The sequence below is a fragment of the Paraburkholderia terricola genome (genome assembly GCF_900142195.1).
GTDB classification, from domain to species: Bacteria; Pseudomonadota; Gammaproteobacteria; order Burkholderiales; family Burkholderiaceae; genus Paraburkholderia; species Paraburkholderia terricola.
Window position 1 is genome coordinate 86,305 of the sequence record NZ_FRAB01000013.1, and the last position, 56,131, is coordinate 142,435.

Genomic DNA, 56,131 nt, shown 5'->3' on the forward strand with positions numbered 1-56,131 from the left:
GATCGGGCCGCGGACGTCCCGGTATGCCGGTGTTTACCCGCTAAACATGCGCGAAGGCTTGCATCTCTTCGTCGGCGCGACTAAAAATGTAAGCGCTATCATTTGTGAACTTGCTCGGAAGTAGCCTACTTAATGCAAAAACAAAGCTGCAATCGACGGCCAAATGTAAGCGCTACCGGTTTGTGCCTGGCCACCGTGCGCGCGCACCCGACACCCAGGCAACTTCTCCCGCCCGGCAACGCATCGGCGCGGTCCGCCCTACTTCAACCGAAGACATGAAACGGAGACAAACGGTCATGAGCACACCCCCGAGCCTCGAGCAGGCGCCGCCGACAATCCGCCGCGCGCAGATCGTGGCGCTCACGCTGCTGATGGTGAGCGGCATCGTCAACTATCTGGACCGTGGCACGCTCGCGGTCGCCAATCCGCTGATCCGGCACGACCTCGGTCTCTCGCTCGGACAGATGGGGCTGCTGCTCTCCGCGTTCTCGTGGAGCTATGCGCTGTTCCAGTTGCCGGTGGGCGGCCTCGTCGACCGGATCGGACCGCGCAAGCTGCTCGGCATCGGGCTGATCGTCTGGTCGCTCGCGCAGGCGGCCGGCGGCTTCGTCTCGACCTTCGGCTGGTTCATCCTCGCGCGGATCGCGCTCGGCATCGGCGAGGCGCCGCAGTTTCCGTCGGCGGCACGCGTGGTCAGCAACTGGTTTCCGCTGCGCGCGCGCGGCAAGCCGACCGGCATCTTCAACTCGGCGTCGCCGCTCGGCACGGCGCTCGCGCCGCTCTGCCTGTCGCTCCTCGTGGTGCATCTGAACTGGCGTTGGGCCTTCATCGTGACGGGCGTGGCGGGTCTGATCGTGGCGGCCGTATGGCTCGCGGTGTATCGCGACCCGGTCAAGGCCACCATGACCGAAGCCGAACGCCACTACCTCGAAGGCGACGACGCGGACCTCGAACCGGCGCCCGCGCTCACGTTCGCCGACTGGCGCTCGTTGTTCTCGCACGGCACCACGTGGGGCATGCTGATCGGCTTCTTCGGCTCGGTGTATCTGAACTGGGTGTACCTCACATGGCTGCCGGGCTATCTGACGATGGAGCGCCACATGAGCCTGATGCATACGGGCGTCGCGGCATCCATACCGTTTTTCTGCGGCTTTCTGGGCGCGCTCACGGCCGGCTGGTTTTCCGATCTCATCACGAGCCGCAGCGCGAGCCCGGTCGCGAGCCGCCGCAATGCGGTGGTGATCGCGATGCTCGGCATGGTCGCGTTCACGATTCCGGCGGCGCTCGTGCAGAGCAACACCATCGCGATCGTGTGCATCTCGGTGGTGATCTTCCTCGCGAACGCGGCCTCCGCGAGTTCCTGGGCGCTCGCCACCGCCGCCGCGCCGCCCAACCGCGTCGGCTCGCTCGGCGCGATCCAGAATTTCGGCGGCTTTCTGGGCGGTGCGCTCGCGCCGATCCTGACCGGCTACATCGCGCAGACCTGGTCGTTCGTGCCCGCCCTGCTGACCGCCGCCGGCATCGCGTTTATCGGCGCGATGAGCTATCTGCTGTTCGTGCGCAAGCCGATCGAGGACCAGCCCGCTGCCGGCGAAGCCGTGCAAGCGCCTGCGTGAACGCGCCTGCCGCTGCCGCTGCCGCTGTCGTTGCCGCTGTCGTTGCCGAATAACCGAATTCTTTACTGGAGATCAACAGCATGACCAACACCAAGCAAACCACCGCTTCAGTCGAAGGCATCGTCCCCGTGATGCTGACGCCGTTCGACGACGCCGGCGCAATCGACTACGCCGGGCTCGAACGTCTGATCGAGTGGTATATCGCGCACGGCTCGGACGCGCTGTTCGCCGTCGCGCAGTCGAGCGAGATGCAGTTTCTGACGCTCGCGGAACGCGGCGCGCTGGGACGCTTCGTCGTCGAGAAAGTCGCGGGCCGCATGCCTGTCGTGGTGTCCGGCCACATCAGCGACGACCCCGACGCGCAGGCCGAGGAACTGAGCGTCGCCGCGTCGACCGGCGCGCAAGGCGTCGTGCTCGTGACGAACCGGCTCGATCCCGATCGCGAGGGAACCCACGCGTTCGCCGCGAACCTCGAACGGCTCCTCGCGCGCCTGCCGTCCGATATGCCGCTCGGTCTGTACGAATGTCCGGCGCCGTATCGGCGTCTGCTTTCCGACGACGAGTTGAAGATGTGCATCGACACCGGCCGCTTCATCATGCTGAAGGACGTGAGCTGCGATCTCGCGACCGTGAAGCGCCGCGTCGCGCTCGCGCAGGGTTCGCCGCTGAAGATCCTGAACGCGAACGCGGCCATCGCATGGGACGCGATGAAGGCCGGCTCGGCGGGTTTCAACGGCGTCTTCACGAACTTTCATCCCGATCTGTACAACTGGCTGCGCAACGATGCGGCGCGAGACCCGGCGCTCGCGGAGGAACTCGCAACGTTTCTCGTACTCGCCGCCGTATCCGAATCGCTCGGCTATCCCGCGCTCGCGAAGATGTACCACCAGCGCATCGGCACCTTCGATTCGATTCGCTGCCGCGTGATCGACTACGACGTGCGCGAACGCTTCTGGGCACTCGATGCGGTGCTCGACAAAATCGTCGCCGGCACCGAGCATTTCCGTCAGCGGATCGCGGCGCTCAACGAGGGCGAGGTTCGTGGGCTCTAGCCGGCGGAGGTTGCGCAGCACCACTCGGCGTTCCCGGCCACGCTCGCGCACACGCGGCGGTAAGATAGCGCGCGCGCCGACTCACCGTTTTCGATAATCCGATGCCCGACTCCCTCGACTCCCCGACCACCGCCCGCACCCAGACGAACCGCGCCCGCCGCAATACCGGCCGCACGGTGCTGTCCGACGTCGCGAAGCTCGCGGGCGTATCGACGGCGACCGTATCGCGGGTCTACAACGAGCCGGACAAAGTGTCGGCGAACGTGCGCGAACGCGTCGAGCAAGCCGCGCTCGCGCTGAACTGGTTCCCGAACGCGGCGGGCCGCGCGCTTGCGTCCACGCGCAGCCACATTGCCGGCATCATCATTCCGACGCTGGACGATCAGGTGTTCGCCTCGCAGGTGAGCGGCATGCAGGCCGCGTTCGCCGCGCGCGGCATCACGCTCGTGCTCGGCTGCTCGAACTACGATCCCGCGCAGGCGCTCGTGCAGGTGCGCGCGATGCTCGCGCGCGGCGTGGAGGCGATGGCGGTGGTGGGCGAGGCGCATCCGCCGGAACTGTTCGATGCGTTGCGCCTCTACCGCGTGCCGTATGCGGTCACGTATGCGTATCGCGGGGACAGCCCGCACACCTGCATCGGCTTCGACAATCACGCGGCCTACGTGGAGATCGCCGAACATCTGATCGGCCTCGGGCACCGCTCGTTCGCGGTCTGCATTCAGCCCACGCGCGACAACGATCGCGTGCAGGCGCGCGTCGCGGGCATTCGCGCGACGCTCGAACGCCACGGCCTCGCGGTGCGGCCGGAGCACATGCTCGAAGGCGAATCGACGATCGGTTTTGGGCGGCGCTGTCTGCGCGCGATCTGGCAAGCGCCCGGCGAACGCCCGAGCGCGATCATCTGCGGCAACGATCACATCGCGATCGGCGTGCTGCGCGAAGCGGAGGACCTGGGCATCGCAATTCCCGATGAATTGTCCGTGACCGGCTTCGACGATCTGGAGATCGCGAAAGAACTGCGCCCCGCGCTTACGACCATGCGTGTCGATACCTACGAGATCGGGCGGCTCACCGCGCAACATCTGCTCGACGTGCTCGACGGCAAGCATCCGCGACACGAACACGCCGGACATGAGGTGCATGCCGAATTGCAGCTCAGGCAGTCGACGGGACCGTGCAGGAGGTAGCCGCGATGCTTCACTGTCTCTGCGCGCCGCCTCTCACACCTGCGGCTCCAGCCGCTTCCTGATCACCTCGATCAACGCGCGGACCTTGGCCGTCGGGTAACGGGTGGGCGGAAACACCGCATGGATGCCCTTCGGCCTGCCGACCCACGCAGGCAGCAGACGAACCAGCCCGCCCGCCGCCACATCCGCCGTGATGGAAAAGTCGGTCAGCAAGCCAAAGCCGCCGCCCGCGAGCGTCGCCGCGCGCGCGGCATCGGCCGTATTCACCAGCAGCGCGTTCTCGCAACGCACGCTTTGCCTCGCGCCGTTCGCGCGCTGCAAATCGAGTGTCAACGGATGCGGCAGCACGGAAAGTGCGACGTGAGGCAAGGCCGCGAGCGCGGCCGGCGTTTTCGGCTTGCCCCATTTCTCGATGAAGGCGGGACTGGCGACGACCCATTTGACGAACCCGCCGATCTTCACCGCCCGGTAGCCCGAATCCGCCAATTGCCCCAGACGGATGGCGACGTCGATGCCCTCCGCGATCAGATCGACGTAATGGTCGCTGCACACGAGTTCGATGTCGAGTTGCGGATACGCCGCGCGCATCTCGACCAGCGCGGGCGTCACCACCAATGACCCGTAATCGATCGGCGCGCTCACGCGCAAGGTGCCGCGCAGCGGCGCCGATTCGCCCGACACGGCCGACAGCGCTTCCTCCGCCGCCTGCAGGATCTTGCAGCTCGCATCGTAGAACGCGCGCCCGCTCTCGGTCACGCTGAGCCGCCTCGTCGTGCGGATCAGCAGGCCCGCGCCGATCTCGCGTTCGAGCCGCTGTATATGCGTGCTGACCATCGTCTTCGTGAGCCCGAGACGCGCCGCGGCCGCGGTCAAGGAACCCGCCTCGACCACCGCGACGAAAACCGCCAGCCGGTTCAGATTGACATCTCTTAGATCCGCCATGTCGCCGATTGTCCATCTTCGATTGATTATGTTTCCCAGCTTAGCAGTCTTCTGCCCGACGCCGCATGCGGCTAAGCTTGCCTCATTCCCGCCGAACGCCATCGGCCCTTCCGATCAAGGAGCATTGCAATGCCTGCCGACAGACCCGTCCAGCCGATCCGCCTTCACACCACGCCGCGCTCCGGGCACGGGCACCGCGTCAAACTGTTCCTCGCACTGCTCGATCTGCCTTTCGAAACGATCGAACTGAACATGCGCGCGGGCGACAACCGCCGTCCTGAGTATCTGCAACTGAACCCGTTCGGCCAGGTGCCGACGATCGAGGACGGCGACACCGTGTTGTTCGATTCGAACGCCATTCTCGTGTACCTGGCGAGACGCTATGGCGACCCGTCATGGCTGCCCGATGACGCCCTCGGCGCCGCGGCGGTGCAACGATGGCTCTCGCTGGCAGCCGGACAGATCGCGTATGGACCGTGCGCGGCCCGGCTCGTCACGGTATTCGGCGCGCCGCTCGATCTGGAAACCGCGCAGAAGATCGCCGTCAAGCTGTTCGACGTGCTCGACGCGGAACTGGCCGGCAAACGCTTCGCGGCGGGAGACAACGTGACCATCGCGGACATCGCCGCCTACACCTACATCGCGCATGCGCCTGAAGGCGGCATATCGCTCGAACCGTATCCGAACCTACGCGGCTGGCTTTCCCGTATCGAAGCGCTGCCGCGCTTCATCGCGATGCCGGCGACGAAAGCCGGCCTGCTCGCCGGCTGAGCGAAAAAACCGCAGGCGTGACCACCACCGGAGTCCAATATGTCCGACGTTTCTTCCCATGCACAGCCAGGGCTGGATCTCGTCGATCCGCCTTTCCATTCCGGCGAACTGGCGGTGCAACGCCGCGCCGGCGTCGCAACGGAGGCGCAAGCGCTCGGCCGTCGCGGCATCCGCCGCTACATGCCGGACCAGCACCGGCAGTTCTTTTCGGCGCAGCCCTTCATGGTGTTCGGCGGTCTCGATGCCGACGGCCAGCCCTGGGCGACGGTGCGCGCGGCGGCGCCGGGCTTCGTGTCGTCGCCCGATGCGCGCACGCTGAGAATCGAGGGCGGGGTGCTATCCGGCGATCCGCTCGCCGGGCGCTGGCAAGCCGGCACGATGATCGGCGGCCTCGCTCTGCAGCCGCAGACGCGGCGACGTAACCGCGTCAACGGCATCGTGACCTCGGTGACGGGCGATACGGTCATGCTCGAAGTCATGCAGAGCTTCGGCAATTGCGCAAAGTACATTCAGAGCCGCGCGCCGACCTTCGTCGCGCGCGGCGCAACGGGCGCGGACACTGCCGCGCAGATTGCGACGCAACTGAGCGATGCGGACCGCGCGCTGCTGGCTAACGCGGACACCTTTTTTATCGCCAGCGCGAACGTGGCCGAAGAAGCGGGCCCGGCGCGCGGCGTCGACGTTTCGCATCGCGGCGGCATGCCGGGTTTCGTGCGCGTCGACGACGCCGTCACGCTCACCACGCCCGACTTCAGCGGCAATCGCTTCTTCAATACGCTGGGCAATCTGAGTCACGACCCGCGCGCCGGCTTGCTGTTCATCGACTTCGCGAGCGGCGATTTGCTGTACGTCGCGGCGCGCGCGGAGATCGTCTGGGACGGTTCGGAACTGGCCGATTTTCCGCTCGCGCAACGCCTCGTCCGCTTTCGCATTACCGAGGTGCGGCGCAGTCGCGAGGCGTTGCCGTTTCGCTGGTCGGAGGTCGCGTATGCGCCGCAGTTCCGATCGTCTACTCCCTCCCTGTGATGAGCTTGCGCAAACTCGCAATGGCCGAAGCGGGTTTAGGCAGCGCTTCTCCACAGGGCACGGTCGAATATCGGGGAGAAGACAAAGGCGATTACCAAGCTTGCGGGATAAAAACACCTGCCGCTTTCTATTCGTCGCTGTGAGGGACTTAACCATTTCACCGTGAATGCCGGTTTTCCAACATACCGAAAAACTGACGGCTTGTTATCCTGACCATCCAGGCGTGCAGCGGGAGAACGCTATGTCGGTCTATGTCGATGAAGGATTCAGGCCTTGTGTCACCGAACGCGCAACCGTCGCATTCCGGGTGTGCCGCGACGATCGCGCGCAAGTCTTCGAGATCAGCGCGGAGGCACTGATGGCTTTTTGCGGGGCTGCGAGCAGTCGAAGGAAAGACCTGCTCGTCGCATTCGAACACGCGCAAGGGGAAATCCTGACGGTCGCGGCGCGCAAATGGACGTTCAAGCCAACGGAGCCGGTGCGGCTCGGCCTCGACGAATTCCGAATGATTAGACATTAGCCGTGTCAGAATCGCGCCCATGACCTGGATTGCCGCCCTGCCGATGTACGACGTCACGCCCGCTCTCGCCGCCGAATGGCGCGCGTGGCTCGCCGACGTGCTGCGCATGGTCAAGCCGGCGTGCCGCATCGTCGAGCCGGACGAGGAGTTGCACGGCTTCTGGCGGCGTCCCAACCTGCTGATCTCGCAGACCTGCGGCTATCCGCTGATGCACGGCTTGCGTGAGCAGGTGCAATTGATCGCGACACCGCGTTTCGACGCACCCGGCTGCGAGGGCGCGCATTATTCGAGCGTGCTGGTAACGCGAGCGGACGCCCAATTCGACACGCTCGCGAATTGCCGCGGTGCGCGCGCCGCCTACAATCAGGACGATTCTAATAGCGGCATGAACGTGTTTCGCCACGCGGTGGCGCCGCTTGCGCGCGACGGCGCGTTTTTCAGCGCGGTGATACGCACCGGTTCGCACCTCGGTTCGTTGCGGGCGGTGGCCGAGCATCGCGCGGACGTCGCCGCGATCGACTGCGTGACGTTCGCTTTCGTCTGCGATGAAATGCCGGAGCTTGCCCGCCAGGTTCGCCGGATCGGCATGACGGCGGCAGCGCCGGGTTTGCCGCTGATCGCAGCGGATACCGTGCCGCAAGCCACCATCGAAGCATTGCGCGAGGCGCTGAACGAAGCGCTCACCACGCAGCCCGAGCGCGCGAAACGTCTGCGTTTGCAGGGCTTTTCCGCGCTACCGCTCACGGATTACGAACGGATCGAGCAACTGGAAAACGAAGCGCGCGCCGTCGGCTATACGCGCCTCGCCTGATCCGCTCCACGAAGTCATTGCATGTCGAGAACCAGAAGCTGCGCGCCGTCGGCTACCTGGTCGCCGACCGCATACAACACTTCCGACACCGTACCCGCCGCCGGCGCGCCGATCGTGTGCTCCATTTTCATCGCCTCCATCACGATCAGCGGCGTGCCCTTCTCCACCACCGTGCCCGGTTCCACCAGCACCGCGATCACCTTGCCCGGCATCGGCGCGGTCAAACGGCCTTCGTGGCCTTCGGCGTCCGCGGCATGCGCGAGCAGATTCTGCCACTCGAATGCCAGGGCTTCGCCGAGGCAGAACACATGGAACGTATCGCCGTCGATGAACACGCGGCCCGTCACGCGCGCATCGCCGAGGGTCGCGCGGAACTCGTGCCGGCCCGCGCCGCTCGACCATGTGAAGTCTTCGCGCACGCCGTCGTGTTCGAGCGTTTGCGTGCCGCCGTTGCGCGCGAAAGTGACGGTGAATGCGCTTTCGTTATCGACATCGCGCCAGCCGAGCGTTTGCGTATAGCCGCCGTTCAGGCGCCAATGCGATAACGCGTCCCACGGCGACGCGCCGTGCGCGGTGCCGCCCTCGCGCGTGAGCAAGGCGGCGCAGGCGAGCGCGAGCGCCTCCTTGAACGGCTTCCGCACCGGCGCGAACAACGCATCGTGATGACGCTCGATCAAACCCGTGTCGAGGTCGCCGGTTGCAAACGGCTCGCTCGTGACGATGCGTTGCAGGAACTCGACGTTGGTATGCGGACCGACCACCTCGCATGCACGCAGCGCGCGATTCAGACGCGCGAGCGCGTCCTCGCGCGTGGCGCCGTGGACGATCAGCTTGGCGATCATCGGATCGTAGAACGGCGTGATGGTGTCGCCTTCGCGCACGCCGCTGTCGATGCGCACCGGCGCCTTGCGGTCCGCTTCGCCCAGCGTGAATTCCACGGCCTCGGGCATGCGCAGATGCTTGAGCGTACCCGTCGACGGCAAGAAGCCGCGCGCCGGATGCTCGGCGTAGATGCGCGCCTCGATTGCATGACCGTCGATTGTCAACTGCCGCTGCGTGAGCGGCAGCGCTTCGCCGGCGGCAACGCGCAGTTGCCATTCCACGAGATCTTGCCCCGTCACCATCTCCGTGACCGGATGCTCGACCTGTAGGCGCGTGTTCATTTCCATGAAGTAGAAATCGCCCGTGCCGGTCATGATGAACTCGACCGTGCCCGCGCCGACGTAATTCACCGCGCGCGCCGCAGCCACCGCCGCCTCGCCCATTGCGCGCCTCGTTTCAGCGGGCAAGCCGGGCGCGGGCGCTTCTTCCAGCACCTTCTGGTGACGCCGCTGCACCGAACAGTCGCGGTCGAACAGATACACCGCGCCGCCGTGGCGATCGGCGAACACTTGCACTTCCACGTGACGCGGCCGCGTCAGATACTTTTCGATCAGCACGCGATCGTTGCCGAAGCTGCTCGCCGCCTCGCGCTTGCACGAGGCCAGCGCGGCGGCGAACTCCTCGCTGCGCTCGACCACGCGCATGCCCTTGCCGCCACCGCCCGCGCTCGCCTTCAGCAGCACCGGATAACCGATCGCATCCGCCTCGCGATGCAGCAACTGCGCGTCCTGATCGTCGCCGTGATAACCGGGCACGAGCGGCACCGCGGCTGCGTGCATCAGCGCCTTCGCCGCCGCCTTCGAACCCATCGCGGCGATGGCCTCGACCGGCGGGCCGATGAAGACGATGCCGGCTTTTTCGCATGCATAGGCGAAGTCTTCGTTCTCTGAGAGGAAGCCGTAGCCCGGATGCACCGCTTGCGCACCGGTTGCGCGCGCGGCCTCGATGATGCGCTCGATGCGCAGATAGCTCTCCGCCGCCGTCGCGCCGCCGATGTGCACCGCCTCGTCGCACGCGGCCACGTGTTTGGCGTCGGCGTCGGCATCGGAATACACGGCCACGCTCGCGATGCCGAGCCGCTTGCAGGTCGCGGCGACGCGGCACGCAATCTCGCCGCGGTTGGCAATCAGGATCTTGTTGAACATGAAGTGTCTCGATGAAGTGTCGGGTTCGGGGCTGTTGTCGTGCTGAGCGCCTGCGTTTGCGCCTGGGTGCGTTGCGCTCCGGTTGCGCATTCAGTCACGCCAGGCGGGCGAGCGTTTTTCGAGGAACGACGCCACACCTTCGCGGCCCTCCGCGCCGGCGCGAATGCGGGCGATGCGCGTCGCCGTGTCCTCGATCATCGCCTCGTTCAACTCCTGCCCGGCAATGTCCTGCACGAGCTGCTTGCAGGCTCGCACCGCTTGCGGGCCGTTCGCGCAGAGCGTTGCCGCGATTTGCTGGATGGTTGCGTCGAGTTGCTCCGCGCTCACCGCTTCGCTGACGAGACCCAGACGCCACGCCGTCGCGCAATCGAACTGCTCGGCCGTCGTGAAGTAGCGGCGCGACGCCTGCTCGCCCAACGCGCGGATCACATAAGGCGCGATGGTCGCCGGAATCAGACCCAGCCGCGCCTCGGACAAGCAAAAGCGCGCACTGTCCACCGCCACGACGATATCGCACGCCGCGATCAGCCCCATGCCGCCCGCGTAGGCGTCGCCGTTCACGCGCGCGATCACCGGCTTGTTGCAGCGATAGATGGACGACAGCATGTGCGCGAGCCGCATCGCATCGGCGCGGTTCTCGTCGTCCGAGTAGCCGGCCATCTTCTTCATCCAGTTCAGGTCCGCGCCCGCGCAGAACGCCTTGCCGTTCGCGGCGAGCACGACCGCGCGCACGTCGTCGCGATCGTTCAGCGCGGTGAAGGCCGAGGTCAGATCCGCGATCATCGTTTCGTTGAACGCGTTGCGCACGTCCGGGCGATTCAGCGTGACCGTGGCGACCCGGCCGTCGATCCCGAGGTTCAGCGTTTCGTATTGCATCGTTGCCGCTCCCGCGCGTGCCGCGCTATTACATTCTGAACACGCCGAAGCGCGTGTCTTCGATCGGCGCGTTCATCGCGGCCGACAAGCCGAGACCGAGCACGTCGCGCGTTTGCGCCGGATCGATCACGCCGTCGTCCCACAGGCGCGCGCTCGCGTAGTACGGATGACCCTGATGTTCGTATTGCTCGCGGATCGGCTGCTTGAACGCTTCTTCCTCTTCGGCGCTCCACGCGCCGCCCTTGCCTTCGATCCCGTCGCGCTTGACCGTGGCCAGCACCGACGCCGCCTGTTCGCCGCCCATCACCGAAATGCGCGCGTTCGGCCACATCCACAGAAAGCGCGGCGAATAGGCACGGCCGCACATGCCGTAATTGCCCGCACCGAACGAGCCGCCGATGATTACGGTGAACTTCGGCACCTTCGCGGTTGCCACCGCCGTCACCATCTTCGCGCCGTTGCGCGCGATGCCTTCGTTTTCGTATTTGCGGCCCACCATGAAGCCCGTGATGTTCTGCAGGAACACCAGCGGAATCTTGCGCTGGCAGCACAGTTCGATGAAGTGCGTGCCCTTGAGCGCCGACTCCGAAAACAGAATGCCGTTGTTCGCGATGATGCCGACCGGATGCCCCCAGATATGCGCGAAGCCCGTGACGAGCGTGGCGCCGTAACGCGCCTTGAATTCGTCGAACGCGGAATCGTCGACGATGCGCGCGATCACCTCGCGGATATCGAAGGGCTTGCGCGTATCCACCGGAATCACGCCGTACATGCTCTTCACGTCGTAGCGCGGCGGCTTCGGCTCCTGCAACGCGAGCGGCACCTGCTTCGAGCGATTCAGATTGCCGACGATGCTGCGCGCGATCGCCAGCGCATGCGCGTCGTTTTGCGCGAGGTGATCCACCACGCCGGAAAGGCGCGTATGCACGTCGCCGCCGCCCAGATCTTCCGCGCTCACCACTTCGCCGGTTGCCGCTTTCACGAGCGGCGGGCCGCCGAGAAAAATCGTCCCCTGATTCTTGACGATGATCGACTCGTCGCTCATGGCCGGCACGTAGGCGCCGCCCGCCGTGCACGAGCCCATCACGACGGCGATCTGCGGAATGTCCGCCGCCGACAGATTCGCCTGGTTGTAGAAGATGCGGCCGAAGTGATCGCGATCGGGGAATACCTCGTCCTGATTCGGCAGGTTCGCGCCGCCCGAGTCGACGAGATACACGCACGGCAAGCGGTTTTCCGCGGCGATTTCCTGCGCGCGCACATGCTTTTTCACGGTGACCGGATAGTACGTGCCGCCCTTGACCGTCGCGTCGTTGCAAACGATCACGCACTCCTGCCCCGCGATCCGGCCGATGCCGGTGATGACGCCCGCGCCCGGTGCGTCGTCGTTATACATGCCATAGGCCGCGAGTTGCGAGAACTCCAGAAACGGCGTGCCCGGATCGAGCAGTTTTTCGATGCGCTCGCGCGGCAGCAGTTTGCCGCGGCCCGTGTGTTTGTCGCGCGCGGCTTGCCCGCCGCCCAGCGCGAGCGCCTCGATCTTCGCGCGAAGGTCGGCGACCAGCGCTTCGAGCGCCGCCGCGTTGGCGCGAAAGTCGTCCGAGCGCGGATTCAGCTTTGATTCGATGATCGGCATTGCGTGGCTTCTCCCCATGCGAGGTGGTTGCTATCGCCGCTTTTTTCAGGCGCGCGCTCAATGAGCGGCGCGGTACTTTGGATCAAGCCGTTTCGGCGAACAGTTCGCGGCCGATCAGCATGCGGCGGATTTCGCTCGTGCCCGCGCCGATTTCATAGAGCTTCGCATCGCGCCACAAACGGCCGACCGGATATTCGTTGATGTAGCCGTTGCCGCCGAGAATCTGGATCGCTTCGCCGGCCATCCACGTAGCCTTTTCGGCGGTGTAGAGAATGACGCCGGCGCAGTCTTTGCGCACCTGGCGAACGTGCTCCTTGCCGAGCGTGTCGAGTTGCCGGCCCACCGCGTACAGATACGCGCGGCAAGCTTGCAGCGTGGTGTACATATCGGCGACCTTGCCTTGAATAAGCTGGAATTCACCGATCGGCTGACCGAACTGCTTGCGGTCATGGATATACGGCACGACCGCGTCCATGACCGCGACCATGATGCCGGTGGGGCCGCCCGCGAGTACCGCGCGCTCGTAATCGAGGCCGCTCATCAGCACCTTCGCGCCGCCGTTCAACTGACCGAGGATGTTTTCCTCCGGCACCTCGACGTTCTCGAACACCAGTTCGCCGGTATGCGAGCCGCGCATGCCGAGCTTGTCGAGCTTTTGCGCCACCGAGAAACCCTTCATGCCTTTCTCGACGATAAACGCGGTAATGCCGCGCGAATTCGCTTCGAGATCCGTCTTGGCATAGACAACCAGCGTGTCGCAATCGGGGCCGTTGGTGATCCACATCTTCGTGCCGTTGAGCACGTAGTGATCGCCCTTTTTGTCCGCGCGCAGTTTCATGCTGACCACGTCGGAGCCCGCGTTCGGCTCGCTCATCGCGAGTGCGCCGATGTGTTCGCCGGAAACCAGCTTGGGCAGATACTTTTGTTTTTGTGCTTCCGTGCCGTTGCGATGAATCTGGTTGACGCACAGATTCGAATGCGCGCCGTAAGAGAGACCGACCGATGCCGACGCGCGCGAGATCTCTTCCATCGCGATCATGTGCGCGGTGTAGCCCATGTTCGCGCCGCCGTACTCCTCGGCGACCGTCATGCCGAGCACGCCCAGATCGCCGAACTTGCGCCACAGGTCCATGGGGAATTGATCGGTGCGATCGATTTCCGCCGCGCGTGGGGCGATTTCCTTGGCAGCGAATCCCGCGATGCTGTCGCGCAGCATTTCGATTTCCTCGCCGAGCGGGAATTGCAGACCGGGCAGGTTGCTCATTGCGTTGTCTCCAGAGTTCGTTGGCGGCCGGCCTGCCACGATGGGCGCCGGCGGGTACGAGTGCGGCCCGGCGGAGGGCGATGGCCTTGCGGCCCGCCGGCTCGCCACGCACGAGGCGCGAAACGTTCAAGGCGCATTTCACGCCAGATTTACGTAAGCGTCAATAGGTATTTTTGAGCGTCACTCAGAAAGTGATTTTGGCGGTTTTCGCTCGTGTTCGACGTGATAGGATCGCGGTTATCGGGGCTTGCCGCCTCATCAATCTGAACTTGACTCATATGACGGTTGCCCTGAAGGCCGAGTTACCCGCCTCGCGCCGCCAGCCGGCCGGGCGCAAGTCGCAGCAGCGCGTGAAGGAGATTCTTCAGGCGGGCCGCGACGTGTTCGCCGAGAAAGGCTACGAGCGCGCGACGACGGCGGAGATCGCGCAGCGCCTCGGCATCTCCGAGGCGACGGTGTTCAGCTATTTCCGCGGCAAGCGCGAGCTATGCGCGCGCGTGATCGGCGATTGGTACGACGAGATCATCGGGGCGATCGAGTCGGGCTTGCCGCGCGACGGCACTGTGCGGCAACAGTTTGCGTTCATCGTGCGCACGCATTTGCGCTTGATGCTGGTGAACGGCACCGACCTGTGCGCGCTGGTGCTGTCGGAAGGACGCGCGCGGCATCACGAACTGAGCGAGGCGCTGACGGACCTGCAACGCCGCTATACCGCGCCGTTGATGCGCGTGCTGGCGCAAGGCCAGGAGAGCGGACAGATTCGCACGGATATGCCGTTGCGGCTATTGCGTTCGATGGTGTTCGGGCCGATGGAACACGTGCTGTGGGATGCCACGCTGGCGAAACGCCGTATCGATATCGACGCGACCGCGGATCAGTTGATCGATGTTCTGTGGGCCGCGCTTACGCCGCCTGACCTGGCGGTTAGTGCGTTGCAGCGGTTCAGGGTGGAGGTGGCCGAGGCTAATCGGCGGTTTGAGGAGGCGGCGGGAAAACAACCCGGCTAGGTCAGTTGGGCTGTAGCCGGGCTGGCGTTTTACGGGCTGACGCTTGACCCCACATTGTCGATTCCATTCCCCGTACGCGCGAACCTTCGCCAAGCGCCGCGCTGGCACAAAACCACCCCACTCCACAATGCGCTAACCTACCCCTCCAACGCGAACTCACCACCGAGGCACCCCCAATGCCATCCTCCAAAAGCAACCGGATCCGAATCGGCATCGGCGGCTGGACCTACGCGCCGTGGCGAGGCGCCTTCTACCCGTCCGACCTCACGCAAAGCCGTGAACTCGAATACGCGAGCCAACATCTCACATCGATAGAAATCAACGGCACGTTCTACGGTTTGCAAAAACCGTCGAGCTACGAGAAGTGGTATCAGGAAACCCCCGACGATTTCGTCTTCTCGCTGAAAGCCCCGCGCTATGCAACCAACCGGAAAGTTCTCGCGGACGCCAACGAAACGATCGAGCGCTTTTTCGCAAGCGGCGTGCTGCTGCTCAAACAGAAGCTCGGGCCGATCAACTGGCAATTCGCGCCGACCAAGAAATTCGACAAGGAAGATTTCGAAGCCTTCCTGAAACTGCTGCCGGCCAGTATCGAAGGCCAGAAGCTGAGGCACGCAGTCGAAGTCCGCAACGACACCTTCAAAACGCCGGAATTCATCGCGCTCGCGAGAAAATACAAGGTCGCGGTCGTGCTGGCCGGCGACAGCGATTACCCGCAAATCGCCGACATCACCGCGCCATTCGTGTACGCCCGCATCATGGGCACGACCGACAAACAGGCCAAAGGCTATTCCACCAAGGCGCTCGACGCGTGGGCCGAACGCGCCCGTCGATTCGCGGCGGGCACGACCCCGGACGACCTGGAAACGAGCGCCGCGCCGCCCGCGAAAACCGCGGCACGCGACGTCTATCTGTACGTGATCAGCGGCTTCAAGGAACGCAATCCGGCTGCGGCCATGGCGTTGATCGACCGTCTGTGAGGCCCGGGTAACCCTGGTCCCGGAGCGCGGATGTCATAATCGCGGCAGCTGAAAACGCAGCGACATTCCAACAGTCAGGCCGCGAGGCCACTTCATCACCCAGGTTCCGGGAGAACACTTTGAGCGCCATCGACAATCCTTTGCACGATCAGGAAGTCGGCTCGGCCGACGCCACCCAGGACACCACGCGCATCGACGACGTTCGGATCGGCGCGGTGCGTCCGCTGATTTCCCCCGCGCTGTTGCAAGACGAGTTGCCCGTGCCGCTTTCGGTGCAGACGCTCGTCGAGAAAACCCGCGCGGAAATCGCCGACATTCTCCACGGCCGTGACGACCGGCTCGTGATGATCGTCGGCCCGTGTTCGATTCATGACCACGACCAGGCGATCGAATACGCGCGCAAGCTGAAAGTCGCGGCCGACACCTACAGGAACGATCTGCTGATCGTGATGCGGGTCTACTTCGAAAAGCCGCGCACCACCGTGGGCTGGAAGGGCTATATCAACGATCCGCGCCTCGACGGCAGCTACCGCATCAACGAGGGTCTGCGCCTCGCGCGGCAACTGCTGCTCGACATCAACGGTCTGGGCTTGCCCACGGCCACGGAATTTCTCGATCTGCTGAGCCCGCAATACATCGCCGATCTGATCGCGTGGGGCGCGATCGGCGCGCGCACGACCGAGAGCCAGAGTCATCGGCAACTGGCGTCGGGGCTGAGTTGCCCGATCGGTTTCAAGAACGGCACGGACGGCGGCGTGCAAATCGCGGCCGACGCCATCGTCGCCGCGCGCGCGAGCCATGCGTTCATGGGCATGACCAAGATGGGCATGGCCGCCATCTTCGAAACGCGCGGCAACGACGACGCGCACGTGATCCTGCGCGGCGGCAAGCAAGGGCCGAATTACGACAGCGCGTCGGTGGAGGCAAGCTGTGCGGCGCTCAGATCAGCGGGCTTGCGCGAGCAGGTCATGGTCGACTGTTCGCACGCGAACTCGGGCAAATCGCATTTGCGCCAACTGGACGTGGTGCAGGATCTGGCGCGGCAACTCTCGCAGCGCGAGCGCCGCATCATCGGCGTCATGCTGGAAAGTCATCTGGAAGAAGGCCGTCAGGACCTGAAGGCCGGTGTGCCGCTACGTTACGGCGTATCGATCACGGATGCCTGCGTAAGCTGGACGCAGACGGAACCGGTGCTCGACACCCTCGCCGAAGCAAGCCGCAAACGCCGCGCGGGCTGATCTCGCGCCGGCAAATTGCAACCGGGTTGACGACCCGGGTTCGCAACACAGCTTGCAAGCGAAACACACGCGCCGCGCCAGCCGCCGATCCGGCTACATCATCGGGGATGGGCAGCGCGTGATTCCTTACGCCCGAGACATCGTCCGCCGCGCGCTATCGCAGCGCGCGTGGATGCTCCGGCGCGAGGCGCGTTGCATTACGACGCGTTGACGGCTTCCTTGAATGCCTTGCCGGCGGTGAACTTCACCGTCTTGGCTGCGGCGATCTGGATTTCGGCGCCCGTCGACGGATTGCGGCCCACGCGTGCAGCGCGCGCGCCGGTCGAGAAAGAACCGAAACCGACCAGTTGCACCGTATCGCCGCCCACCACTGCCTTGGTTACCGCTTCGACGATCGCGTCGATGGTTTGGCCCGTGGCCGCTTTGCTTTCGCCCGTCGCTGCAGCGACTGCATCAATCAGTTCCTGTTTGTTCATAGCACTTCCCGTATGGTAATCATGGAACCGGCGCCACATCTGTCGCGCCGGGACCGACACACTAACGCATAGGCGCGCATTCGCGCAAACCTTGGTGTAAGCCTTGTATCACCCGCCCAGCGGGAATTTGACGATTTTTTCCCGCAAAGTGCCATAAGAATCGAGCGCTTACGTTTTTCCGGCGCTTCACGGCGGCCCGCGCCATATCACAATCCGTTGCAATTTCAGTGCTTTAGCGCAAGCCCGCGCGGTGCGGACAGGCTTTTTTGCCATGTTATGTTGCACCGTCGCGATCTGACGTTCCCGGGGCGCCACGCCCGGCAATAAAGAATCGGAGAGAAATAAAAAACGCCGGGTTTCGCCATATTGCAACAGGCGCGGCGCTCGCCGGATCGCCGTAAGCCGCCTGCGCTTGCAACATCACGCGGCACAAATGACGCCAACCGATGGCCGGGAGGTCGTACTTACCGCCCTGCGCCGAGCCCGATCTCAGGCCCGATCTCGAACCCGAAATGCTCTCAAGGTCGCACCGGCACTGCCGATATATAAAGCTGCGTGTGCGGCGCAAACACTAAAGGATGGGAATGGTTCGGCTAGCCAGATTGAAAGAAGCGCTGTCTGTCGCGGAAGGCGACCCCGAACTGGTGCGTTCGCAGCTTCAGGCGTTCGGCCATCAGATACCGTTGCTGTACTTCATGCTGTTCGTCAACACGGTGGCCGTCGCCGTCACGCATCTGAGAAGCGCGCCCGCCTGGTTGTCCATCTACATTCCCGTGTTGCTCTGCGCGGTCTGCGTCATCCGTTGCGTTCGATGGTGGCGCGTGCGGCGCCGGGTTCTCACGCACGACAAGGCCGTGCCTGAACTGCGCAGGCTGATCTGGCTCGCCGGCATCTTCGGCATCGCGTTCAGCGCCTGGTCGCTGCTGCTGTTCCCCTACGGCACCGCTTACGAGCAAGCCCAGGTCGCGTTCTATATGGCGACCACCGTGGTGGGCTGCGTGTTCTGCCTGATGCACCTGCGCGCGGCCGCGCTGCTTCTGCTGTCGATCGTCATCCTGAGCTTCGCGACCTTTCTGGTTTTCACCGGCTACCCCGTGTTCATTGCGATGGCGGTCGACATGACGCTGGTCGGCCTCGCGCTCGCCTTCATCATCGAACTGTATTACCGGACCTTCGCCGGCGTGGTTCACGCGCAGCGCGAATTGCAGGCGAGCCAGCAGAATACGCAGCGGCTCAGCGACGACAACTTCCGCCTCGCGAGCATCGACAGCCTCACCGACCTGCCCAACCGGCGCAGCTTCTTTGCGTCGTTGCGCGCGCTGTCCGAACAGGCGCTCGGCAGCGGCGGCGGCTTCAACGTCGGGCTGATCGATCTGGACGGATTCAAGCAGGTCAACGACATCTATGGACACGCGAGCGGCGACCTCGTCCTCCAGGAAGTCGGCTTGCGGCTGCTCGCGTTCGCCGAGCCGGGCATCTTCTTCGCGCGCCTCGGCGGCGACGAATTCGGCGTGCTCGCGCAACACCAGCTTTCGAACGAGACGCTGGTGGCGTTGGGGCAGCGCATCTGCGACGCGCTCAGTCAGCCGTACCAGGTGGCCGGCAATGTCGCCGAATTGTCGGGAACGATCGGCTGGGCCGCGTTTCCCGAGGCGGGCACGACCGTCGCGCAGGTATTCGAACGGGCCGACGCCGCGCTGTACGTGGGCAAGGAAAGCCGCCGCGGCACGCCGGTGATCTTCTCGACCGAACACGAAACGCGGATTCGCCGTTCGAGTCTCGTGACCCAGGAACTGCGCCACGCCGATCTCGAGTCGGAGCTGTTCCTCGAATTCCAGCCGATCCACGACGTGCTCACGCAGCGCACCATCGGCATGGAAGCGCTCGGGCGATGGCATAACGCGCGGCTCGGCGCGGTCAAGCCGGAAGAATTCATTCGGATCGCGGAGCGCACCGAACTGATTCTGCGCATCACTGAAGTGCTGCTGCGCAAGGCGCTCGATGAAGTGTCACGCTGGCCGTCCGAACTGTATCTGTCGTTCAATCTGTCCGCGATCGATATCTCCACCTCGGCGCGCGCCCGCCGCCTGATCGATATCGTGCTGGCGAGCGGCGTGCCGCCGCATCGCGTGTCGTTCGAGATCACGGAGACCGCCGTGACGCGCGACTTCGAGCAGGCCCACAGTGCGCTCACGATGATCAAGCAGGCCGGCTGCCGCGTGTCGCTCGACGACTTCGGCACCGGCTATTCGAGCCTGAGCTACGTGCATCGCCTGCCCTTCGATACGATCAAGATCGACCGCAGCTTCATGACCGACGTGGATTCCAACAGCGCGTCGAAGAAGATCGTCAAGTCGGTGCTCGACCTGTGCGGAAATCTCGGGCTCGAATGCGTGGTGGAAGGGCTCGAAACGTCATCGCAGGCCGAGGTGGTCAAGGCGCTGGGCGCTCGCGCGGTGCAGGGCTATCTGTTCGGCAGACCGATGCGGGCCAGCGCCGTCCGCGCTTATCTGCAGACGGCGCTGGGGCAAAGCTATGCGCTCGGCGCGCGGCCGTAGCGCGAGCGCGCCGCCGCGAAAGCCCGACTAACGCGGCGCGGTTTCGTATTCCAGCTTCGGATACCAGTCTTTGCCACGGCCGCCGGGCGTCATGTCGAGCACGGTCCAGATCGGCATCACATCGGGTGCGCCGCGCGGATCCTGGCCGGGGTCCGCTGTCGACGGCCCCATCTCCTCGGCCCAGAAGTGCCGAATCGTGTCGCCGGAACGCGTGAAAACGTTGAACGCCGGATTGTCGTCGCCATCGGGATCTTCGGCCGCGTAATCGCGATTGAAGGTATTGCCGGCCGACGAATACAAGCGCAGATGCCGCCAGCCGCGCTCTTTCTTGAACGCGACCAGCTTCTCGATCGGCGAGCGGGCGATCACCGCGAACGACACGCGTTGCAGGATATCGGGCATTTCGCCGTCGTATGCGCTCAGCAGCGACGTGCACATCGGACAGGGCCGTGCCCGCTTCGGGCCGAACATCCAGTTGTAGGTAACGAGCGTGTCATGCGCGCCGAACATCGCGGATAACGTCACCGGGCCCTCCTCGCCCTCGAAGCGATAGTCCTCGGGCACGACACCGCCGGGCGGCAGCGCGCGGCGCTGCGCGGCGACGCGTTCGATATGGCGGCGCAACTCGATTTCCTCGGCCAGCAACGCGTTGCGCGCGCGGCGATATTCGGTGCTCTCGCCGGGAAAGCGCGGAGGGGAATCGGCCAGCAGGCGGGCCGGCTTCAGTGTCTGTGCGGATGCGTTGGGGTCGGTCATCAGCCATCTCCTCGTATGAAAAGGGATCAAGGGCGACAGCGGCGCGCCGCGACGGCGAGCGATCTGGTGCCCTTCTACGGCTACGACGAATGGCGCGCCGTCAAATCGACAGCGCCGATCAGAAAGATTTTTGCGCCCGTATGCGGTCGCGCTTACTGCGCCGCGCCTTTCGGTACGCGGCCCATCAGATGGAACTCGTCGTTCGGTCGCATTGAAATGACGTTGGCGATCCGGTTCGACAAACCGAAAAACGCGGTAATCGCCGTAATGTCCCAGATGTCCTCGTCGGAAAAGCCATGCTCGCGCAGGGTTTGAAAATCGGCGTCATCCACCGTGCCCGATTCGCGGCAGACCTTCAGCGCGAAATCGAGCATCGCCTTCTGACGCGCGGTGATATCCGCCTTGCGATGATTGACGGCCACCTGATCGGCGAGCAACGGCGCCTTTTCGTAAATGCGCAGAATCGCGCCGTGCGCCACCACGCAATACAGGCAATCGTTCACCGCGCTCGTGGCGACGACGATCATCTCGCGCTCGCCTTTGGTGAGGCCGCCCTCTTTCAGCATCAGCGCATCGTGGTAAGCGAAGAACGCGCGAAATTCATCCGGGCGGTGCGCGAGCGTGAGGAATACATTCGGCACAAAACCGGCTTTCTGCTGTACTTCGAGAATGCGCGCGCGGATGTCGTCCGGCCATTCGCTCGGCTCAGGCACGGGGTAGCGGCTGATCGGCTGAAGGTTTGCCATGCGATATCTCCGTTGTTTCTACAGGAAGGCCCGTCGGAAAGTCGGCGGCGAACTGGCCGACACGATCTCGCAGACACGCTCCGCACTGGGATTGCGAAAACGATGCGGCAAACGGCTTTCGAAATAAAAGCTGTCGCCTGGATCGAGCAGCCACGTGGCGCCGTTCACTGTCAACTCGATTTGCCCGCTGACCACCACGCCGCCCTCGTGCCCTTCGTGTTCGAGCATCCGCGGCCCGGTATCCGACAGAGGCTGATAAACCTCGCGCCGAATGTCCACGCTGCGGTTTTTCACGCTGGAGCCCGCGAGATAGCACTCGATCGACTGATTGCCGAGATTCGCCATGTCGGCCCGGCGCGATACCACCGAACGCTCCGCTTCCACCTCGAAGGTAAAGAACTCCGCGAGACTCATCGGAATGCATTCGAGCAGTTTCTTCAATGAACCGACCGAAGGACTCACGCGGTTCTGCTCGATGAGCGAGATCGTGCCGTTGGTCACGCCCGCCCTTTTTGCCAGTTCACGCTGGGACAAGCCGTGCTTCTTGCGAATGTACTGCAAGCGGGTTGCCACTTCGATGGACATCGCGGTGTTCTCTGGCATTGAAGGCGGAGTATCGAGAAATGAACTCGGGCAGCGGCTGCTTCCGAGTGTTGAATATTCTAATCATTTTGCGCGTTGCGCCGCCGGGGGAAACCCTGAAGGAATCCGGAAATGCGTATTACGCAATGAGCATTGGCAGCCATTGCGATCGCATTCCTGCCCTCGGGAAAGCCCTTATCAAGCTTTAATAAAAATCAATTGACGGCGTTATTGACTCGTATATGCTGATTCTCAGGCGATCGCCGCAGCAGCGTCACGAGGCGCTTAAACGTGTTTTGCGGCGCAGCGAATTCACTTCGCATGGGTTCAACGGCGATCATCCCAGCGTCCTGCTTCTTTAAACGCCCCGTGCGAATTTCGAGCAGGCCGTTCAATACTTTCAACGTTGCCAGTCGAGTGTAATCGTGAGAGTCCGATGCCCTTTGGTGAGATGGAATCGCAGTCAGCCGAGTTGTCCTCGCGCTGACGGCGCCATCGCCGACGGCAGCAACGGCAGGCTTGCGTTCCGCCGCTTTCTGTCCGTCTTCACGATCCTGTCGCGTCGTTCAGTTCGACGTCACAACTCCATCTCCGCGCGCGCCTTCATTGCAGTGCGCACGGACGAAGTCGCCTCGCTGCTGCCCTAGCGCCTCCCTCCTTTTCGCCATTCGAGTCGTCCGTTTGCGTGAGCGCGCTGTTTCGAGCCGTGTGTTTCCGCACGTGCGGTGCCGTCTGTCGCGTGTGCGTTTCATGCGCTTCATGCAAGGCAAATCCGTTGCGCGGCGCAGCGAACCGAATCGAACCGCCTACCTGATCGCGACGCGCGGCGCGTTCCGTTGACGACGACCGCCCGCACCCTGCCAGCGGCCGCGCGCCTTGCGCCCGGCGGCGGAATCGTGCCGCGTTGAAGGTTGTTCACGCCGCGTCCGTCGGGTTCGTCGGTCAACGCCCCGAAAGAAGTTCCTCGAGAACACATACGCGTATCAATCATGCGAACGAAGCCACTAGTCGGCATCAGCGCCGACAGAACGATGATCGGAGCGCATCCGTCGCACGTTGCCGGCGAGAAGTACATTGCCGCGATCGTGGACGGCTCGCAGGCGCTGGCAATGTTGCTGCCGGCGCTCGGCGAACGTCAGTCCGTCGATGACGTGCTCGCCACCGTCGACGGCCTGCTGTTTACCGGCAGCTATTCGAACGTCGAGCCGCGGCGCTACGGCGGCCATGCCAGCGCGCCGGGCACGCTCCACGACGCCGCACGCGATGCAACCACGCTGCCGCTCCTGCGCGCGGCGATCGCGGCGGGCGTGCCGGTGCTGGCCGTATGCCGGGGCTTTCAGGAAATGAACGTGGCGTTCGGCGGCACGTTGCATCAAAGCGTTCACGCGGTGGCGGGTTTGAACGACCACCGCGAGAACAAGCAAGACGAACTCGACGTGCAATACGCACCGTCGCATTCGATCACGCTCACACAAGGCGGCTTGTTGCAGCGCCTCGCGGGCGGCGCGAACGAGGCGCGTGTGAATTCGTTGCACGGCCAGGGCGTCGAGCGGCTGGGCGCGGGCCTCATGACCGAGGCCACCGCGCCGGACGGCCTGATCGAAGCGGCGAGCGTGAAGGACGCGCGCGCTTTCGCGCTGGGCGTGCAGTGGCACCCGGAGTGGCGGCACGCGAGCGACGCGCTTTCCACCGCGATCTTTCGTGCGTTCGGCGAAGCCTGCCGCGATCGAATGCGCACCAGGGCCGGCCATGGCGCGGCATCCGCCGCGACGCAAACCTGAGCCGGCCGCGCACTCAAACAGAGAGAAAAATCATGCATGACATCGACGATTTTCTGAAGAAGAACCACGTCACCGAAATCGAGGCGATCATTCCCGATATGGCCGGAATCGCGCGCGGCAAGATCATTCCGCGCAGCAAGTTCGAATCCGGCGAGTCCATGCGCTTGCCGCAGGCGGTGATGATCCAGACCGTCACAGGCGACTATCCTGACGACGGCACGCTCACCGGCGTCACCGACCCCGACATGGTGTGCGTTCCCGACGCCAGCACCATTCGCATGATTCCGTGGGCCGTCGATCCGACCGCCCAGGTGATTCACGATTGCGTTCACTTCGACGGCACGCCCGTCGCCATCTCGCCGCGCCGCGTGTTGCGCCGCGTGCTCGAACTGTACAAGGCCAAAGGCTGGACCCCCGTGATCGCGCCCGAGCTGGAGTTCTATCTGGTCGACATGAACAAGGACCCGGACTTGCCGCTGCAACCGCCAATCGGCCGTACTGGCCGTCCGGAAACCGGCCGCCAGTCCTATTCGATCGAGGCCGTCAACGAATTCGATCCGCTCTTCGAGGACATCTACGAGTACTGCGAGGTGCAAGAACTCGAAGTGGATACGCTGATTCACGAAGTGGGCGCGGCGCAGATGGAAATCAACTTCATGCACGGCGATCCGTTGAAACTCGCGGACAGCGTGTTCCTGTTCAAGCGCACGGTGCGCGAGGCCGCATTGCGCCACAAGATGTACGCCACGTTCATGGCGAAGCCGATGGAAAGCGAGCCGGGCTCGGCCATGCATATGCACCAAAGCCTCGTCGACGCGGAAAGCGGCCACAACATGTTCACGGGTGCGGACGGCAAGCCGACCTCGCTTTTCACCAGCTATATCGCCGGCTTGCAGAAGTACACGCCCGCGCTGATGCCGATCTTCGCGCCGTACATCAACTCGTATCGGCGTCTGTCGCGCTTCATGGCCGCGCCGATCAATGTGGCGTGGGGTTACGACAACCGCACGGTGGGCTTCCGCATTCCGCATTCGGGCCCCGCTGCGCGCCGCATTGAGAACCGCATTCCCGGCGTGGACTGCAATCCGTATCTGGCGATTGCCGCAACGCTCGCTGCCGGCTATCTCGGCATGACGCAAAAGCTCGAAGCCACGGAGCCGCTTCTTAGCGACGGCTATGAATTGCCGTACCAGTTGCCGCGCAATCTCGAAGAAGGCCTGACGTTGATGGGCGCGTGCGAGCCGATTGCCGAAGTACTCGGCGAGAAGTTCGTCAATGCTTACCTGGCTTTGAAGGAAACCGAATACGAAGCGTTCTTCCGCGTGATCAGTTCGTGGGAACGCCGGCATTTGCTGCTGCACGTCTGAAGCTGTCGCAGAGGCAATGCAAACGCAAAACTACTGGAGTCTGTATGAGCTATAGAACAGAAGAAATCGCTTATGTGCAACCGGCGTTGCACGCCACCGCAACGGTGCAGGCCATACAAGCCACGCCAGTCGCGCAGCGCAGCACCGCCGACTATCGCGCCCTCGACGCCGCGCATCACATCCATCCGTTTTCGGATATGGGAGCGTTGAATCGCAGCGGCAGCCGCGTGATCGTCAAGGCTCACGGCGTGTACCTATGGGATTCGGAAGGCAATAAGATCATCGACGGCATGGCCGGCTTGTGGTGCGTCAACGTCGGTTATGGCCGCAAGGAACTGGCGGATGCGGCGTACAGGCAAATGCTGGAACTGCCCTACTACAACACCTTCTTCAAGACCACGCACCCACCTGTCATCGAACTGTCGGCATTGCTCGCGGAACTGGCGCCCGAACCGTTCAATCACTTCTTCTATTGCAACAGCGGCTCGGAAGGCAACGACACGGTATTGCGCATCGTCCATCAGTATTGGGCGGTGCAAGGCAAGCACGCGAAGAAGTTCGTGATCTCGCGCAAGAACGGCTATCACGGTTCGACGATCGCGGGCGGCACGCTCGGCGGCATGGGCTATATGCACGAGCAGATGCCCTCGAAGGTCGAGAACATCGTGCATATCGACCAGCCGTATTTCTTCGGCGAAGCGCAAGCCGATGTGACGCCGGAGGAATTCGCGCTGGCGCGCGCGCGGCAACTCGAAGCGAAGATTCTCGAAATCGGCGCGGACAAGGTGGCCGCGTTTATCGGTGAGCCTTTCCAGGGAGCGGGCGGCGTGATTTTCCCGGCCTCGACTTATTGGCCGGAAATTGAGCGCATTTGCCGCAAGTACGACATTCTGCTCGTCGCCGACGAAGTAATCGGCGGCTTTGGGCGAACGGGCGAATGGTTCGCGCATCAGTACTTCGGCTTCGAACCGGATGTCATCACGCTGGCCAAGGGCCTCACCAGCGGCTATGTGCCGATGGGCGCGGTGGGCCTGCATGACCGCGTGGCGAAAGCGATCATCGAGAACGGCGACTTCAATCACGGGCTCACGTACTCGGGGCATCCGGTGGCCGCCGCGGTCGCCGTTGCCAACCTCAAGCTGCTGCGCGACGAGAAGATCGTCGAACGCGTGAAGCGCGAGACGGGTCCGTATTTCCAGAAGCAATTGCGCGACGCCTTCGCCAATCACCCGATCATCGGCGAGATTTCCGGCGCGGGTCTCGTGGCCGGTTTGCAACTCGCGGAACAGCCGGCAACGCGCAAACGCTTCGCCAACGGCGGCGACGTGGGCACCCTGTGCCGCGATTTCTGCTTCAACGGCAATCTGATCATGCGCGCCACCGGCGACCGGATGTTGCTGTCGCCGCCGCTCGTCATCGACAAGCACGAGATCGACGAAATCGTTTCGAAGGCGAAAAAGGCCATCGACGCGACGGCGCAGCAACTCGGCATGGCGTAGCGGGTGTTCGTTCCGGCAAGGGATGATTTGCGGAGATGCCCTCGGTGGTTCATCTCATCTAGTCTCCACCGAAACGAAACGGCGCGCGTTATTGCGCTGGATCAGCACCGCAATGGGTTTGCCCGCCTTGACTTCCAGCGTCGCCACTTGCTCCTGCGATTCGAGCAGCGTGCCATTGAGCGACAGAACGACATCGCCGGGCTGGATGCCCGCGGCCGCGGCGGGCCCGCGAACCTCGTCCACCATCAGACCGACGCCGAGTCCGCTCGCGCGCCGCTCGCCCTCGCTCAGCGGATGCATGACCAGGCCCAGGCGCTCCGTCAAGCTGACATCGTTTTGTCGCGCGTCGTTGGGTCGAACGCTCGGGCTTTCCCCCGCTGCGCCGATCATGACCGCCATGGTCATCGGCCTTCGATTGCGGATCAGCCGGAGTGTGGTTTTCGTGCCGGGCGGCAGCGCGGCGGCGGCATCGAGGAGTTCGGCGGAGCGCTCGATCGGCTTGTCGCCGAATTGCACGATGACGTCGCCGGGCTTGATGCCGATCGCGGCCGCCGTCGTGCCGGGCTCGACGGCATTGACCAGCGCGCCTGCCGGCCGCTGCAGGCCGAAGGCCCCCGCCAGCCCCGCGCCGACGTCCTGCACCTCCACGCCGAGACCGCCCGAAGGCGTCTTGCGCTGGGTTTGCAACTGCGATCGCAGCTTGGCCGTCAGATTGATCGGGATCGCAAACGTCAGGCCGGACCGGTCCTGGTCCGGATACACCTGCACGGCGATGCCGACCACCTCGCCCGCACGGTTGAACAGCGGGCCGCCCGAATTGTCCGGGTTGACGGACACGTCCGTCTGAAAGAACGGAAAATTGCTGCCGTCCGGCAGCGTGCGGGACGTGGCGCTGACAATGCCCGCGGTAACGGTATTCTGGAAGCGGTCGGGCGAGCCGATCGTCAGCACGGGTTCGCCGGCGCGCACGCGCGACGAGTCGCCGAGTTTGACCGTCGGCAGCTTGGCGGCGTCGATCTGGATCACGGCGACGTCGCTCTGGGCGTCGACAAGCAGCACCCTGGCCTTGAACTCGCGCCGGTCGATCAGCGTGACCGTCACTTCGTCGACTTGATCCACCACATGTGCCGTGGTCAGAATGAGGCCGTCGGCGCTAATGATGAACCCGGAACCGACGCCCGATATCGCGCTCGGCGGACTGCCCTGAGACTCCTGCGCTTGCAACGGACGCTTGAAGAACGAAGCGAGCGGATCGTCGGGACCAAGCGCGGCGAAGGCCGGCGCCGGCGCTGGTTGGGCCGTCGCGCTGACCGAGCTGATATTCACGACGGCGGGCCCGTACCGCTCCACGAGCGCGGGAAAGTCGAGCGGCGCGGCGGCATTGGCCGGTGCAACCCGCCTCTCCTTCGCGAGCGGCGGCGCCGCGCCCGCGGCCATCGCCGTCGACTTCAGCCCCGGATAGCCGACGAGACACGCGGCTACCACGGCAACGCGGAATACGGTGCGGACAAGGGTCGGGTTAAACACAGCGCATCTCCCAGACGGCCGTCATGCCGGGCGCGTGAAACGCCGTTGGCTAACTGGCTTCGTGGATCCATTATTTCGTCAGCGGCAACCGGCAACTGTGATACAGCGCACCGATGAAATCGAAAACGGGAAAAGCCCAATGGCCGGCGCGCGAGCCGCGGCCACCGCCACGGCCGCACGGCCTGCGCATGCGGTGCGAATGCCGATTCGCGGCACGCGCCGCCACTTTCGAATCAAGCCGCGTGCCTGGTCGCTTCACTCGATCCCTTTACTATTGGCGACCGCCGACACCATACTGTCTTACTTATTCGATTCCGCTTTTGCAGAGGCGCCGATGAACGTCCAACTCACTCCCGACCTTGCGTCCAGATTCGCCAATGTCGCGCTCGCCCACCTCACGCGCGAATACCCCAACAAGCTCACTCATGCGCTGGCCGGTCCGCAAGACGTGCAGAGTCCACGTGCGCTGCATCCGATCTTTTACGGCAGCTACGACTGGCATTCGTGCGTGCACGGCTACTGGCTGATCCTGCATCTGCTCGACCGTTTTCCCGACCTGCCCGAAGCCACGCGCATCGTCGCGGTGGTCGACGAGCACTTCACCGAGGCGAACGTGGCCGGCGAACTCGCGTACCTCACGCTGCCGCACAACCGCGGTTTCGAGCGGCCGTATGGCTGGGCCTGGCTGCTTGCGCTGAGCGCGCAACTGCACTCGCTGAAGCTCTCCGAAGCCGCGCGCTGGTCCAAGGCCTTCGCGCCGCTCACCCAACTCTTTGTCGAACGCTTCGAGGAGTTTCTGCCGAAAGCGACCTACCCGTTGCGCGTCGGCACGCATTTCAACATGGCGTTCGCGCTGGCGCTCGCGCTGGATTTCGCGCGGCAAACCTCGCGTGATTCGCTCGAGGCATTGCTGGTCAATACGGCCGAGCGCTGGTTTCTGAACGATGTCGGCTGCCAGGCATGGGAGCCCGCCGGCGATGAATTTCTGTCGCCTTCGCTGATGGAAGCGGAGTTGATGCGGCGCATCTTGCCGCCCGCGCAATTCGTCGACTGGTTCAGTCGCTTTCTGCCGAACCTCGGCGCAAAGAAGCCCGCGACCTTATTCGAGCCCGTCACCGTGACGGATCGCAGCGACGGCAAGATTGCCCACCTCGACGGCCTCAATCTGAGCCGCGCGTGGTGCCAGCGCTCGCTGGCCCGCGCGCTGCCCGCCGGCGACATACGCCGCACGATCCTGTTCGATGCCGCCGAGCGTCATCTGCAAAGCGCGCTGCCGCACGTAGCCGGCGACTACATGGGTGAGCATTGGCTCGGCACATTCGCCACGCTGGCTTTGGAGGCTTGATCCCGGCCGGCTTCAACAGCCGGAATGATTCACCGTGAATGGAAAAGCGAGCGGCGCTTGCGGCGCGCGAATCGGGTTGCCTACCTGCCGATTCGCGCCGCAAGCGCCGCTTTTCCATGACTGCCTGACCGCAAGCCGGTCATTCCGGCGGCTCGCGGCTCGATGCGTTACTCCCCCGTCAGCTTTTTAGGCTTCGGCGGCGCCTTGACCTTGTTGTACTGGAAGGCGGGCGTGGCCTTCAAAGCGTCCTTGCTCGCGCCGGCCAGATAGAAGTTTCCCGAGCGGATATCGAGCGCGGCGATCGGCACGGCGACGTCATGCGAGGCCACACCGAGGAAGCCGCCAGCGGCGACGATCGCGGCGGACAGTGAGCCATCGGGTGCGACCACCAGATCGCGGATCGAGCCAATCTTCTCGTTCTGATCGTTGTACACCGCCTTGCCGAGAATGCTCTTCTTCACGCTCCAGCCGCTCAATAGCGCGGTGGATTGTTCGACCGTCACGCTCAACGGTTGCGTGCCGGCGACTTGCGCCTGTGCACTCAGGCTGGTTGCCGCCACCGCGACCACAACAACAAGTTTGCTCAACGTCATAGTGTTCTCTCCGTTCTTAATAGACTTGAAGACTTGACCGGCGCAACGATGTGCGCCGAAGGAACCGCTGCAAACGATCATACAGATTACGCAGCGCGCCTGCACCCAGCGTGGCCGAGCATGAACGCCCCGCCGAGCGCGCCATGCCCCGACACGCATGGCGGTAAAATTGCGCAAGGCGATAACGCCCGTTTAGAGGTGGCGGTTTGACTGAGCTTGAACAGGGTTTCATCTTGACCCGGCATTGGCGGGACACGCCCGCCGGCACCGAAGTGGATTTCTGGCTGGCAACGGACGGCGGGCCCCGTCACATCCGCTTGCGCCCGCAGCCTTCGGTGGCGTTCATTCCGGTCGAACATCGCGAGCGCGCGGAAACGGTCCTGCGCCGCGAAGCGCCGCTCGATCTGCGTCCACTCGACTTGCGCGACTTCCAGCATCGACCGGTCATGGGCCTGTACTGCCCGCAGTATCGGCAATTGACCGGCTTTGAGAAACGCCTGAAGCAAGGCGGCGTCGACGTGTATGAAGCCGACATCTTTCCGCCCGAGCGCTACATGATGGAGCGCTTCATCACCGCGCCGGTATCGTTCGGCGGCGATTCGCAAGCTGGCGGGCTGCTCGTGAACGGCGAATTGAAGCCGGCTACCGGTTATCGCCCGTCCTTGAAGCTGGTCTCGCTCGACATCGAAACCAGTGCGCACGCCGAGCTTTATTCGATCGCGCTCGAAGGTTGCGGGCAGCGCCAGGTGTATATGCTCGGCCCGCCGAACGGCGACGCGAGCGCACTCGACTTCGAACTCGAATACTGCGAAACCCGCGCCCAGTTGCTCGAAAAGCTGAACCTGTGGCTGGAACGGCATGACCCCGATGCGATCATCGGCTGGAACCTCGTGCAGTTCGATCTGCGTGTGTTGCGGCAGCATGCCGAGCAATATGGCGTGCCGCTGCGGCTCGGACGCGGCGGCGCGGTGATGGAATGGCGCGAGCATGGCCTCAGACAAAACCATTTCTTTGCCGGCGCCGCGGGGCGCCTGATCATTGACGGCATCGAGGCGCTGCGCTCCGCAACATGGAGTTTTCCTTCGTTCAGCCTCGAATACGTCGCGCGTTCGGTGCTGGGCGAAGGTAAATCGATCGACAATCCGTATCAGCGCATGGATGAAATCCAGCGCCGTTTCGACGAGGACAAGCCCGCCCTCGCGCGGTACAACCTCAAGGATTGCGAGCTCGTCACGCGCATCTTCGCAAAGACCGAGTTGTTGCCGTTTCTGCTGGAACGGGCAACCGTGACCGGCTTGCCGGCGGATCGCAGCGGCGGATCGGTCGCGGCATTCACGCATCTGTACATGCCGCGCATGCATCGGCAAGGCTATGTCGCGCCGAATCTCGGCGACGTGGCCGGCGCCGCGAGTCCAGGCGGCTTCGTGATGGATTCGCGGCCCGGTCTCTACGATTCGGTGCTGGTGCTCGACTACAAGAGCCTGTATCCGTCCATCATCCGCACGTTTCTGATCGACCCCGTGGGCCTCGTGGAAGGCATGCTCGATCCCGGCGACGATCGCTCGGTGCCGGGCTTTCTCGGTGCGCGTTTTTCGCGCACTCGCCATTGCCTGCCGTCGATCGTCGGTCAAGTCTGGCAAGGGCGCGAAGCCGCCAAGCGCGAGCAGAACAAACCGCTTTCGCAGGCGCTGAAGATCATCATGAACGCCTTTTATGGCGTGCTCGGCTCCACCGGTTGCCGCTTCTTCGATCCGCGCCTCGCGTCGTCGATCACCATGCGCGGCCATGAAATCATGCACGCCACGCGCGAGCTGATTCAGGCCCAAGGCTACGAGGTGATTTACGGCGACACCGATTCCACTTTCGTGTGGTTGAAACACGCGCACAGCGAGGAAGACGCCGGCCGCATCGGCCGCGCGATCGTCGAGCATGTCAACGCGTGGTGGCGGCAGACTCTGCGGGAACGCTTCGGGCTCGACAGCGCGCTCGAACTGCAATTCGAGCGGCACTACAAGCGCTTCTTCATGCCGACGATTCGCGGCGCCGAGGAAGGCAGCAAGAAACGCTATGCGGGGCTGACCGTTGCGCCGGACGGCAGCGAGGACATCGTCTACAAAGGACTCGAAACCGTGCGCACCGACTGGACGCCGCTCGCGCAGCGGTTTCAGCAGGAGCTCTATCGGCGCATTTTCACGCAACAGCCGTATCAGGATTACGTACGCGACTACGTGCGCGATACGCTCGAAGGCAAACTCGACGACCAGCTCGTGTATCGCAAGCAGGTGCGCCGGCCGCTCGGCGATTACGAGCGCAACGTGCCGCCGCACGTGCGCGCGGCGCGCGTGGCCGACGAGTTCAATCGGCGCCAGGGGCGGCCGCTGCAATATCAGAACGGCGGCTGGATCAGCTACGTGATGACGATCGCCGGGCCGGAGCCGCTCGAAACGCTGCGCTCCGCGATCGATTACGAACACTATCTGACGCGGCAATTGCAACCCGTCGCCGATGCGATTCTGCCCCTGCTGCGCGACAACTTCATCACGCTGATGAGCGGTCAGAAACAACTGTTCTGACGTCGAGCTTCACGAAGCCGAATACCCGGGCTCATAAGCGATCGCCATCCTGTCCGGACGCGCCCGTGCACCCGGCGTAGAATCCATGCGGGACTCGTCACCGCTCCAGGCGGCGGCGAGCCCGAACCCCATCAACCACGCATGATCCCCGCGACCCGCGGTTCAAAGCGCGAGGCGTTCATGCTGGCGCGCGCCAGTTCGACTGGTGCGCCAGGAGACATGACCATGGCAAAGCTCGTCGCGCTCTATAAAACTCCGGCCAACGCGGAAGCGTTCGACGCTCACTATTACTCGACCCACGTGCCGCTCGCGAAACAGTTGCCCGGCTTGCGGCGCTATGAAGTCAGCACCGGACCGGTCGGCACGCCGCAGGGCGCTTCGCCCTATCATCTCGCCGCGATCCTGAGCTTCGATTCGCTCGAAGCGTTGAAGCAAGGACTCGGTTCTCCGCAAGGCCAGGCGACGGCGGGAGACCTGGCGAATTTTGCTCAAGCCGGCGTCGAACTGCTGCTTTTCGATACCAAAGAGGTCTGATCCCGCCGCGCGGCACGCGTCGCGCTACGGTCGCGTCCGATTGCTTCAGGTCACTTCGCTTGAGGGAAGCCGAGCGCGTCGGCCTTCGTTCTCAGTTCCGAGAAGCGGCCGCCCGCGGGACTCATTGCCGTATCAGGAGCCGTGCTGGCGCCCGGCGTGACCTGGCTCCTGTCCAGTTGCGCGATGCCCGTCGTGCCCGAACTCGCAATATTCGCGCAAGCCGCGCCGAATGTGCCTTGCGTCACCGCGATCGCCGGCGCGTCGGTGCGCGCCGCGTCCGTCAGATTCAATGCATAAGCGAGGTTGAACGTCGTGGCGTCGCTCGCTCGCACGCCGAGCGGATCGAGGCCGAAGCGCCAGGCGAGCAACTGGTGAATGGAGCTGGGATCGAACGGATAGCGCGAGACGTTGTTCGCGCGCACGCGCGGTCCGAGCAGCATGCACGGCACGCGAAAGCCGAGACGGCCGTCGTTGCCGAGCGCGCGCTCCGCCGCCGACACCGGCTTGACGGGCGGCGCCACATGCTCCATGAAACCGCCCCACTCGTCATAGACGATGATCATGAGCGTCCTGCTCCAGTTCGGGCTCGTGCGCAGCGCGTCGTAGATCTGGCCCAGCAGCACCTGGCCGTTGCGCACGTCGGCATGCGGATGGTCGTCGTTCGAGGTGCCCTGCGCTTCGCCGCCGAACCTCGGATCGACCATGCAGAACGACGGCAACGTGCCCGCGGCGGCGTCGGAGAGAAAGTCGGCGATCAGCTTCGAGCGGCCGACGTAGCGCGTGCCGTACAGCGCGGTGAACGGCACGTCGTGGAAATAGTAGGTGGATGAAACGTTCTTCGCGTCGAGGCGGTCCCAGATGGTCGGCAAGGTTGACGTGTCCTGCGTGTCCGAAAGACGGTCCGTTTCGCCGCTGTGCAGATAGAGGCGGTTCGGAAAGGTATCGCTGAGAATGCCGCTCATGTAGTAGTCGCACACGGTGTATTGCGTCACCGCGCCGCGATAGAAGTCGAGATCCGCCGACTGGAAATAGCCGATCGGCAACAGGTCGCCGCGCGTGAGGCTGGTTGCCGGCGTCAGCAGAAAGCCGTTCATCGCGCCGTTGGCGAGATGCACGCGCCCGGCGTCGTAGGCGTGATTCGGGTCCGCGAATGCGCAGCCCTGGAAGCCATACGCCGGGTTCGCGGTAAGCGCGAACGGCGCATGCGCTTCGCCGAATGCATCGACGAAGGTGCGCCCGGTCTGCGCGCTTTCGGCATTCGGCACCCAACCCATCAGATGGTCGAACGAGCGGTTTTCCATGGTGACGAGCACGACGTGATCGATGCCCGACGTCGCCGGATCCGGCAACGCGGGGCGCGGCAGATTCGCGCGATCCGGCGGAATCGCGCCCACCACGGGAGGGGTTCCCGATCCGGAGCCGCCGCCATGACTGCCCCCTCCGCACGCCGATAGCGCGATGGAACCGGCCAGCGCGGCGAGCATTCTCCGACGCGCCAGGTCGGGCGGATTCGTAGGATGATGAGCCATGATCTTGTCTCCGTTGGTTATTGGAACGAATCCGCCGGGGTCTTGTGCCGCCTGGCGATTCATGCCCCAAGGGAGCAATTAGTGTTCCCCGCCTCGTTCAGCGGCGACGGCGCGGATGCGGCAGCGCGTCGAGCTGACGCAAGATGCGCCCGGGCGCACTCGCGACGCTCCGCATTTGCTGGGGGAAGAAACGGTTTTCTGCTACAACGTCAAAGCACTTTCGCACCGTTCCTGACCAACGCAAATGAACAAACGTCAATTTCTAGCCGGCGCCGCCGTGCTTGGCGCAAGCGCCGCGCCCGCGTTCGGCAACCAGCATGTCCATGACGAAGCATCCGCGGCGTCGCCCGTCATCCTGACGATCAGCGGCGCGATCAAGCGCCACAATCGCGGCGCGCTCGATCCCGCATTCGATCAGTTGCTGGCGAAGCATCAGGTGAAGTTTTCGCAAGCGTACAACGTCGATCTTCCTCTGCTGGCGAGCATGCCGGCCGTGACGATCCAGCCCACCACCGAATACGATGCCCGGCCGCATAGGTTGAGCGGTCCGTTGTTGACCACGTTGCTGGAACACGTCGGCGCGCCCGGCGCGGGTGGAACGCAAATCCTGTTGCATGCGGTGGACGGCTACGCCGTGATGACGACGCTCGATAAAGTGCGCGCTTATCGCTTCGTCGTGGCGACGCATATGGACGGGAAGCCGCTGCCGCTCGGCGGCATGGGGCCGCTCTGGGCCGCCTATGATGCGGATCACATTCCCGAGTTGTCCGGCAAGCCGCTGAAGGAGCGCTTCGAGTTGTCGCCCTGGGGGCTTTATCACGTGCAGGTGATTGCGGGGTGAGGTTCGATTGGGGGATACGGAATCAATCCGCTCGTGCTTTATCGGAACGTTAGCGGAAATATCGAGCTTGGCCGCTATCCCCCATCGGTCTGGACTTCGATCACCCCGCGAGCTAATCACCGAGTGTTGTCCTCGATGGGCGCGTTCGTCCATATCATGCAAAATAGCCGCATTCTAAAATGCTGAGGATGGCTCGTGGGCGTCAACTTCGATCTGAACGATTTGCAGGCGTTTCGAGCCGTCGTGGAGTTGGGCAGCTTCCGCAAGGCAGCGGAGGCGGTCAACATATCGCAGCCGGCGCTGAGCCGGCGCATCGAGAAGCTCGAAGCGGCGCTCGGCGTGCGGCTCTTCGAGCGGACCACTCGCAGCGTGACGCTCACCACCGTAGGTCGCGTGTTCGCCCCAAGCGCGGAACAGCTTCTCGACGATCTCGACGTCGCGTTGCTCGGCATCCGCGACGTGTCTACCAGCCGCCTCGGTCACGTGACCATCGCGTGCGTGCCGTCGGTTGCCTACTATTTCCTGCCGAGCGTCATTGCCGCCTATCACAGCCGCTATCCGCGAATCCGGGTCAAACTGCTCGACTCGAGCGCCAACGAAGTGCTCGGCTCGGTCATCAGCGGTGAAGCCGATTTCGGCGTGAGCTTCATGGGCAGCCAGGAATCCGAGGTCGAGTTCAAGGTCCTGCTGCAGGAACGGTTCGTCGCCGCATGCCGCCGCGATCATCCGCTGGCCCGAAAGACACGTGTGTCCTGGAGCGAGCTTTATGAGCACGAATACGTTTCCGTCGACAAGACTTCCGGCAACCGCCTGCTGCTCGATCAGGCGTTGACCAACGTGGCGCCGGCCGTGCCGAGCGTCTGCGAGACTCGCCACGTCACCACCCTGCTCGGCCTGATCGAAGCGGGACTCGGGGTGGCGGCCGTGCCTTCAATGGCGATGCCCATGCGCGACCATCCGATTCTCACCAGCGTCCCGCTCGTCGATCCGGTCGTGACGAGGCGAGTCGGCATCGTCAGGCGCCGGGGACGCCCCCTCGCGCCGGCCGCGCAGCAGTTCTACCAGACGATCCTCGACACGAAGCGCAGCGGCACGGCCGGTGCGGCGAAGAAGACCCCGAAATGACACTGCCAAGGCCCTTCAGGCTGCTTTATGTTCAGGTTCTGCTTGGAATGGCGCTCGGCATGACTGTCGGCCACTTCTGGCCGCAGGTCGGCGCGTCGCTGAAACCGCTCAGCGACGCGTTCGTCGCGCTGGTGCGCATGATGATCGCGCCAATCGTCTTCTGCACGATCGTCACCGGCATCACGTCGCTTGCGAGCGGCTCGAAGATCGGCCGGACCATCCTGAAAGCGCTGGCGTTGTTCTACTTTCTCACCATCGTTGCACTCGTCCTGGGGCTCGCGACCGCGTTCGCGCTGCGTCCGGGCGCGGGACTGCATATCGACCCACATCATCTGGACACCGCCATCCTCGCGCAATATTCGACTCGCACGCAGTCGCACGGACTCGTCGAATTCGCGCTGCAGGTGATTCCGGAGACGCTCGTCGGCGCCTTCGAGAAAGGCGAGGTGCTGCCGGTCTTGCTGCTCGCCCTTCTGTTCGGCTTCGCATTGAACGCCAGCGGAGACGGCGGCCGACGGGTACAGGAATTCATCGACGGCATCGCCCATGCGCTGTTCCGCATCCTCGCGCTGATCATGCGGCTCGCGCCGGCCGGGGCATTCGGCGCGATGGCGTTCACGGTGGGCCGTTTCGGCATCCGTTCGATTGGCTCGCTCGGCATGCTGATGGTGTCGTTCTATGCGGCGTGCCTGCTGTTCGTCGTGTGCGTGCTCGGTCCGCTCGCACGCCTGCACGGCTTCTCGCTTTGGCGGCTGCTGCGCTACATTCGCGAGGAACTCGTCATCGTGCTCGCGACGTCGTCGACCGAACCGGTGCTGCCGCGCCTCATCGTCAAGCTCGAAGCGCTTGGCTGCAACAAGGGCATCGTGGGTCTCGTGCTGCCGGCCGGCTATTCCTTCAATCTCGACGGCACGGCGATCTACCTGACGCTCGCCTCGATGTTCATCGCGCAAGCGTGCGATGTGCACCTCTCGGGCGGCCAGATCGCGACGATGCTCGCGGTCATGCTGCTCACGTCGAAGGGCGCGGCGGGCGTATCGGGCAGCGGCCTGGTTGCGCTCGTCGCGACGCTCGCCGTCATTCCCGATCTGCCGGTTGCAAGCGTCGCGCTGCTGGTCGGCATCGATCGCTTCATGTCCGAGGCGCGCGCCCTGACGAGCGTGATCAGCAACGCCTGCGCGGTGATCTTCGTATCGATGTGGGAGCGCGCCTGCGACCGAACGCGCCTGAAGAACGCCTTGAGCCTGGCCCATGAGCCAGAAGAACCCTTCGATCAGCCCGCCGACCTGCCGGTTTGAATCGTTGCCTGGGTCTCAATGCGTGGCGACGGAATCGAGCCCGGTCGATGTCACTTCCGGCTGCACGGCGGGCGACGCCAGATAGTCGAGCAGCGCTTTCGCCTCCTTCGGATGCTGCGCGCCGACCGGTATGCCCGCGGCAAAGCGCGTGACGGACTGCATCGACTCCGGAATCTTGCCGACGTACGCCGCGCCCTTCACCGGCAGCAACTCGCTAACCTGCTGAAGACCCACTTCGTAGTCGCCGGTCGCAACCACGGACGCCACCGGAATCTTCGGGATCATCCTCGCCCTGGTTTTCACCTGTTCCTCGATGCCGAGCCGCTTGAACAACTCGCGCTCGACATAGACGCCGCTCGCGCTATCCGAATACGCGATCGACCGGGCATGCAGCAGGGTTTGCCTGAGCGCCGCCCGGACGCATGACCGACCGCACGCGTGAGGCGGCTCTTGCACCGGCCCACCGCACAGGCGTTACGCAAACGGGGCCACGCGAAAAGTGCATTTTTTCCAAGTATTGATGTTCCACCGTTATCAATGCACATGGATGAAAACGTGGCATCACCGGCCACGTTCCTCGCGGCTGCCTGTCGGGGCAATCGAGTCAGCGGTCAAAGCTATGAAGTGACTTCAGTTGATGGTCCGCTGCGGGCGAATCAAGGGACATTCGACGTTTGCCGAAGACCGTCCGTTCAGGGTCGATCGGAATTTTTTTGTATATCGCATCGATATTGCTTCCAGCTTTGCCGAACTCGATAGCGCGCATAAGCTGCTCTGGTGGAAGGGTCATAGCGTCTTGGCGATGGGTTGGCTGGGCATATTCAATTTTCAGTTCGCGTGGTTTGGCGATCGGGTAATCGCACCTGGAATTTCGGGCCGCGATGCTTCAGGCTCACAAAACGTGGTGTGCCGTTATTTCGTTCTTGCTTTCCCTGACTCCTTACCTTAAAGTAAGGATTATTGGAGGTGTCACCATGACAACAGCAACTCTCACTTCGAAGGGCCAGGTTACGATCCCCGTGGACGTCCGCAATCAGCTTGGCCTGCAGTCGGGAGACCGGATCGAATTCAGCTTCAACGAGGCGACCGGCCGGTACGAGGTCTATCCGGCCACGCGCTCGCTTGCGTCGCTCAAGGGCATCGTGAAGAAGCCTGCTAAACCGGTGTCGGTCGAAGACATGAACCGGGCCATCGCGGAACAGGGAGCATCCGCGCGATGATTGGACTGGATACGAACGTGCTGGTCCGCTACTTCGCCCAGGACGACGCCGTGCACTCGAAGAAGGCGACGGCGCTGATGGAGTCCCTATCGGCCGAGAGGCCGGGGTACGTTTCGCAGGTCGCGCTGGTCGAAGTCGTGTGGGTGCTCGGACGTTGCTACGGCGTCGAGCGCGAGCAGATGAAGGACATCATTGACTCGATGATCGGCACCAAGGAACTGGTCGTTGAAGGCGCTGACACGGTGCGAAAGGCACTTCGCGTTTTCGCCGCATCTGCAAAGTCGGACTTCGCGGACTGCCTGATCGAGCGCTCGGGGTATGTAGCCGGATGCGAATACACGGCTACTTTCGACGTGGCGGCCTCGAAGGTCGCGGGGATGCAGTTGATCAAGTAATCACGGCGCGAACTGATAAACGGGAAAACGTGACGATGGAGCTTCTTGACTTACGCGCGTCGTCGTGAGCTTCGTTGTCGGCTCAAAGACGACTGTTGAGCGCGATTCGTTGGACCTGTCTGCACCCGGCGACTCATACATCATGAGTAAGGAAAAGCCGTCAATGCTCGCAGAACAACGTCAATTCCTTTCTCTCTCATTCATCGAAGGCCTGCGCCGACCATGCGATTGGATGCCAAGGCCGCGCATACAGCGTTCCGCCGCATCGCGCACGGGACGCTATCAAGCCAGCGCCGGATCACGCTCAAGACGCCGTTTCCGCCGCGAGCGCCCGCCCCGATACGCATCGCAAATGCGCTGATCGCCGAGCAGTTCTTTCATGGTGGCGGACACCACCACACGGCCCGTCACAACTAGCGCCGCGCTCGTTTCGTGCGCGCTGTAGTTCGACGTACTTTTTGTGCAGGTTCGCTTCGAGCCGGCTCCACCGGATTCTGCGCCGCGGCCGCCATGATCCACTTTCTGAATGCGATGACTGCGGCATCGTCCGCGCGATCGGTGTTCACGACCAACGTGTAATCGGGTCCGCGCCAGGCCGGCTCTGATATCGGACACACTAGACGCCCTGTTGCGATCTCGCGCTCGATGAGCGGCAGCGACGCCAACGTCACGCCGAGGCCTTCGGCGGCGGCGCCCAGTTGAAGAAAAACATGATCGAAGTCGAGATGGCGGGCGCCGCGCAGGCCCGGTGCGCCGGCCTCCCGCAACCAGTCGGACCAGGCCGTGCGAGTGCTGGTGGAATGAAGGAGCGTGTGATGTCGCAAATCGGCGACCGTCCTGATCGGATGGCTTAGCAGCATCGCCGGGCTACAGGCGGGCAGACGCAAGTCGGGCATCAGCGTCGTTGACACGAGGCCCGCCGCGTCCTCGGGTCCCGAGCGCACGCCGACGTCGAATGCATCACCGACGTAGCGCAACTTGCGTGAGGTTGTAGAGAGCCGCACATCGATGTCCGGGTAGCGGGCCTGAAAATCCGCCAGGCGCGGTATGAGCCAGCACAAAGCGAAGCTCGCCAGCGCATTCACGCGCACGACCCCCGTTATACGACGCGTAATGGATTTGTGACGCAGCCGGGTGACCGAGCTGCCCAGGCGCGCAAATGCACCTTCGACATCATTGAGCAGAGCAGCGCCCTCGTCCGTAGGCACGACGCCACGCGAGCGACGCTCGAAGAGCGGAACGCCGAACCAGTCTTCCAGCAATCGAATCTGTTTGCCGACCGCCCAGTGCGTGACGTGCAGATCGCTCGCCGCAGCCGCGAAACTCCCGAGGCGGGCGACCGCCTCGAAGTGCCGCAACGCATTCAACGGGGGCAACTTGTCCACGTCTTTCCTTGTGCGTTTGTCTGTGTCCATAAGGTGACTTTTTCTCCCGTCTGACTCAATTTTACGTCAGTTGTGGCACGTTCTAGGCGAACCTAGACTATGGGGTGCCCTGTAACAAAACGCTCGAGTTGTCGCCGAGACTCGCGCTTCCGAATTTCGGTTGAACCGTGAGACTTTTCTCTTTCTCCACTCCAACGACGCGCGTCGCCGACGGACCCGATCAATCGACCTCCGTGTCACGCACGCGCGTGTTATGGCTCTCGTGCATGGCGCACGCGCTGCACGACGGGTACACCGACATGATCTACGCCTTGCTGCCTGTCTGGCAGGCGGACTTTGGACTCAATTACGGTGCCCTGGCGATGTTGCGCGCCATCTATGCGGGCACGATGGCAACGCTGCAATTGCCCGCCGGACGCCTGGCGCGCACATTGGGCACCCGCGCGACGCTTGCGTTCGGCACGTTGCTGGCCGCGTTGGGCTATGCCGTCGCAGGCATGTCCGGCACCCTGCTGGGCTTATGCGTCGCGCTCGCCATCTCGGGAAGCGGTTCGAGCACACAGCATCCGCTGGCTTCGGGAGCCGTCTCGCGCGTGTATGGACGCAACGCTCGACGGCCGCTCAGCGTCTACAATTTTTCAGGCGACCTCGGAAAATCCGCGCTTCCGGCGGCTATCTCGCTTCTGATTACCATCATGCCGTGGCGCCATGCGCTTTGGGCCATGTCGACCGTTGGCGTTTTAGTCGCGGCAGTGATTGCACTTTTTCTCCCATCGGTTCCTCGGGACGAGTCTTCCATCGAGGAAGCGTCGAGCCACAACAACAACGGTTCGCGAGCGGGCTTCTCACTGCTGTTCACGATCGGCGTGCTCGACACCGCCGTGCGCATGGGGCTATTGACCTTCCTGCCCTTTCTCCTGAAAACGAAAGGCATCTCGCAACCGATGATGGGCACGGCGCTCGCGCTCGTCTTCATCGGTGGCGCCGCCGGCAAGTTCGTGTGCGGCTGGCTCGGCGCGCGCGTGGGCGTCATCGGAACCGTGCTCGCAACCGAAGGCGGTACGGCGGCGTTGATCCTTGCCGTGACTTGCCTGCCACTGGCGCCCGCTCTGATCGTGTTGCCGCTGCTTGGCGTGATGCTCAACGGCACATCGTCGGTGCTTTACGGAACGGTGCCCGAGCTGACGTCGGTCGAGCGTACCGAGCGAGCGTTCGCGCTCTTTTATACCGGCACCATCGCTTCGGGGGCACTCGCTCCGGTTGCCTACGGTCTTCTGGGCGACCGCATCGGCGTACTCGGCGCCACGCTTGCGACCGCGGCCACGGCGCTGGCCGTCTTCCCACTGGCGCTTGCGCTTCGTCCGCATCTGCGCAAGACGTGATCTCGTTCGGGACGCGCTCGTCGGTCATTTAGCCCAGTCAGCACGCATTTCGATAGAGGTCGCCACACGAGTGAAAGCATCGCGCAAGCGTCAGTGCAGCCTGAATCATCATTTCACCATCACGTGGAGGTTCGCCGGATGAATACTGTTTCGCAAGCCCCGTTGATTCTGATAACCGGGGGAGGCCGTGGCGTGGGCGCGGCGACCGCGCGGCTTGCCGCCGCACACGGTTACGATGTGGCGATAAGCTTCGTCTCCAACGAGTCTGCCGCCCTTGCGGTGGCGGCCGATGTGGAAGCGCTCGGGCGACGGGCTTTACCCATGCGCGCGGACAGCGCGGACCCAGAACAGGTCGCTCAGCTTTTCGCCGCGATCGACCGAACGTTCGGCCGGATCGATGTGCTGGTGAACAACGCCGCGATCATTGCGCGGCAGTCCCGGCTAGAGGATCTCGAATTCGAGCGGATGCAGCGTATCTTCGCGGTCAACTCGATCGGCCCCATTCTCTGTGCGCAGCAGGCGGCAAAGCGCATGTCGTATCGTCACAGTGGGCGGGGCGGCTCCGTGATCAACATCTCATCGGCATCGGCCCGGCTCGGTAGCCCGAACGAATACGTCGACTACGCTGCGTCGAAGGGTGCCGTCGAAACCTTCACCACCGGTTTTGCAAAAGAAGTCGCGCGGGATGGGATACGCGTCAACTGCATCCGCCCTGGGCACATCTACACTGACATGCATGCCAGCGGCGGCGAGCCGGGACGGGTGGAGCGCGTCAAGGACTCGATCCCCATGGGAAGAGGCGGTCAACCCGAAGAGGTCGCGCGGGCGATCCTATGGCTGGCAAGCGCCGAGGCTTCCTTCATCACCGGCACGTTCCTCGATGTCACTGGCGGCAAGTGAGCAACAGGGTGCGGCGCCGGGCGCTTCCCTCGGCGAACCGCATGACGCAAATAAAGACGGGCCCGGATAAATCGCTGTGGCTGAACCTGCTAACCTGATTGCCCTGGCCGCGAACCGATCGCCGTCGACGCCCCGTGGTCCTGTCAACCGAACTACCGATGCCGCCACTGTTTCGCCGTCTATTGCTGCTGTTGCACGCGTTGCGTTACGGCGCGCGCCTGCTCTGGCTGGCCGCGCCGTCCGAGCACAAACTGCACTGGCTGATCCAGTTGATCGTCCGCATGCAGGCCTCCGGGCGCCGCGTCGAACGCCTGCACGACGTGCTGCCGGCTCTCGGACCGCTCGCGAGCCGCTTCGCGCGGACGCTGGCCGAACGGCCCGAACTCGCAACGAGCACCTTGCACGACGCCATCGACGCAATCGATCACCTCGAAGCGCCGCTGCCACCGCCTGAATCGGAACAGGCTTTGACGCGCGCATTCGGCCGTCCGCTCGCCACGCTGTTCAGCGCCGTGGATCTGGTGCCGGTGCGCGGCGGCTTCGCCGAACAGACTCACTTCGCGCGGCTCCTCGCGCCGATCAACGGCCATCGCGAAGTGGCGATCAAGCTGGTGCGCGCCGATCAACTGCAACAGATCGTCGACGAACTCGCGCTGTTGCGCTGGGTCGCGCGCTGGCTGGAGAAGATGTCAGGCAGCGCGCGCCGCCTGCAATTGCGCGCGCTGGCGCAGACGTTCACCGACGACATCCTGCGCCGCTTCGATCTGCGCGCCGAAGCCGCCAATCTGAGTCAGACCGGCCATCATTTCGACGGCGACGCGCGCATCGTCGTGCCGAGCGTCATCTGGGATCTGTGCACGAGCCACACGCTGACGATGCAGCGCATCAGCAGCTTGCCGGCCAGCGACCTGACCGCCCTGCGCGCGCATCACGTCAAGCTCGCGCCGCTGGCCGCGCATATCGTCGAGGTGGTGACGGAGCAGGCGTTCGAGCACGGCTTCTTTCACGCGACGCTCGATGCGCGCCGGGTGCGTGTGAGCATCGAACCGGACACGCTCGGGCGTCTCGTGCTCGCGGAGTTTTCGATCATGTCGAGTCTATCGACCGGTGAGCGCGAGTTCTTCGTGCATGGCGCGACCGCCCTGTTCGACCAGGACTATGGCCGGCTGGCCGAACTGCATCGCGACGCCGGGCACGTTCCCCACGACACGCGCGCGGACCTGCTCGAGGCCGAGTTGCGCACGCGCGCCGAAGCGCATTTCGCCGCCGCGCCGGCAGACCGCTCGGCGGGTTCGCTGTTTCAGCATCTGCTGCACGTCGTACAGCCGTTCGACGGCGTCGTGCCCACGCGTCTCGCCACCGCGCAGCGCTCCTTTCAGCAGGCGGAGACGTTGGCGCGCGCGCTGCATCCGGGCGTCGATAGCTGGAACATCGCACGCGGCGTACTCGCGGACATTGCGCGGCGCGACGTCGATCATCGCGGCTGGATCAAGCGCATCTCGCGCGAGTTGCCGCACCTCGCGCATATGCTGCCGCGCGTGCCGCAACTGGCGGTGCGCTATTTGCAGCATGAACACGACCGCGCCCGCACGCCACGGCAGAACGCTCAATTGATGGCGGATATCGGGCGGGAGTACCGTCGCACGCGGCTGCTGTTGTGGGCGTGTGTGTTGTGCGGCGCCGTGCTCGGCGCGGGCACGGCGCTGCTGGCGTGGTGGTGATGAGGTCGATGTAGATGGGATGAATGTGAGGGGCTGGGGCGGTTGGGGCTCTTCGTGTTCTTCGTGTTCTTCGTGTTCTTCGTGCTGTCGGTGCTGTCGGTGCTCTCGGTGCTCCTAGTGCTCGCCGTGCTCCTGGTGTCGCAAGAACCCTAGCCGCCGCAATCGCCGCGAGCGTATCGAACGCAACCGGTCCCGTAGCGGCTGCCGGTGCTGCAAAAGCTCACCCGCCGTCGAGACGAACAACCGATTGCAGCTTCGAACAAGACACGCGTCACGCATCCCGCGACGATGGCGGTTTTTCACATCAAGCTTTCCGATGCTCGCTTCCCTGATCGCCGCCGTCTTCGTCGTATTGTGGTCGACCGGTTTCGTGGTCGCGCGGGCGATCACGCCCTACGCCGATCCCAATCTCTTTCTGCTGGCGCGCTTCGGCGGCACCGCGCTGATCTTCGCGCTTGCCGCCGTGGTAGCGCGCGCCGCCTGGCCGACCGGCCGCGATTTCGGCAAGCACCTGGTGGCGGGCGCGCTCCTGCAAGGCGTCTACCTCGGCGCCGGCTACTGGGCCGTCGCGCAGGGTTTGAGCGCCGGCGTGATGGCCTTGCTCGGCGCGCTGCAGCCGCTCGCGACCGCCGCCGTCGCGGCGCCGCTGTTCGGCGAGCGGCTTTCGCGGCGTGGCTGGGCCGGCATGGCGCTCGGCCTTGCCGGGGTGGCGCTGGTTCTCGAACCGAAGCTCGCATCGGCCGCGCCGCCCTCGCCTCATGGCGACGCGCCGCCGTGGCTGGTGGTGCTCATCTCGATCGGCGCGGTCGGCGCGATCACGGCGGGCACCTTGTTTCAGAAGACTTCGCTTGCCAGGGCGGACATTCGCAGCGCGAGCGCGGTGCAGAATTTCGGCGCGGCGCTCGTCGCGGTCGTGCTCGCGCTGACACTCGGCGAGCATCGGTGGATCGCGTCGCCCGTGTTGTGGACCTCGCTCGCCTGGGGGATCGTGATGCTCTCGGGCGTCAGCGTCACTTTGCTGGTGTGGATGGTGAGGCGTGGCGACGCGGCACGCGCCACCGCGCTGCTGTTTCTCGCCCCGCCGCTTGCCGCGCTCGAAGGTTATGCCGGCTTCGGCGAAACGCTGCTGCCGGTGCAGATCGCGGGTTTCGCGGTGGCGTTGCTGGGTGTGTTGCTGGCGCGGTCGTGAGGGGGCGGCTGAGTGCTGGCCGCGGCCGGGGCCGGGGCGCTCGTGAGAGATCGGACGGAGCGCTCGTCGCGCCAATGCGAGCATGAGTGCGGGTTGCCGCCAGTCGCGTCGACGCGGGCTAAAGCAAAGCGCTAGCCGCAAAGCGAAGCGATCGTGAAAATTCGAGTGGAGCGCCAACGGCACTCGCCCTATCGAGAGAATGCCCGCAGCCTCTTGCCACGCTGACGCGCTGACGGAAGTTCAGGCGCAGCGCTGGCCGAAGTTCGAGCGAAGCGCTGGCCGAAGTCGAGCGAAGCGCCGACCGAAGTTCGAGCGAAGCGCTGACCGAAGTCGAGCGAAGCGCCGACCGAAGTTCGAGCGAAGCGCTGGCCGCGCCCTCGCCGGGCACGGGCCAACAATCGTTCAGCGCCTGGCCCGGTTCCAGCCGCCCACGAATATCAATCCGCCGAACTCGCCCCGGCCGGCACCTTGGCGAGTGCCTTGCCGCCTGGCGCCGGCGCCCACGCGGGACGGCTCTCGCGCTGCGAATCCACCACGACGATGTACCGCCCTGCCCACGGCGTCATCTGCCGATTGCTTTTCAGCACCCACAGCGATTTGCCGGATTCGGCCAACGCCGCATATTCGGCGTCGAGAATGCCGTAGTGGTCGAGAAACGTATTGAGCGACGCGGGAATCCGCACGCAACCCTTCGAGTGGCGAATGCCGAGCACCGGTTCGAGCCAGTCAGGATCGGTGGCGTGCATCTGCAGCCGCATCTCCGAGATGCCGCCCTTGCCCCAGCCGCGCTGGCCCTGCGCCCAGCCGAAGTCGAAGATCCGCATGTCGCGCTGGCCGTAGCCGCGAATATGGTTGTCGTTCTGCGTGCCTTCGGAACGGAAATCCATGTTGGCGGGCGTATGTTCGAACACGCCGAGCGGCGTGATGAAGTGGTCGTACTCGCCGGGCCGTCCAGTCGAAACCGGCGACGCACCGATCATCTGCCAGGTGTCGGACGGCGTCGCGCGGAAATAGATGAACAACGCCTGCACGTTGGCATTGCGATCGACCAGCACGACATACTCGCCCGACAGGCCGCCCAATGTCTGCCCATCGAGCGCCGCTTGCAGACGGTCGGCGTAGGCGCGTTGCTCGACGGCCGGCACTTTGAGCCGGCGCGTCACCTGTTGCGCGAACGCGTCCCGCAAGGCAAACGCGCGACGCGGATCGATCACGCCGCCGGCATCGGGCGCCGTGACCGCCGACGCGTCGAAGAGAGGCGCGGGCCGGCTCGCCGGGAGCGGTTTCGATGCGGGCTTGGATCGTGGCGCGGGCGTCGATGCGGATACCGGAGCGGACGCCGATGCCGAAACGGACGCCGAAGCCGAAGCCGATGCCGATGCCGATGCCGATGCCGAAGCCGATGCCGATGCCGAAGCCGATGCCGATGCCGAAGCCGATGCCGATGCCGATGCCGATGCCGAAGCCGATGCCGATGCCGATGCGGATGCCGATGCCGCGATCGCGACGCCGCACGATAGCGCGCACGCGGCGCACAAACCGGCGACCGACGCACGCGCCAGGCAACGAAGCAAACGACCCGCGCGCATCGCATGCAACACAGACCACAAAGGCGCCATACACCACACTTCACGCCGACGAGCCACCGATACGAAAGTCATGCGGCCGAGTAGAGGCTGGCCAGGCCGATGCGGGTAGTTCATCGCGCAGTTGAGAAAAGCTGATTATTATTGACCGCCCAGTCGTCCACCGGATCGACGGCTCGCCGGCTCACGCGGCGCCTGCACTTCCGCGACGACACGCGGCATGAGCGGGCGTTGCCATACACGCCGTTCGACTGGCCGACGCAGGCAAGCGGGAAGTGACAGAGGATCGGAAATGCGAGGAAAGAATGTGTGCGCGGACACGCTGATCGAGCCGGCGTCTTGCCATGAACCGCATTCGGGAGATTCGCTTTCAGCCGCTCGATGAGCAACCGAACGCGCAACCGCGTGAACGACTCATTGAGCGGCCGGCGGCTCGTCGGTGAACAGATCCGCGCTTGCTTCGAGCGCCACGCCGCCCAACTGCTTGCCGTGAATCTGCCGCGCGATCACCTCGCCGACATAAGGCACTTGCGCGTCCAGCTCCACCGTGGCGTACGCGCCGGGCTTGCCGGCGTCGACCACCTCGATGTGTTTCGCGTAATGCCCCAACTCGTGCTTGAGGAATTCCCGCACTTCCTGCTCGCTGCACGATTCGGCAATGTTGCGCACGATCAGGTTCATGCAGTTTACCCTCGGCGTGCGCCGCGGCCCGTGCCGCGATCCGCGGTTTGCACGCGCACTGGGCGCAACGCGGCGCGCTGTTTCGCCTGAGCGGCGGCAAGTTCGCGGATCATTGCAGCACCAGCGGCGCCCAAAGCGGCCAATGACAAGTAGAAGGCAATCATGGAAATCTCCCCTGCGAAATTCGTCCTGTTTTCTCAGGATAGCCACAAGCGACCGCAAAAGCGATGCGACGCAGTGTCTGAAACGGACCTGACAATCCCGTCAATGCACTGTACCTGAATAAGCCGCGTCGAAAATAGCAAAACAGCTGTTCATTTAGCGGTCGAGGCGCGGCAAACGCATCGGATGCGACGCTCGACGCCACACCGATCCGCGGCGCGCATCACTGCGGCGTCCGGCGGGACATGCGCGAGAGGCCGCTGACCGTCGAGGTCAGTCCACCGCTTGCACGTTAGCCGCGCTCACCCACCAGGCGTTCTTGCCCTGCGGCAAGCGAACCAGCACCGCGGACGGATCGTCGACGCCGTCGTCGGCGATTTCGCACACCGCGAGGCCGTCGGGCAGACGCTTCACTTCGCCCGCGGCCTGGAACAGCGCGACGCGCTGCGCGTTCAGCGGCAGCAGTTGCGCACGCAGTTGCCGATACACGTCGAAGCTGATTGCCGCGGGCACATCGCCGCGAATTTGCAGCGCGTCGGCGTTGCCGCAACGGGCGGGCTCCGCGGCAAGCGCGGCAGTGCCGGCGAACAGGCAACCGAATGCAAACGCCACGGCGGCAAAGCGTGAATGGGTCATGATGATTCTCCGGGAATAAGTTGTGGCAGCGGAGCGCGAAGCACGCGAGCCATCGGTTGCGTGAGATGCGGGCATGGGAAGCGAACGGCGCCGGAAAACACGCGCGAACGAACACCCACGACGATGCGGATGAAAGCGCCCGGCTTCATGGCGAGCGGTCGCGCGCGGCGTCCCGCCCGGTGTCGCCGCCGGTGGCGACATCGAGCCGGCTCACGTCGCAAGAGGTTTGGCTGAAGCCCGAATAAACCACCGACCATTTACCGACGATCGCGGCTTGCGCTTCCGCGAGGCTCAGTTTGCCTTCGCAGACGCAGCGCTTGAGCATCACCGCCGCGCGCGCCTTGCGGCGCTCACCCTCACGGCCCGCCCACGGCAGGAGATCGAGATTGGCGGGCGCGTCCGGCGAGCCGCCGAGGACAATGGGCACGCGTCTGTCGAGTGCGAAATCGGCGCCGTCGTCCGCATCGATACCTCGCGCGGCGAGCATGCGGTCCTTGTGCGCCAGCATTGCTTCGAACGGTGGCGCGACCGTGTGCGCATAGCCGGGCCGGCAGATCGTCTCGCCTACTGATTCCTGCCTGACCCGCTCGTCGAGCATGCCGGCGTCCTGCGCGCGGGCCGCGCCCACGTGCAAGGCGAGCACCGTGGTCAAGCCAAGCAGGAGCGCGACGCGCGTCTTGCGAACGGAATGGGCGGCTTCACGCCGGCGCGCGAGGGTGCGCGCAATCGCCCCGTTTGTGTTCGTCCTATTGATCGAGTCGCGGAACCGGTTGCCGCGACGTATGTCTGCAATGCCTGGGTTCATTCGTGCACGCGCCGGCAGCGGCGCGCAATAGTTCAATTCGCGGGGCAATTAAAACACATTCAATAGGCAGGCGTGGAAAAGGCCGCGCCTGCGGCGAGGCGCGCGGCACGCCGCCGCATGCCGCCGACGCCGCCGCGCCCCCGGCCAGGCGCTACTTCGCCACACGCGCCTGCAACGCGCGAATCCGTCCGAGCGCCTGCGTGTCGGACACCGTCGCCTCGTACATGTTTGCGAGGTCGGCCTTGAGCGCGGTGCGAGAGCCGCCGTCGAGATAGATCATGTGCCCCGACGGATAAAACCGCGCCGACAGATTCTGCCGGACCTGCTGGCTGAGAAGCGGCATTTGCTGTAAATCGAGCACGGTCTGATAGAACGGCGTGACGTAGTCGTAGAAGCCGTTCGCCGACAACACCTTCAGATCGGGGTTGAGCGCCATCACGGCGGCGAGGTCGCCGGCGGTGTAAAGAACGACGTTGCCCTTCGCGTCGACGCCCTTCTGTTCGCCGGTGGGATCGATGTGACCGAAGTCCCAGTACTGGAAGGCCTGATCGTTCAGGTCGGTGAACGACGAATTCGACGTGTATTTCAACTGCTCGTTCAGATACACGTTCCACATGGTCGTATAGACGCCGCTGACCGCCGTCATGGTCGGATCGTTGCCGCCGGAATTCGGGTCGACCTTGCCGGCAATGCCGGTGTCGATCGCGGTCACGCGGCCGTCGTATGCGCCGAGCGCGAGGCCTTGCGATTTCAGCAGCGTGGTGAGGAAAAGAGAATTGCCGCGGCTGTCGTACGACGTGATGTCGAGGCTCCAGGCCAGCAAGGTGGTTTTGTCGATGCCGGTGTATTCGCTCAGCTTTTCGACGATCGCCGAATCGGTGGTCGGAAATTTGCGCAAGGCCGCCAGATAATCGGTGCGCGCGAATTGCGCAACCTCTTCGGCGAACGCGCCGAGATCGGTCGGCCGTGGCGCGATGCCGAGCTTCTTGTGATAGCACGCGTCCGCGGCGGCCGTGGGCAGCGTGCCGACAGGATTGCCGGATTGCGTGTAATCGAGGATCGACGATTGCAGCGTGATGCCGTTCAGGTCGACGCCGTCTTCGTGCAGCCGGTAAGCCAGCACGCAACTGCGCGCCGTGCCGTAAGACTCGCCGAACAGATACTTCGGCGAATTCCAGCGGTTGTGTTTGGTGAGAAAACGCTTGATGAACTGCTTGATCGAGTCGGCGTCCTGGTCGACACCCCAGAAGTCGCGGTTCTTCTTCGGCGCGATCGCGGCCGAATAACCGGTGCCGACGGGGTTGATGAACACGAGGTCGCTCTTGTCGAGCAGGCTGTCGGGATTGTCCTCCATCGAGTACGGCGCGGGCGGCGTGAAGCCCGGCATCGACGTCCTGATGCGGCGCGGCGCGAACGATCCGAGCAGCACGAACACCGAGGACGAACCCGGCCCGCCGTTATAGAAGAAAGTCACCGGGCGGGTTTCTTCCTTCTGGTTGTCCTGCGTGAACGCAACGTGGAACATTCTGGCGACGGGCTGCGAACTGCTCGGGTCGACGATCACCAGGTGCCCCGCCGTTGCCGTGTACTTGATCGTGTTGCCGCCGATGGTGACCAAATGGTGCGTGACAGCCGCGGTCTCGGCGGTTTCGGTGACGGCGTCGTCCGGCCCGTTGCCATAAGCGATCGGATCGAAGAATGGCTGGTCGCCGCTTTTACGCGACACGCCGGCGGCCGCCGGCGTGCTCAGGCCAAGAGAATCGTGCGACGACTGCGGACTAACGGAAGCCGGCTCGGTATTCGTCATGATCGCTCCAAGGGTTCGTTCACGCTGGTGTCTCGTGTGCTGCTGACTATAGTGCGCCCGCCACCTTCTGACCATTGGGGCTGCCGAGTCCGGTGCAGGCATCCCACCCCTCGGACGCCGCGAAACTGCCGTTGTTGCCTTGCGTGATGTCGTTGCACACGTGCGGCGCCTTGTACAGCTTCGGGTTGATGAAACCGGCCGGCTCGCCCTTCGCCGCATTGATGCGCGCGATCAGCGCCGCCCACAGCGGCGCGACCGCGCTGGTGCCGCCGATCACGGTCTGCTCGCCGCCGATCAACACCGTGTAGCCGGTGATGGGCGATGCGTCGCCGGCCACGTCGGGCACGCCGCGCCCGCCGAGGGCCGTCTTGCCGCCGCTCGACAAAGCGGCGGACAAGCCCTTTTGCCATGCCGGCACGGGAAAGGCCCGGCTCACCCCGCCACCGCCCGCGCCACCCTGCGCGCCGTCGTTCCACACCACCTCGCGCGAAATCGACGTGCCCGATGCGGTCAGACTCGTGCCGCCGCACGCCAGCACGTAGGGACTCGACGCGGGAAAGTCCACCTGATCGCCGCCGTTCACGCCATCGCTCGAACCGCTATCGCCCGACGCCGCGCAAACCGTCACGCCGAGCGCCGCCGCCGTCTCCAGCACGCTATTGAACGCCTGAAGCGACTGGCTGGTCCAGCTCGATTCCGGCGCGCCCCAGCTGATCGAAATCACCGAGGGCTTGTTGGCCGTGTCGTGCACCGCGCGGCTTAATGCGTCGATGAAACCGGCGTCGCTGTTCGGCGTGAAATACACCGCGATCGTCGCGCCGGGCGCGATGGCGCCGACCACTTCGATGTCGAGCGTGACCTCGCCGTCCGGGCCGTTCGGGTCGCCGGTCGGCTCATTGCGGGCCTGGTCGACGCTGACCGGCTTCACCGTGGGCGATGCCACACCCAGGCTCGCGAAGTACGCATCGAGATCGCTGCGGGTGTATCCGCCGCCGAGTTCGAGGATGCCGACGCATTGCCCGCTGCCGTCGCCCTGCGGGAACTGGTAGAGCGCCGCGAGTTGCGGAGGGGTGAAGGAAACCTGATGCGCCTTCGCCGGCCTGAACGGCGGCCGGATGCGAAAGTGCGGCCGCGCCTGGGGCCGGTTGTCGAGCCCGAGCACCGCTTCCACGACGCCGTGCAGATCGTCCGGCACGTTGACCGGGCCGGTGCGGCCGCGGAACTCGCCGGCCGTGCGATGCTGGTAATGCTCGAGCTTGACTCCGAACGCGCCCTGAAACTGCGCGATCGTGCCGCTCAGCAAGACCGAACGCGCCGCCGGGTCCTCGCGCACCACCGTCAAGCCGTGCGCCGCGGCGAAGGCCTTGACCTTGGCGATGTCGTCGGGCGCGGCGCCGTAATCTTTTGCCAGTTCGTCGCGCGACAGCGGTTTCACGTTCGGGTCGCCCGCCTGGATTCTGCTCATCAGCGCATCGAACTGCGCCTGCCGTTGACGGCGCAGCATGACGAAAACCTCGATCCGTTCCGCCGGATCGCATTGACCGACCACTTTCGAACCTTGTTCCACCGTTCGCTCGCTTCCCGGCAGCGGATGCTTTGTGACCATGTGTCGACTCTCCTGTTAGCGCGACGGCGCAGGCCGCAAGCTGAAGCGAGGGCACGGCGCGCATGTGCACAACCTCATCGCCTTACGAGCGCGACAGGTTGCTGTTTTCAAGGACTTCGCCAAATCGTCCGACCCATGCATTCGACCACAGTTCCGGCGCGCGCGGCAGTTGTCCGAATGGCTAACGCCGCACTGTCTCAAGCGCGTCATGCACGGCACGCGCTATGATGCTGCAGCGGCAATCCAGCCGCTACATTGCCTGGCGCGCCGTGCGCGCACGATCAAAGAATCAGAGGAACCCCATGCCAATTTCGATGTATCAAGCATCACTGCCCGTACTGATTCGCGGCCTGACCAATCTGCAAGCCATCCTCGGCAAGGCGCAGGCGCATGCCGCCGCGAAGCAGATCGAGCCGTCGGTGTTCACGAACGCGCGGCTCGCGCCGGACATGCTGCCGCTGGTGCGCCAGATCTATATCGCGAGCGACACCGCGAAGGGATGCGCCGCGCGTCTGGCCGGCGTCGAAGCGCCGAAATTCGAAGACGTCGAACAGACCTTCGACGAACTGCACGCGCGCCTGCAAAAGACGATCGATTATCTGAAGGAGTTCAGCGCGGAGCAGATCGACGGCTCGGAAGAGCGCGTCATCACGCTGAAAATGCGCACCGGCCCGATCGAGTTCACAGGCCTGTCGTATCTGCTCGGTTTCGTGCTGCCCAACTTTTATTTTCACGTCACGACGGCGTACGACATTCTGCGTCACAACGGCGTCGAACTCGGCAAGCTCGACTACCTGGGCGGCATCAGGTAAACGAGCGCTGCAACGCTTCGATTGCGTGAGCGTTGCACGAAAGACGACGCGCGGCGCGTCGCCCAAAGCTTCAAACACGCGGCTGGAAGGCAATGATCGCCATGCCGGCCAGCGTGAAGGCAACGCCCGCCGCGTCCCACGGCGTGGGGCGCAGTTTGTCGACGCACCATAGCCAAGCGATCGCCACCGCCACATACACACCGCCGTAAGCCGCATACACGCGGCCCGCGGCGGTGCCGTGCAGTGTCAGCAGCCAGGCGAACAGCGCGAGGCTGAGCGCGCCGGGCACCAGCAGCCAGATCGAGCCGCCCTGCTTCAGCCAGCGCCACGGCAGGTAGCAACCCACGATCTCGGCAAGAGCGGTCACGACATAAAGCACAAAAGTTTTCATCGACAGAGGGAAGCAAGGGGTTGTGTCGGTTGTGTCGCCGCCTGGTTGTACGCGGCGCGCTATCGGTTCTATTAACACAATCGCGTGGCGCACGGGCAACGCGCGTGCGACAGTCGCCGTTGCTGGTCTCTATCCCTATCCGTCATGAGCATCGCGTCACCCTGCATCGACATCTGCAAATTCGACAGCAAAACCGGCTTTTGCATCGGCTGTTTGCGCACGCGCGACGAATGCAAGAGCTGGAAGAAGATGAAAGACAAGCAGCGCCGGAGAATCGTCGAGGACCGCTCGCATCGCGAGCGCAAACTGGGCAAGTAGGCCGCTTGCGCGGCTGGCTATCCATCGCTAGACGCGTTGCGAAGCGGAGCTAAACGCGGAGGTGCGGGATCGCCACCGGACTGCCAACCAGCGCGGCGGCTCGCCCCATCGCGTCAATCGAGCGAGAGCCGCAATGCAAAGCCGATCAGCGCTGCCGAGAACGTCCAGCGCTGCAAGGTTTGCGCAAGCGGATGAGCCCGCATCCAGCCGGCGATCCGCGCGGCGCCGATCGCGTACATCGCGTCGAAACATACGCCGATGGCGAGCAGCACCACACCCAGTTCGACCATCTGCAACGCCACCGGACCCGCCTCCGGGCGCACGAACTGCGGCAATAGCACCGAGCAGAACAGCAGCGCTTTCGGGTTCAGCAGATTGGTGAGCAAGCCTTTGACGAAAGCGGTCCGCAACGGACGCGAGCCGGCTCCCGCCTTGTTTCCGGCACCGATGCCCTCGGTGCCGTCCGCCGCGCCGCGCGCGTCATGTCCGCCGGGCAACGCGAACACCGGCGAACGGAAAATCTGAATGCCGACCCACGCGAGATACACCGCGCCGCCATAACGCACGATGTCGTAGAGCCAGGGCGCGCCGCGCAACAGCGCCGCCGCCCCGCATGCCGAGAGCGTGACGTGGGTCGCACGCGCCACGCCGAGGCCGGCGGCTGCCGCGAAACCGTGGCGCATGCCGCGTCCGATACTGGTTTGCAGAATCAGCGCCATGTCGGGTCCGGGCACGGCATAGACGACGAACAGCGCAGCGATATAGACGGCCAGCAAGTGTGCGGAAATCAAGGAAGCCTCCGGTTTTCAATGGCTCTATGTTGCTATCGTCAGTGGAGGGTTTGCTGGCGAATTTCCGGTCTTCATGGTTACGATTTGGAGGAATACGCTAACATTCCGCCTTCTCTCCATGTTTTCCGCCAACCCGCCGAGACTCCCGAGCCATGACAACCGACCTCGATAAAACAGACCGCGCGATCCTCGCCGCGCTGCAGAAAGACGGCCGCATGTCGAACGCGCGGCTGGCCGAGATGGTCGGCCTCAGCGAAACGC

At 64.2% G+C, this 56,131-nt stretch carries 53 protein-coding genes and 1 pseudogene (1 of these 54 cut by a window edge); 31 read left to right on the forward strand and 23 right to left on the reverse strand.

The window, feature by feature from the left end:
• Positions 1–296 precede the first annotated feature (296 nt).
• The 3 genes from BUE39_RS13780 to BUE39_RS13790 all read left to right on the forward strand — a co-directional run bounded on the left by BUE39_RS13780 (position 297) and on the right by BUE39_RS13790 (position 3,855).
• On the forward strand, positions 297–1,616 hold the full coding sequence (locus BUE39_RS13780) for an MFS transporter (RefSeq protein WP_073429216.1): 1,320 nt from the start codon (positions 297–299) through the stop codon (positions 1,614–1,616).
• Positions 1,617–1,696: 80 nt separating this feature from the next.
• Positions 1,697–2,668, forward strand: a complete 972-nt coding sequence (locus tag BUE39_RS13785) for a dihydrodipicolinate synthase family protein (RefSeq protein ID WP_073429217.1) — start codon at positions 1,697–1,699, stop codon at positions 2,666–2,668.
• 101 nt (positions 2,669–2,769) lie between these two features.
• Complete coding sequence (locus BUE39_RS13790) at positions 2,770–3,855, forward strand: LacI family DNA-binding transcriptional regulator (RefSeq protein ID WP_176035793.1); 1,086 nt, start codon at positions 2,770–2,772, stop codon at positions 3,853–3,855.
• Between the two features lie 33 nt (positions 3,856–3,888).
• On the opposite strand, the gene BUE39_RS13795 is transcribed toward BUE39_RS13790, so the two are convergent.
• Positions 3,889–4,797 (reverse strand): LysR family transcriptional regulator, encoded by a 909-nt coding sequence (locus tag BUE39_RS13795; RefSeq protein ID WP_073429218.1) that lies wholly within the window; start codon positions 4,795–4,797, stop codon positions 3,889–3,891.
• Positions 4,798–4,926: 129 nt separating this feature from the next.
• Between BUE39_RS13795 and BUE39_RS13800 the strand changes: the two genes are divergently transcribed.
• The 4 genes from BUE39_RS13800 to BUE39_RS13815 all read left to right on the forward strand — a co-directional run bounded on the left by BUE39_RS13800 (position 4,927) and on the right by BUE39_RS13815 (position 7,925).
• On the forward strand, positions 4,927–5,568 hold the full coding sequence (locus BUE39_RS13800) for a glutathione S-transferase family protein (RefSeq protein WP_073429219.1): 642 nt from the start codon (positions 4,927–4,929) through the stop codon (positions 5,566–5,568).
• A gap of 39 nt (positions 5,569–5,607) precedes the next feature.
• The gene (locus BUE39_RS13805; protein ID WP_073429220.1) at positions 5,608–6,594 is read left to right on the forward strand and encodes a pyridoxamine 5'-phosphate oxidase family protein; all 987 of its coding nucleotides are present in this window, start codon (positions 5,608–5,610) and stop codon (positions 6,592–6,594) included.
• A 241-nt stretch (positions 6,595–6,835) separates the two neighbouring features.
• Complete coding sequence (locus tag BUE39_RS13810) at positions 6,836–7,114, forward strand: DUF1488 family protein (RefSeq protein ID WP_073429221.1); 279 nt, start codon at positions 6,836–6,838, stop codon at positions 7,112–7,114.
• A gap of 19 nt (positions 7,115–7,133) precedes the next feature.
• Positions 7,134–7,925 carry a phosphate/phosphite/phosphonate ABC transporter substrate-binding protein gene (locus BUE39_RS13815; RefSeq protein ID WP_073429222.1) on the forward strand — a complete coding sequence of 264 codons (792 nt, stop codon included), beginning with the start codon at positions 7,134–7,136 and terminating at the stop codon, positions 7,923–7,925.
• A gap of 14 nt (positions 7,926–7,939) precedes the next feature.
• Here the strand turns inward: BUE39_RS13815 and BUE39_RS13820 are convergent, their stop codons facing one another.
• The 4 genes from BUE39_RS13820 to BUE39_RS13835 all read right to left on the reverse strand — a co-directional run bounded on the left by BUE39_RS13820 (position 7,940) and on the right by BUE39_RS13835 (position 13,728).
• Positions 7,940–9,952, reverse strand: coding sequence for an acetyl/propionyl/methylcrotonyl-CoA carboxylase subunit alpha (locus BUE39_RS13820; RefSeq protein WP_073429223.1), 2,013 nt, complete (start codon positions 9,950–9,952; stop codon positions 7,940–7,942).
• Positions 9,953–10,042: 90 nt separating this feature from the next.
• A complete protein-coding gene (locus BUE39_RS13825) occupies positions 10,043–10,828 on the reverse strand; it encodes an enoyl-CoA hydratase/isomerase family protein (RefSeq protein WP_073429224.1) in 786 nt (261 codons plus the stop codon).
• Between the two features lie 28 nt (positions 10,829–10,856).
• A complete protein-coding gene (locus tag BUE39_RS13830) occupies positions 10,857–12,464 on the reverse strand; it encodes a carboxyl transferase domain-containing protein (protein WP_073429225.1) in 1,608 nt (535 codons plus the stop codon).
• An 82-nt stretch (positions 12,465–12,546) separates the two neighbouring features.
• On the reverse strand, positions 12,547–13,728 hold the full coding sequence (locus tag BUE39_RS13835; RefSeq protein ID WP_073429226.1) for an isovaleryl-CoA dehydrogenase: 1,182 nt from the start codon (positions 13,726–13,728) through the stop codon (positions 12,547–12,549).
• A gap of 278 nt (positions 13,729–14,006) precedes the next feature.
• Here BUE39_RS13835 and BUE39_RS13840 point away from each other — a divergent pair, with 278 nt between their 5' ends.
• From BUE39_RS13840 to BUE39_RS13850, 3 genes are all read left to right on the forward strand, one after another.
• A complete protein-coding gene (locus BUE39_RS13840; protein ID WP_073429227.1) occupies positions 14,007–14,735 on the forward strand; it encodes a TetR/AcrR family transcriptional regulator in 729 nt (242 codons plus the stop codon).
• Positions 14,736–14,911: 176 nt separating this feature from the next.
• Entirely contained in the window at positions 14,912–15,715 is an 804-nt protein-coding gene (locus BUE39_RS13845) for a DUF72 domain-containing protein (RefSeq protein ID WP_090518786.1), read from the forward strand.
• A gap of 119 nt (positions 15,716–15,834) precedes the next feature.
• Complete coding sequence (locus tag BUE39_RS13850) at positions 15,835–16,953, forward strand: 3-deoxy-7-phosphoheptulonate synthase (protein WP_073429229.1); 1,119 nt, start codon at positions 15,835–15,837, stop codon at positions 16,951–16,953.
• A gap of 197 nt (positions 16,954–17,150) precedes the next feature.
• Here the strand turns inward: BUE39_RS13850 and BUE39_RS13855 are convergent, their stop codons facing one another.
• Positions 17,151–17,429, reverse strand: coding sequence for an HU family DNA-binding protein (locus tag BUE39_RS13855; RefSeq protein WP_006049832.1), 279 nt, complete (start codon positions 17,427–17,429; stop codon positions 17,151–17,153).
• 584 nt (positions 17,430–18,013) lie between these two features.
• Between BUE39_RS13855 and BUE39_RS13860 the strand changes: the two genes are divergently transcribed.
• Complete coding sequence (locus BUE39_RS13860; protein ID WP_073429230.1) at positions 18,014–19,987, forward strand: putative bifunctional diguanylate cyclase/phosphodiesterase; 1,974 nt, start codon at positions 18,014–18,016, stop codon at positions 19,985–19,987.
• A gap of 27 nt (positions 19,988–20,014) precedes the next feature.
• Here BUE39_RS13860 and BUE39_RS13865 read toward each other — a convergent pair whose 3' ends face one another.
• The 4 genes from BUE39_RS13865 to BUE39_RS34185 form a co-directional block, all read right to left on the reverse strand.
• Entirely contained in the window at positions 20,015–20,743 is a 729-nt protein-coding gene (locus BUE39_RS13865; RefSeq protein ID WP_073429231.1) for a DUF899 family protein, read from the reverse strand.
• A 152-nt stretch (positions 20,744–20,895) separates the two neighbouring features.
• Entirely contained in the window at positions 20,896–21,489 is a 594-nt protein-coding gene (locus BUE39_RS13870) for a peroxidase-related enzyme (protein WP_073429232.1), read from the reverse strand.
• Positions 21,490–21,507: 18 nt separating this feature from the next.
• Positions 21,508–22,074: a cupin domain-containing protein gene (locus BUE39_RS13875; protein ID WP_073429291.1), complete on the reverse strand. Its 567-nt coding sequence runs from the start codon at positions 22,072–22,074 to the stop codon at positions 21,508–21,510.
• Between the two features lie 212 nt (positions 22,075–22,286).
• Positions 22,287–22,475 (reverse strand): hypothetical protein, encoded by a 189-nt coding sequence (locus BUE39_RS34185; protein WP_143031943.1) that lies wholly within the window; start codon positions 22,473–22,475, stop codon positions 22,287–22,289.
• Between the two features lie 21 nt (positions 22,476–22,496).
• On the opposite strand from BUE39_RS34185, the gene BUE39_RS35455 reads away from it, so the two are divergent.
• The 4 genes from BUE39_RS35455 to BUE39_RS13895 all read left to right on the forward strand — a co-directional run bounded on the left by BUE39_RS35455 (position 22,497) and on the right by BUE39_RS13895 (position 26,718).
• Positions 22,497–22,718: a hypothetical protein gene (locus BUE39_RS35455; protein ID WP_227470429.1), complete on the forward strand. Its 222-nt coding sequence runs from the start codon at positions 22,497–22,499 to the stop codon at positions 22,716–22,718.
• A 342-nt stretch (positions 22,719–23,060) separates the two neighbouring features.
• Positions 23,061–23,852, forward strand: a complete 792-nt coding sequence (locus BUE39_RS13885) for a gamma-glutamyl-gamma-aminobutyrate hydrolase family protein (protein ID WP_073429234.1) — start codon at positions 23,061–23,063, stop codon at positions 23,850–23,852.
• 32 nt (positions 23,853–23,884) lie between these two features.
• Positions 23,885–25,219, forward strand: a complete 1,335-nt coding sequence (locus tag BUE39_RS13890) for a glutamine synthetase family protein (RefSeq protein ID WP_073429235.1) — start codon at positions 23,885–23,887, stop codon at positions 25,217–25,219.
• Positions 25,220–25,263: 44 nt separating this feature from the next.
• The gene (locus tag BUE39_RS13895) at positions 25,264–26,718 is read left to right on the forward strand and encodes an aspartate aminotransferase family protein (RefSeq protein WP_073429236.1); all 1,455 of its coding nucleotides are present in this window, start codon (positions 25,264–25,266) and stop codon (positions 26,716–26,718) included.
• A 54-nt stretch (positions 26,719–26,772) separates the two neighbouring features.
• Here BUE39_RS13895 and BUE39_RS13900 read toward each other — a convergent pair whose 3' ends face one another.
• Positions 26,773–28,245 carry a trypsin-like peptidase domain-containing protein gene (locus BUE39_RS13900; protein WP_073429237.1) on the reverse strand — a complete coding sequence of 491 codons (1,473 nt, stop codon included), beginning with the start codon at positions 28,243–28,245 and terminating at the stop codon, positions 26,773–26,775.
• A gap of 334 nt (positions 28,246–28,579) precedes the next feature.
• On the opposite strand from BUE39_RS13900, the gene BUE39_RS13905 reads away from it, so the two are divergent.
• On the forward strand, positions 28,580–29,590 hold the full coding sequence (locus tag BUE39_RS13905; protein WP_073429292.1) for a DUF2891 domain-containing protein: 1,011 nt from the start codon (positions 28,580–28,582) through the stop codon (positions 29,588–29,590).
• A gap of 167 nt (positions 29,591–29,757) precedes the next feature.
• Here BUE39_RS13905 and BUE39_RS13910 read toward each other — a convergent pair whose 3' ends face one another.
• Complete coding sequence (locus BUE39_RS13910) at positions 29,758–30,183, reverse strand: PRC-barrel domain-containing protein (protein ID WP_073429238.1); 426 nt, start codon at positions 30,181–30,183, stop codon at positions 29,758–29,760.
• 206 nt (positions 30,184–30,389) lie between these two features.
• Here BUE39_RS13910 and BUE39_RS13915 point away from each other — a divergent pair, with 206 nt between their 5' ends.
• The gene (locus tag BUE39_RS13915) at positions 30,390–32,756 is read left to right on the forward strand and encodes a DNA polymerase II (protein WP_073429239.1); all 2,367 of its coding nucleotides are present in this window, start codon (positions 30,390–30,392) and stop codon (positions 32,754–32,756) included.
• Between the two features lie 225 nt (positions 32,757–32,981).
• The gene (locus BUE39_RS13920; RefSeq protein ID WP_073429240.1) at positions 32,982–33,290 is read left to right on the forward strand and encodes an EthD family reductase; all 309 of its coding nucleotides are present in this window, start codon (positions 32,982–32,984) and stop codon (positions 33,288–33,290) included.
• Between the two features lie 50 nt (positions 33,291–33,340).
• On the opposite strand, the gene BUE39_RS13925 is transcribed toward BUE39_RS13920, so the two are convergent.
• The gene (locus BUE39_RS13925; RefSeq protein ID WP_073429241.1) at positions 33,341–34,819 is read right to left on the reverse strand and encodes an alkaline phosphatase family protein; all 1,479 of its coding nucleotides are present in this window, start codon (positions 34,817–34,819) and stop codon (positions 33,341–33,343) included.
• A gap of 244 nt (positions 34,820–35,063) precedes the next feature.
• Between BUE39_RS13925 and BUE39_RS13930 the strand changes: the two genes are divergently transcribed.
• The 3 genes from BUE39_RS13930 (at position 35,064) to dctA (ending at position 38,083) form a co-directional block, all read left to right on the forward strand.
• Positions 35,064–35,660: a putative pterin-binding protein gene (locus BUE39_RS13930; RefSeq protein WP_073429242.1), complete on the forward strand. Its 597-nt coding sequence runs from the start codon at positions 35,064–35,066 to the stop codon at positions 35,658–35,660.
• A gap of 195 nt (positions 35,661–35,855) precedes the next feature.
• Positions 35,856–36,785: a LysR family transcriptional regulator gene (locus BUE39_RS13935; RefSeq protein ID WP_073429243.1), complete on the forward strand. Its 930-nt coding sequence runs from the start codon at positions 35,856–35,858 to the stop codon at positions 36,783–36,785.
• Positions 36,782–38,083 (forward strand): C4-dicarboxylate transporter DctA, encoded by a 1,302-nt coding sequence (gene dctA / locus BUE39_RS13940; RefSeq protein WP_073429244.1) that lies wholly within the window; start codon positions 36,782–36,784, stop codon positions 38,081–38,083. Before BUE39_RS13935 ends, dctA begins: the two co-directional genes overlap by 4 nt.
• Before the next feature lie 15 nt (positions 38,084–38,098).
• On the opposite strand, the pseudogene BUE39_RS13945 reads toward dctA, so the two are convergent.
• Positions 38,099–38,491: pseudogene (locus BUE39_RS13945) on the reverse strand (substrate-binding domain-containing protein); the annotation flags it as partial.
• Positions 38,492–38,717: 226 nt separating this feature from the next.
• Here BUE39_RS13945 and BUE39_RS34860 point away from each other — a divergent pair.
• Genes BUE39_RS34860 through BUE39_RS13955 form a run of 3 tightly spaced genes read left to right on the forward strand, consistent with a single transcriptional unit; the run spans position 38,718 to position 39,698 of the window.
• Positions 38,718–39,032, forward strand: a complete 315-nt coding sequence (locus tag BUE39_RS34860) for a hypothetical protein (protein ID WP_143031944.1) — start codon at positions 38,718–38,720, stop codon at positions 39,030–39,032.
• 25 nt (positions 39,033–39,057) lie between these two features.
• Positions 39,058–39,303, forward strand: coding sequence for an AbrB/MazE/SpoVT family DNA-binding domain-containing protein (locus tag BUE39_RS13950; protein ID WP_073429293.1), 246 nt, complete (start codon positions 39,058–39,060; stop codon positions 39,301–39,303).
• A complete protein-coding gene (locus BUE39_RS13955; RefSeq protein WP_073429245.1) occupies positions 39,300–39,698 on the forward strand; it encodes a PIN domain-containing protein in 399 nt (132 codons plus the stop codon). The genes BUE39_RS13950 and BUE39_RS13955 overlap by 4 nt, the downstream gene beginning before the upstream one ends.
• 413 nt (positions 39,699–40,111) lie before the next feature.
• Here the strand turns inward: BUE39_RS13955 and BUE39_RS13965 are convergent, their stop codons facing one another.
• Positions 40,112–41,113: a LysR substrate-binding domain-containing protein gene (locus BUE39_RS13965; RefSeq protein WP_073429247.1), complete on the reverse strand. Its 1,002-nt coding sequence runs from the start codon at positions 41,111–41,113 to the stop codon at positions 40,112–40,114.
• A gap of 137 nt (positions 41,114–41,250) precedes the next feature.
• On the opposite strand from BUE39_RS13965, the gene BUE39_RS13970 reads away from it, so the two are divergent.
• From BUE39_RS13970 to BUE39_RS13985, 4 genes are all read left to right on the forward strand, one after another.
• A complete protein-coding gene (locus BUE39_RS13970; protein ID WP_073429248.1) occupies positions 41,251–42,465 on the forward strand; it encodes an MFS transporter in 1,215 nt (404 codons plus the stop codon).
• Positions 42,466–42,603: 138 nt separating this feature from the next.
• Positions 42,604–43,365: an SDR family oxidoreductase gene (locus tag BUE39_RS13975; RefSeq protein WP_073429249.1), complete on the forward strand. Its 762-nt coding sequence runs from the start codon at positions 42,604–42,606 to the stop codon at positions 43,363–43,365.
• A 158-nt stretch (positions 43,366–43,523) separates the two neighbouring features.
• Positions 43,524–45,086, forward strand: a complete 1,563-nt coding sequence (locus BUE39_RS13980; RefSeq protein ID WP_073429250.1) for an ABC1 kinase family protein — start codon at positions 43,524–43,526, stop codon at positions 45,084–45,086.
• 316 nt (positions 45,087–45,402) lie between these two features.
• Complete coding sequence (locus BUE39_RS13985) at positions 45,403–46,275, forward strand: DMT family transporter (RefSeq protein WP_073429251.1); 873 nt, start codon at positions 45,403–45,405, stop codon at positions 46,273–46,275.
• Between the two features lie 437 nt (positions 46,276–46,712).
• Here the strand turns inward: BUE39_RS13985 and BUE39_RS13990 are convergent, their stop codons facing one another.
• The 6 genes from BUE39_RS13990 to BUE39_RS14015 all read right to left on the reverse strand — a co-directional run bounded on the left by BUE39_RS13990 (position 46,713) and on the right by BUE39_RS14015 (position 53,558).
• Positions 46,713–47,864, reverse strand: a complete 1,152-nt coding sequence (locus BUE39_RS13990; RefSeq protein ID WP_235004877.1) for a L,D-transpeptidase — start codon at positions 47,862–47,864, stop codon at positions 46,713–46,715.
• A gap of 411 nt (positions 47,865–48,275) precedes the next feature.
• A complete protein-coding gene (locus BUE39_RS13995; RefSeq protein WP_073429252.1) occupies positions 48,276–48,542 on the reverse strand; it encodes a hypothetical protein in 267 nt (88 codons plus the stop codon).
• Positions 48,543–48,977: 435 nt separating this feature from the next.
• Entirely contained in the window at positions 48,978–49,340 is a 363-nt protein-coding gene (locus BUE39_RS14000) for a hypothetical protein (protein WP_073429253.1), read from the reverse strand.
• Between the two features lie 145 nt (positions 49,341–49,485).
• Positions 49,486–50,145 (reverse strand): hypothetical protein, encoded by a 660-nt coding sequence (locus tag BUE39_RS14005; RefSeq protein WP_073429254.1) that lies wholly within the window; start codon positions 50,143–50,145, stop codon positions 49,486–49,488.
• 151 nt (positions 50,146–50,296) lie between these two features.
• Positions 50,297–51,952, reverse strand: a complete 1,656-nt coding sequence (locus tag BUE39_RS14010) for a S10 family peptidase (protein ID WP_073429255.1) — start codon at positions 51,950–51,952, stop codon at positions 50,297–50,299.
• Between the two features lie 46 nt (positions 51,953–51,998).
• Entirely contained in the window at positions 51,999–53,558 is a 1,560-nt protein-coding gene (locus BUE39_RS14015; RefSeq protein ID WP_073429256.1) for a S53 family peptidase, read from the reverse strand.
• Positions 53,559–53,860: 302 nt separating this feature from the next.
• Between BUE39_RS14015 and BUE39_RS14020 the strand changes: the two genes are divergently transcribed.
• Positions 53,861–54,370, forward strand: a complete 510-nt coding sequence (locus BUE39_RS14020) for a DUF1993 domain-containing protein (protein WP_073429295.1) — start codon at positions 53,861–53,863, stop codon at positions 54,368–54,370.
• 70 nt (positions 54,371–54,440) lie between these two features.
• Here the strand turns inward: BUE39_RS14020 and BUE39_RS14025 are convergent, their stop codons facing one another.
• On the reverse strand, positions 54,441–54,761 hold the full coding sequence (locus BUE39_RS14025) for a YnfA family protein (RefSeq protein ID WP_073429257.1): 321 nt from the start codon (positions 54,759–54,761) through the stop codon (positions 54,441–54,443).
• 144 nt (positions 54,762–54,905) lie between these two features.
• Between BUE39_RS14025 and BUE39_RS14030 the strand changes: the two genes are divergently transcribed.
• Complete coding sequence (locus BUE39_RS14030; RefSeq protein ID WP_073429258.1) at positions 54,906–55,079, forward strand: DUF1289 domain-containing protein; 174 nt, start codon at positions 54,906–54,908, stop codon at positions 55,077–55,079.
• Between the two features lie 113 nt (positions 55,080–55,192).
• On the opposite strand, the gene BUE39_RS14035 is transcribed toward BUE39_RS14030, so the two are convergent.
• Complete coding sequence (locus tag BUE39_RS14035; RefSeq protein WP_073429259.1) at positions 55,193–55,870, reverse strand: LysE family translocator; 678 nt, start codon at positions 55,868–55,870, stop codon at positions 55,193–55,195.
• A gap of 152 nt (positions 55,871–56,022) precedes the next feature.
• Between BUE39_RS14035 and BUE39_RS14040 the strand changes: the two genes are divergently transcribed.
• Positions 56,023–56,131 carry the beginning of an Lrp/AsnC family transcriptional regulator gene (locus BUE39_RS14040; protein ID WP_073429260.1) on the forward strand. It continues 359 nt past the right edge of the window, so the window shows 109 of its 468 coding nt (coding positions 1–109); the start codon lies at positions 56,023–56,025; the stop codon falls past the right edge of the window.

Coding starts and splice junctions, on each gene's coding strand:
- BUE39_RS13780 (WP_073429216.1), top strand. CDS start 297: ATGAGCACACCCCCGAGCCTCGAGCAGGCGCCGCCGACAATCCGCCGC.
- BUE39_RS13785 (WP_073429217.1), top strand. CDS start 1,697: ATGACCAACACCAAGCAAACCACCGCTTCAGTCGAAGGCATCGTCCCC.
- BUE39_RS13790 (WP_176035793.1), top strand. CDS start 2,770: ATGCCCGACTCCCTCGACTCCCCGACCACCGCCCGCACCCAGACGAAC.
- BUE39_RS13795 (WP_073429218.1), bottom strand. CDS start 4,797: ATGGCGGATCTAAGAGATGTCAATCTGAACCGGCTGGCGGTTTTCGTC.
- BUE39_RS13800 (WP_073429219.1), top strand. CDS start 4,927: ATGCCTGCCGACAGACCCGTCCAGCCGATCCGCCTTCACACCACGCCG.
- BUE39_RS13805 (WP_073429220.1), top strand. CDS start 5,608: ATGTCCGACGTTTCTTCCCATGCACAGCCAGGGCTGGATCTCGTCGAT.
- BUE39_RS13810 (WP_073429221.1), top strand. CDS start 6,836: ATGTCGGTCTATGTCGATGAAGGATTCAGGCCTTGTGTCACCGAACGC.
- BUE39_RS13815 (WP_073429222.1), top strand. CDS start 7,134: ATGACCTGGATTGCCGCCCTGCCGATGTACGACGTCACGCCCGCTCTC.
- BUE39_RS13820 (WP_073429223.1), bottom strand. CDS start 9,952: ATGTTCAACAAGATCCTGATTGCCAACCGCGGCGAGATTGCGTGCCGC.
- BUE39_RS13825 (WP_073429224.1), bottom strand. CDS start 10,828: ATGCAATACGAAACGCTGAACCTCGGGATCGACGGCCGGGTCGCCACG.
- BUE39_RS13830 (WP_073429225.1), bottom strand. CDS start 12,464: ATGCCGATCATCGAATCAAAGCTGAATCCGCGCTCGGACGACTTTCGC.
- BUE39_RS13835 (WP_073429226.1), bottom strand. CDS start 13,728: ATGAGCAACCTGCCCGGTCTGCAATTCCCGCTCGGCGAGGAAATCGAA.
- BUE39_RS13840 (WP_073429227.1), top strand. CDS start 14,007: ATGACGGTTGCCCTGAAGGCCGAGTTACCCGCCTCGCGCCGCCAGCCG.
- BUE39_RS13845 (WP_090518786.1), top strand. CDS start 14,912: ATGCCATCCTCCAAAAGCAACCGGATCCGAATCGGCATCGGCGGCTGG.
- BUE39_RS13855 (WP_006049832.1), bottom strand. CDS start 17,429: ATGAACAAACAGGAACTGATTGATGCAGTCGCTGCAGCGACGGGCGAA.
- BUE39_RS13860 (WP_073429230.1), top strand. CDS start 18,014: ATGGTTCGGCTAGCCAGATTGAAAGAAGCGCTGTCTGTCGCGGAAGGC.
- BUE39_RS13865 (WP_073429231.1), bottom strand. CDS start 20,743: ATGACCGACCCCAACGCATCCGCACAGACACTGAAGCCGGCCCGCCTG.
- BUE39_RS13870 (WP_073429232.1), bottom strand. CDS start 21,489: ATGGCAAACCTTCAGCCGATCAGCCGCTACCCCGTGCCTGAGCCGAGC.
- BUE39_RS13875 (WP_073429291.1), bottom strand. CDS start 22,074: ATGTCCATCGAAGTGGCAACCCGCTTGCAGTACATTCGCAAGAAGCAC.
- BUE39_RS13885 (WP_073429234.1), top strand. CDS start 23,061: ATGCGAACGAAGCCACTAGTCGGCATCAGCGCCGACAGAACGATGATC.
- BUE39_RS13890 (WP_073429235.1), top strand. CDS start 23,885: ATGCATGACATCGACGATTTTCTGAAGAAGAACCACGTCACCGAAATC.
- BUE39_RS13895 (WP_073429236.1), top strand. CDS start 25,264: ATGAGCTATAGAACAGAAGAAATCGCTTATGTGCAACCGGCGTTGCAC.
- BUE39_RS13905 (WP_073429292.1), top strand. CDS start 28,580: ATGAACGTCCAACTCACTCCCGACCTTGCGTCCAGATTCGCCAATGTC.
- BUE39_RS13910 (WP_073429238.1), bottom strand. CDS start 30,183: ATGACGTTGAGCAAACTTGTTGTTGTGGTCGCGGTGGCGGCAACCAGC.
- BUE39_RS13920 (WP_073429240.1), top strand. CDS start 32,982: ATGGCAAAGCTCGTCGCGCTCTATAAAACTCCGGCCAACGCGGAAGCG.
- BUE39_RS13925 (WP_073429241.1), bottom strand. CDS start 34,819: ATGGCTCATCATCCTACGAATCCGCCCGACCTGGCGCGTCGGAGAATG.
- BUE39_RS13930 (WP_073429242.1), top strand. CDS start 35,064: ATGAACAAACGTCAATTTCTAGCCGGCGCCGCCGTGCTTGGCGCAAGC.
- dctA (WP_073429244.1), top strand. CDS start 36,782: ATGACACTGCCAAGGCCCTTCAGGCTGCTTTATGTTCAGGTTCTGCTT.
- BUE39_RS13950 (WP_073429293.1), top strand. CDS start 39,058: ATGACAACAGCAACTCTCACTTCGAAGGGCCAGGTTACGATCCCCGTG.
- BUE39_RS13955 (WP_073429245.1), top strand. CDS start 39,300: ATGATTGGACTGGATACGAACGTGCTGGTCCGCTACTTCGCCCAGGAC.
- BUE39_RS13965 (WP_073429247.1), bottom strand. CDS start 41,113: ATGGACACAGACAAACGCACAAGGAAAGACGTGGACAAGTTGCCCCCG.
- BUE39_RS13975 (WP_073429249.1), top strand. CDS start 42,604: ATGAATACTGTTTCGCAAGCCCCGTTGATTCTGATAACCGGGGGAGGC.
- BUE39_RS13980 (WP_073429250.1), top strand. CDS start 43,524: ATGCCGCCACTGTTTCGCCGTCTATTGCTGCTGTTGCACGCGTTGCGT.
- BUE39_RS13985 (WP_073429251.1), top strand. CDS start 45,403: ATGCTCGCTTCCCTGATCGCCGCCGTCTTCGTCGTATTGTGGTCGACC.
- BUE39_RS13990 (WP_235004877.1), bottom strand. CDS start 47,864: ATGCGCGCGGGTCGTTTGCTTCGTTGCCTGGCGCGTGCGTCGGTCGCC.
- BUE39_RS13995 (WP_073429252.1), bottom strand. CDS start 48,542: ATGAACCTGATCGTGCGCAACATTGCCGAATCGTGCAGCGAGCAGGAA.
- BUE39_RS14000 (WP_073429253.1), bottom strand. CDS start 49,340: ATGACCCATTCACGCTTTGCCGCCGTGGCGTTTGCATTCGGTTGCCTG.
- BUE39_RS14005 (WP_073429254.1), bottom strand. CDS start 50,145: ATGAACCCAGGCATTGCAGACATACGTCGCGGCAACCGGTTCCGCGAC.
- BUE39_RS14010 (WP_073429255.1), bottom strand. CDS start 51,952: ATGACGAATACCGAGCCGGCTTCCGTTAGTCCGCAGTCGTCGCACGAT.
- BUE39_RS14015 (WP_073429256.1), bottom strand. CDS start 53,558: ATGGTCACAAAGCATCCGCTGCCGGGAAGCGAGCGAACGGTGGAACAA.
- BUE39_RS14020 (WP_073429295.1), top strand. CDS start 53,861: ATGCCAATTTCGATGTATCAAGCATCACTGCCCGTACTGATTCGCGGC.
- BUE39_RS14025 (WP_073429257.1), bottom strand. CDS start 54,761: ATGAAAACTTTTGTGCTTTATGTCGTGACCGCTCTTGCCGAGATCGTG.
- BUE39_RS14030 (WP_073429258.1), top strand. CDS start 54,906: ATGAGCATCGCGTCACCCTGCATCGACATCTGCAAATTCGACAGCAAA.